Origin of the sequence: Nonomuraea candida, from assembly GCF_000725485.1 — a bacterium.
GTDB lineage: Bacteria > Actinomycetota > Actinomycetes > Streptosporangiales > Streptosporangiaceae > Nonomuraea > Nonomuraea candida.
Map to the genome: position 1 here is coordinate 1 of NZ_JOAG01000047.1, position 57671 is coordinate 57671.

General features: G+C 74.5%; 37 protein-coding genes (1 of these 37 running past the window's edge). 23 read left to right on the forward strand and 14 right to left on the reverse strand.

Annotated elements, in window-relative coordinates; all coding sequences use genetic code 11:
- On the reverse strand, positions 1 to 111 hold a 111-nt coding region (locus IO39_RS53325), incomplete at its 3' end, for a LysR family transcriptional regulator (protein WP_157549312.1).
- Between the two features lie 300 nt (positions 112 to 411).
- Here IO39_RS53325 and IO39_RS35445 point away from each other — a divergent pair.
- The 3 genes from IO39_RS35445 to IO39_RS35455 all read left to right on the forward strand — a co-directional run bounded on the left by IO39_RS35445 (position 412) and on the right by IO39_RS35455 (position 1771).
- Positions 412 to 750: a DUF1330 domain-containing protein gene (locus tag IO39_RS35445; protein WP_043632953.1), complete on the forward strand. Its 339-nt coding sequence runs from the start codon at positions 412 to 414 to the stop codon at positions 748 to 750.
- Between the two features lie 43 nt (positions 751 to 793).
- Positions 794 to 1204: a sensor histidine kinase gene (locus tag IO39_RS35450; RefSeq protein ID WP_043632955.1), complete on the forward strand. Its 411-nt coding sequence runs from the start codon at positions 794 to 796 to the stop codon at positions 1202 to 1204.
- A 99-nt stretch (positions 1205 to 1303) separates the two neighbouring features.
- Positions 1304 to 1771: a MarR family winged helix-turn-helix transcriptional regulator gene (locus IO39_RS35455; RefSeq protein ID WP_043632957.1), complete on the forward strand. Its 468-nt coding sequence runs from the start codon at positions 1304 to 1306 to the stop codon at positions 1769 to 1771.
- A 73-nt stretch (positions 1772 to 1844) separates the two neighbouring features.
- On the opposite strand, the gene IO39_RS35460 is transcribed toward IO39_RS35455, so the two are convergent.
- Positions 1845 to 3215: an MFS transporter gene (locus IO39_RS35460; RefSeq protein WP_245642479.1), complete on the reverse strand. Its 1371-nt coding sequence runs from the start codon at positions 3213 to 3215 to the stop codon at positions 1845 to 1847.
- Between the two features lie 439 nt (positions 3216 to 3654).
- Between IO39_RS35460 and IO39_RS35465 the strand changes: the two genes are divergently transcribed.
- Complete coding sequence (locus IO39_RS35465; RefSeq protein ID WP_342671462.1) at positions 3655 to 4125, forward strand: alpha/beta hydrolase family protein; 471 nt, start codon at positions 3655 to 3657, stop codon at positions 4123 to 4125.
- 27 nt (positions 4126 to 4152) lie between these two features.
- Here the strand turns inward: IO39_RS35465 and IO39_RS35470 are convergent, their stop codons facing one another.
- The 3 genes from IO39_RS35470 to IO39_RS35480 all read right to left on the reverse strand — a co-directional run bounded on the left by IO39_RS35470 (position 4153) and on the right by IO39_RS35480 (position 6804).
- Positions 4153 to 4734, reverse strand: coding sequence for a hypothetical protein (locus IO39_RS35470; RefSeq protein ID WP_157549315.1), 582 nt, complete (start codon positions 4732 to 4734; stop codon positions 4153 to 4155).
- A gap of 206 nt (positions 4735 to 4940) precedes the next feature.
- Positions 4941 to 5477 carry a hypothetical protein gene (locus tag IO39_RS35475; protein ID WP_043632962.1) on the reverse strand — a complete coding sequence of 179 codons (537 nt, stop codon included), beginning with the start codon at positions 5475 to 5477 and terminating at the stop codon, positions 4941 to 4943.
- Between the two features lies 1 nt (position 5478).
- Entirely contained in the window at positions 5479 to 6804 is a 1326-nt protein-coding gene (locus IO39_RS35480) for a hypothetical protein (protein ID WP_043632965.1), read from the reverse strand.
- A 354-nt stretch (positions 6805 to 7158) separates the two neighbouring features.
- Between IO39_RS35480 and IO39_RS35485 the strand changes: the two genes are divergently transcribed.
- Positions 7159 to 8175 (forward strand): helix-turn-helix transcriptional regulator, encoded by a 1017-nt coding sequence (locus IO39_RS35485; RefSeq protein ID WP_043632967.1) that lies wholly within the window; start codon positions 7159 to 7161, stop codon positions 8173 to 8175.
- Between the two features lie 180 nt (positions 8176 to 8355).
- Here the strand turns inward: IO39_RS35485 and IO39_RS35490 are convergent, their stop codons facing one another.
- The gene (locus IO39_RS35490; protein ID WP_157549318.1) at positions 8356 to 8784 is read right to left on the reverse strand and encodes a hypothetical protein; all 429 of its coding nucleotides are present in this window, start codon (positions 8782 to 8784) and stop codon (positions 8356 to 8358) included.
- A 969-nt stretch (positions 8785 to 9753) separates the two neighbouring features.
- Between IO39_RS35490 and IO39_RS59745 the strand changes: the two genes are divergently transcribed.
- The 6 genes from IO39_RS59745 (at position 9754) to IO39_RS35530 (ending at position 29578) form a co-directional block, all read left to right on the forward strand.
- A complete protein-coding gene (locus tag IO39_RS59745; RefSeq protein WP_369332898.1) occupies positions 9754 to 10356 on the forward strand; it encodes an FG-GAP-like repeat-containing protein in 603 nt (200 codons plus the stop codon).
- A 115-nt stretch (positions 10357 to 10471) separates the two neighbouring features.
- On the forward strand, positions 10472 to 13570 hold the full coding sequence (locus IO39_RS35510; RefSeq protein ID WP_052423781.1) for an AfsR/SARP family transcriptional regulator: 3099 nt from the start codon (positions 10472 to 10474) through the stop codon (positions 13568 to 13570).
- 729 nt (positions 13571 to 14299) lie between these two features.
- Positions 14300 to 19099, forward strand: coding sequence for a non-ribosomal peptide synthetase (locus IO39_RS35515; protein ID WP_084774035.1), 4800 nt, complete (start codon positions 14300 to 14302; stop codon positions 19097 to 19099).
- The gene (locus tag IO39_RS35520; RefSeq protein WP_043632989.1) at positions 19096 to 27486 is read left to right on the forward strand and encodes a non-ribosomal peptide synthetase/MFS transporter; all 8391 of its coding nucleotides are present in this window, start codon (positions 19096 to 19098) and stop codon (positions 27484 to 27486) included. The genes IO39_RS35515 and IO39_RS35520 overlap by 4 nt, the downstream gene beginning before the upstream one ends.
- Entirely contained in the window at positions 27483 to 28481 is a 999-nt protein-coding gene (locus tag IO39_RS35525) for a threonine ammonia-lyase (RefSeq protein WP_052423782.1), read from the forward strand. The genes IO39_RS35520 and IO39_RS35525 overlap by 4 nt, the downstream gene beginning before the upstream one ends.
- A gap of 380 nt (positions 28482 to 28861) precedes the next feature.
- Positions 28862 to 29578, forward strand: a complete 717-nt coding sequence (locus IO39_RS35530) for a hypothetical protein (protein WP_043632992.1) — start codon at positions 28862 to 28864, stop codon at positions 29576 to 29578.
- A gap of 333 nt (positions 29579 to 29911) precedes the next feature.
- On the opposite strand, the gene IO39_RS35535 is transcribed toward IO39_RS35530, so the two are convergent.
- Positions 29912 to 30196, reverse strand: a complete 285-nt coding sequence (locus IO39_RS35535) for a hypothetical protein (RefSeq protein ID WP_043632994.1) — start codon at positions 30194 to 30196, stop codon at positions 29912 to 29914.
- Between the two features lie 266 nt (positions 30197 to 30462).
- Here IO39_RS35535 and IO39_RS35540 point away from each other — a divergent pair, with 266 nt between their 5' ends.
- The 3 genes from IO39_RS35540 to IO39_RS35550 all read left to right on the forward strand — a co-directional run bounded on the left by IO39_RS35540 (position 30463) and on the right by IO39_RS35550 (position 33951).
- The gene (locus tag IO39_RS35540) at positions 30463 to 31491 is read left to right on the forward strand and encodes a hypothetical protein (protein WP_043632997.1); all 1029 of its coding nucleotides are present in this window, start codon (positions 30463 to 30465) and stop codon (positions 31489 to 31491) included.
- Positions 31492 to 31637: 146 nt separating this feature from the next.
- Positions 31638 to 32303, forward strand: coding sequence for an NAD(P)-dependent oxidoreductase (locus tag IO39_RS35545; protein WP_211267283.1), 666 nt, complete (start codon positions 31638 to 31640; stop codon positions 32301 to 32303).
- 196 nt (positions 32304 to 32499) lie between these two features.
- Complete coding sequence (locus tag IO39_RS35550; RefSeq protein ID WP_043633001.1) at positions 32500 to 33951, forward strand: alpha/beta fold hydrolase; 1452 nt, start codon at positions 32500 to 32502, stop codon at positions 33949 to 33951.
- 532 nt (positions 33952 to 34483) lie between these two features.
- On the opposite strand, the gene IO39_RS35555 is transcribed toward IO39_RS35550, so the two are convergent.
- Entirely contained in the window at positions 34484 to 36127 is a 1644-nt protein-coding gene (locus IO39_RS35555) for an AMP-binding protein (RefSeq protein ID WP_052423784.1), read from the reverse strand.
- Between the two features lie 387 nt (positions 36128 to 36514).
- Between IO39_RS35555 and IO39_RS35560 the strand changes: the two genes are divergently transcribed.
- Entirely contained in the window at positions 36515 to 38005 is a 1491-nt protein-coding gene (locus tag IO39_RS35560) for an alpha/beta fold hydrolase (RefSeq protein WP_043633004.1), read from the forward strand.
- Positions 38006 to 38117: 112 nt separating this feature from the next.
- Here the strand turns inward: IO39_RS35560 and IO39_RS35565 are convergent, their stop codons facing one another.
- A complete protein-coding gene (locus tag IO39_RS35565) occupies positions 38118 to 38858 on the reverse strand; it encodes an SDR family oxidoreductase (protein WP_043633007.1) in 741 nt (246 codons plus the stop codon).
- A 99-nt stretch (positions 38859 to 38957) separates the two neighbouring features.
- Here IO39_RS35565 and IO39_RS35570 point away from each other — a divergent pair, with 99 nt between their 5' ends.
- Entirely contained in the window at positions 38958 to 39509 is a 552-nt protein-coding gene (locus IO39_RS35570; RefSeq protein WP_043633009.1) for a TetR/AcrR family transcriptional regulator, read from the forward strand.
- Between the two features lie 75 nt (positions 39510 to 39584).
- Here the strand turns inward: IO39_RS35570 and IO39_RS35575 are convergent, their stop codons facing one another.
- Positions 39585 to 41105 carry an aldehyde dehydrogenase family protein gene (locus IO39_RS35575; protein WP_052423785.1) on the reverse strand — a complete coding sequence of 507 codons (1521 nt, stop codon included), beginning with the start codon at positions 41103 to 41105 and terminating at the stop codon, positions 39585 to 39587.
- Between the two features lie 170 nt (positions 41106 to 41275).
- On the opposite strand from IO39_RS35575, the gene IO39_RS35580 reads away from it, so the two are divergent.
- The 4 genes from IO39_RS35580 (at position 41276) to IO39_RS35595 (ending at position 48039) form a co-directional block, all read left to right on the forward strand.
- Positions 41276 to 44011 carry an ATP-binding protein gene (locus IO39_RS35580; protein WP_211267285.1) on the forward strand — a complete coding sequence of 912 codons (2736 nt, stop codon included), beginning with the start codon at positions 41276 to 41278 and terminating at the stop codon, positions 44009 to 44011.
- Positions 44012 to 44379: 368 nt separating this feature from the next.
- Entirely contained in the window at positions 44380 to 44859 is a 480-nt protein-coding gene (locus IO39_RS35585) for a (2Fe-2S)-binding protein (RefSeq protein ID WP_043633117.1), read from the forward strand.
- Complete coding sequence (locus IO39_RS35590; RefSeq protein WP_043633015.1) at positions 44856 to 45827, forward strand: FAD binding domain-containing protein; 972 nt, start codon at positions 44856 to 44858, stop codon at positions 45825 to 45827. The genes IO39_RS35585 and IO39_RS35590 overlap by 4 nt, the downstream gene beginning before the upstream one ends.
- Position 45828: 1 nt before the next feature.
- Positions 45829 to 48039: a xanthine dehydrogenase family protein molybdopterin-binding subunit gene (locus tag IO39_RS35595; protein ID WP_043633017.1), complete on the forward strand. Its 2211-nt coding sequence runs from the start codon at positions 45829 to 45831 to the stop codon at positions 48037 to 48039.
- Positions 48040 to 48143: 104 nt separating this feature from the next.
- Here IO39_RS35595 and IO39_RS35600 read toward each other — a convergent pair whose 3' ends face one another.
- The 3 genes from IO39_RS35600 to IO39_RS35610 form a co-directional block, all read right to left on the reverse strand.
- Positions 48144 to 48680, reverse strand: a complete 537-nt coding sequence (locus IO39_RS35600; protein WP_063765408.1) for a GyrI-like domain-containing protein — start codon at positions 48678 to 48680, stop codon at positions 48144 to 48146.
- A gap of 201 nt (positions 48681 to 48881) precedes the next feature.
- Entirely contained in the window at positions 48882 to 49313 is a 432-nt protein-coding gene (locus tag IO39_RS35605; protein WP_043633021.1) for an SgcJ/EcaC family oxidoreductase, read from the reverse strand.
- 448 nt (positions 49314 to 49761) lie between these two features.
- Positions 49762 to 52650 (reverse strand): AfsR/SARP family transcriptional regulator, encoded by a 2889-nt coding sequence (locus IO39_RS35610; protein WP_043633024.1) that lies wholly within the window; start codon positions 52648 to 52650, stop codon positions 49762 to 49764.
- A gap of 112 nt (positions 52651 to 52762) precedes the next feature.
- Here IO39_RS35610 and IO39_RS35615 point away from each other — a divergent pair, with 112 nt between their 5' ends.
- Together IO39_RS35615 and IO39_RS35620 are read left to right on the forward strand one after the other, a co-directional pair.
- Positions 52763 to 53965: an MFS transporter gene (locus IO39_RS35615; protein ID WP_043633030.1), complete on the forward strand. Its 1203-nt coding sequence runs from the start codon at positions 52763 to 52765 to the stop codon at positions 53963 to 53965.
- Positions 53962 to 54822, forward strand: a complete 861-nt coding sequence (locus IO39_RS35620; protein WP_043633037.1) for an alpha/beta fold hydrolase — start codon at positions 53962 to 53964, stop codon at positions 54820 to 54822. Before IO39_RS35615 ends, IO39_RS35620 begins: the two co-directional genes overlap by 4 nt.
- Positions 54823 to 54984: 162 nt before the next feature.
- Here IO39_RS35620 and IO39_RS35625 read toward each other — a convergent pair whose 3' ends face one another.
- The gene (locus tag IO39_RS35625) at positions 54985 to 56031 is read right to left on the reverse strand and encodes a Glu/Leu/Phe/Val dehydrogenase family protein (protein ID WP_052423787.1); all 1047 of its coding nucleotides are present in this window, start codon (positions 56029 to 56031) and stop codon (positions 54985 to 54987) included.
- Positions 56032 to 56169: 138 nt separating this feature from the next.
- Here IO39_RS35625 and IO39_RS35630 point away from each other — a divergent pair, with 138 nt between their 5' ends.
- Positions 56170 to 57671 carry the 5' portion of a helix-turn-helix transcriptional regulator gene (locus IO39_RS35630; protein ID WP_245642480.1) on the forward strand. The gene runs 1237 nt beyond the window's last position, so 1502 of the gene's 2739 nt are visible here — the first part of the coding sequence; the start codon lies at positions 56170 to 56172; the stop codon falls past the right edge of the window.

A 57671-nucleotide genomic window follows, 5' to 3' on the forward strand; every position in this document is an offset into this window, starting at 1 on the left:
CTTGATCGCCTGGCTGACGCGGGCCTGGGTCACGTGCAGCCGCTGCGCGGTGCGGCCGAAGTGCAGCTCCTCGGCCAGCGCCAGGAAGATCTCGATGTCACGCAGCTCCACCTGCGACGCTCCCCTTCAATTGATTAGCGGGAGGTTATGGCATGTTACCGGACTGGGGATTGTTCGCCGGACGCCGGAACGCCAGGCTTAAGGACATCCGGAACACCGGTATTTGTGCGGATCCATCTGTCGGCGACAGGGGTGGACCGCTGGAACGATCATGAAGGAGACACGGCGATGAGCGACGCCTTCGACGTCGTCGTGATCGACGACGCCGGCCTCATCAACCAGGCGCCCGGCTTTCTCGACCGGGTGCCGGCCGGCGCCTGACCCGGCGCACACGTATCCGACGGAGGAATGATGACCGCTTACATGCTCGCGCACCTGCGCAGGCCCGCCGAGGTCCACCCCGAGGTGCTGGAGTACCTGGAGAGGATCCAGCCGGCGCTGGAGCCCTTCTCGGGCCGCTTCCTCGTGCACGGAGGCGCGCCGGAGGTGCGGGAGGGCCAGTGGCCCGGGGACGTCGTGCTGGTGGAGTTCCCGTCGATGAAGCACGCTCGCGACTTCTACGACTCGGCCGCCTACCAGGAGATCAAGCCGCTCCGCACCGCCCATCTCGAAGGCGACCTGATCATCGTGGACGGCGTCGGCCCCGACCACGACTCGGCCGCGATGGCGGCCGCCATGCGCTCCTCCTGACGGAGGCGCGCCATTCTCGACACTCACCACGGTAAGGAAGATCATGGCACTGGACGGACTCCGCCCGGACGAGCGGCTCGCGTCCGCCCCGGACCTGCGCGACCACCTCGAACGGTGGTCCCAGGCGACCGGAATCACCGTGGAGGTGTGGGCCGTTCCCGCCGCGCCCCTGGCCGCTCCGCTCGCGGAGCTCGTCCGGGCCACGGTCCTCGACGTCCTGGACGGCTTCGAGGCGGACGGCACGGTGCGGCACGTGGGCTTCGCGCTCACCATGAGCGCCCGCGGCCTGCGCCTGACCGTCAGCGGCGACGGCATCGGGCTGCCGCCGGCGCGACTCGCCGAGCGCCTGCACGCCGGCCACGCCCGGTTCGCGGCCCTGGGCGGCAGGCTGTCGGTGAACGCCGTCCTCGGCGGCGGGGTGACCGTCAGCGCGGCGGTGCCCGCGCCCAGGTGATCGCGCGGGCGGCCCGGCCGGGCCGCCTCCCGGCCCTCCGCCGAGCCCACTTCCCGCCACCAGGGCCCCGTACGGGCCTCGCGACAAGGACGGTATCCCGTGACCACCCCCCACGACCGGGCCGCCGAGACGAGCGTCATCGAGCTCACCGCCGTGCTGGAGGAGTTCACCCGGATGTTCATCCGGCTGCCCAGGGTGCAGCGGATGGGCTTCACGACGCTGTCGGTCCTGCACACGCTGGCCGGCCGCGGCCCCCAGCGGCTCTCCACGCTCGCCGCCGGCGAGCAGGTCACGCAGCCGGCCATGACCCAGATCGTGGCCAGGATGCGGCACGAGGGCCTGGTGGAGCGCAGACGGGACCCCTCGGACAAGCGGGCGGTCCTCGTCCACCTCACGGCGGCGGGCGCGGCCGTGGTGAAGGGACGCCGGGCCGACCGCATCGCGCATCTCACGGACCTCACCGGCCGTCTCACACCGGCCGAGTGGGCCCCCGTCCTGGCCGCCCTGCCCTCCCTCAGACGCCTGGTGGAGATCGACCGGCGCCGCGAGCAGGAGAAGCGATCGTGACGCGGCCACCGGGCGCCCGCCCCGATCCACGCCCCCGGCGAGGTGCCGCCTCCCGAGAAGGCCGGCCCTCCGGTCACGCGCCGTCCCGGCGATCGGGCACGGCGGCGCCGGAGGCGGCAGGCGGCTCGGCGACCTGATCGGCGGCCCCTATGCCGGTGGCGGCGGCCTGATCGGCAGCCTCCGTGTCGGTGGCGGCGGCCGGCTCCCCGGCAGGCGGGGTGCGGTAGGCGCGAAGGGGACCGTTGGCCGCGGCGACGGCGGCGACCGCCAGGACCGCGGACAGCCCGCCGAAGACCAGGGCGAAGGAGGCGGAGGTGGCCGACGCCAGCAGGCCGCCGCGGAAGTTGCCGAGCTCGGGACCCGCGACACCGATGACGTGCTCCACCGAGGAGACCCGCCCCCGGAACGCGTCCGGGGTCTCCCGTTGGACCAGGGCGCCGCGCGTGACGACGGACACGGTGTCGGCGGCGCCCGCGACGGCCAGGCAGCCGAGCGCCGGCCACAGCGGCCCCGCCAGGCCGAAGCCGGCCAGCGCCAGACCCCAGACCCCGGCCGCGGCCAGCTGCACCAGGCCGGCCCGGCGCGGGCGCGTCACCGTGCCGGACAGCAGGCCGGCCGTGATGCCCCCGACCGCGACGGCCGACAGGAACAGGCCGAGGGTGCGCGGGTCTCCCCCGAAGCGGATCTCGTTGACCAGCGGGAAGAGCGCGACGGGCATGGCGAGCAGCGTCGCGGCCAGGTCGGTGGCCATGGAGCCCCACAACGTCGGACGGCGCAGCACGATCCGCCAGCCGCCCCGCTCCGGCCGGCGCCCGCGGCCGGTCGCGCCCGTGCCGCTCGTGCCTTCCGGCCGCATGGCGGGCAGGCGGACCACCGTGAGCATCGACACCGCCACGGCCACCGCCTGGGTCGCGTACGCGGCGGGGAGGTCCCAGCGGGCGATGATCAGCCCGGCCAGCGCGGGCCCGGCCAGCATCGCCACCTGGAAGGAGAGGTTGGTCAGCGCGAGACCGGCCGCGACCTGGTCATCCGCCAGCAGCCGGACGGGGAGGGCGCGCCGGGCCGGGACGCCGAGCGCGCCGCAGCTCGTCCCGAGCGCGACCAGGGCGAGCAGCAGCAGCACGTCCCGATTGCCCGCCAGGGCCTGGGCGCACAGTCCCGCGGCGGCCAGCAGCTGGCCCGCAGTGGTGGCCCGCACCACCGTACGGCGGTCGACGGTGTCGGCCAGCGTGCCGCCGAGCAGCCCGAACAGCACCGTCGGCAGGCCGGTGGCGAGCCCGATCGCGCCGGTGCCCACCGGGCTGCCGGTCAGCTCCCAGACCTGGGCCAGCACCGCCACGTTGGCGATCTGCGCCCCGAGCTGGGAGACCGAGGTGCCGATCCACAGGTCGCGGAACGGCCGGCTGTCGCGCAGCGGGCGGGTGTCGAGAAACCGGAGGCGCACCCGCCTCCTCATCGCGGTTGCCCGGCGGGGTGGCGGAGCAGCCGCCGCCGTCCCGGCCGGCGTCGCCCGGAGGGATCCCATAGTGTCACAGCGCTAATATAACAGCGCTACGACAAAGCGCTCCTCGCTCCGGCGAGGCCCGAAGCGCTGTTCCATCCCCGAGAGGAGCCCCCTTGTATCCCCCGATCGAGCCGTACGAGCACGGCATGCTCGACGTCGGCGACGGCGACCTCGTCTACTGGGAGGTCTGCGGCAACCCGGACGGCAAGCCGGCGGTCGTCGTGCACGGCGGCCCGGGATCGGGCTGCTCGACCGGCTCGCGCCGCAGGTTCGACCCGGAGCGGTTCCGCATCGTCCTGTTCGACCAGCGCAACTGCGGCCGCAGCCGCCCGCACGCCAGTGACCCGGCGACCGACCTGACCCGCAACTCCTCCAGGGCGTGCCCGAGGCCCACCGCGACGGGGACGTGTTCGAGGTGCTGGCGGCGTACTCGCGCCTGCTGTCCGACCCCGACCCCGCCGTACGCGCAAAGGCCGCCCGGGACTGGGTCGCCTGGGAGGACGCGGTGATCTCCCAGGAGGCCAACGGCACGCCCGGCGCCTACGGTTCCCAGCCGGACGACGCCCTCATGGCCATGACCCGCATCTGCGCGCACTACTTCGCCAACGCCGCCTGGCTGGAGGAGGGCGCGCTGCTGCGCGACGCGGACCGGCTGGCCGGCATCCCCGGCGCGCTCATCCACGGCCGGCTCGATCTCGGCAGCCCGCTCCGGACCGCGTGGGAGCTGGCCGAGGTCTGGCCGGACGCCACGCTGCGCGTGATCGAGGACTCCGGGCACACCGGCAGCGAGACCCTCAGAAAGGTGCTGCACGAGGCCATCGAGGCCTTCTCGCCCGCCAGGGAGGGCTGACCACGGGGCGCGGGCGGTGCGGGGCGCTCATTTCTCCGGGGTGATGCGCATGCTGTGCGGAGACAGGGCCGCCTGCAGCCGGACGCCGCCGATGACCGTGCCCCGCTCACTGGCGGCGTTCTTCCCGGCCCAGTCCATCGCGCGCTTGCGCAGCTCCGGCTGAGGGACCAGGGCCGCGTCGGCCATGGTGGCGAACAGCGTGGTGCAGGCGTCTTCGCGGGTGCCGAGACGGCAGGTGGCCTTCAGCACCCTGATCTGGTCGGCGGCGTCGTACTCGATCTCCACGTACCTGTTGTCGTCGCCGCCCGGGGGCAGGCACCTCATCCACCGCTTGGCCCTGCTCCACGTGTCCGGCTCGCCGGGTTTGCTGGCACAGGTGTAGGAGTTGGCCTTCTTCATCCACTCGTCGACGATCAAGGAGAGGGTCACTCCGGGCAGGTACTGGTCGCCTGTGTCGGGGAAGCCGTCGCCGAACGCGAGGGGGGCGGTGCCGCCCCGCGGCTCGGCGGTGAGCAGCCCCGCGCCGCCGCCCAGCACGCCGCCCAGCACGAGCGCCGCGACGACCACGCCGGCCAGCGGGAGGAGGATCCCCTTCCGCCTCCCCGGCACACGCGAAGGCGGCGGGGGTGGTGGAGGTGGAGGTGGTGGTGGAGACGGCGGCGTGGGGAAGTGGTGCGGAGCGGGCGGCGGCCCGGGGGAAGGGTGCGGAGCGGGCGCGTGCTGGCGCGGCGGGGATGGCGGCGGCGCGGGCGGGACCGGGCGCCAGCCGGCGCCGTCCCACCAGAACCGGCCATCGGGAGAGCGCTGTCCCACGGTCATGTCGAAATCCTGACGTCGAGCTCGACGGCGTCGTCCTTCGACGTCACCAGCACGTACGTGTAGTCGAGAATCGTGGCTTTGGTGTCCTTGTCCGCCTCGATCATCTGCGTCAGCCAGTCGCGGATCTGGGCGGCGGCGGCCGGGTCGTCCCGGTAGGGCAGCACGGCGAACCAGCTCAGGTACGCCCGGCCGGCCTCGGTGAGCGGGCCGCCGTCGGCGTGGAAGACCTTGCCGGTCAGCCGGTGGACGCCGCCGTCCGAGACGTGCACCCACGACTGGAAGGCGATCGAGCCCACCACCATCTGGCACGACCAGGCGCCCTTCGACGGGTTCTCGCAGGCGTGGCCGCGGCCCTTCAGCGCCTCGACCAGCGCGGCCGCCTCGACCCCGGGGATGCAGTCGCGCGCGCCGCAGGACTGCGTCACCTGGCCGGCGCGCACGTCACGCGCGTACAGGTACGCGCCCGCGCCGGCCGCGAGGAAGGCGGCCAGGCCGGCCGCGAGGATCAGGATCCAGCGGGAGCGTCCGGCCACCTCAGGCACCGTTCCGCACGAACTGGTCCCAACGGCCGCGGAACGCGGCGGCGGACAGCCCGAGCACGTCCCGCGCCATCCGGTCGAAGATCGGCAGCTCGAAGAAGGAGGCGCCGGTGCTGGGCCGCTCGATCACCCGCGCGTACAGCTCGACCGCCGCGTCCCGGCCCTTGAGCCGCTCGGCGAGGCTGAACACCGACGCGCCCAGGTCGTAGTTGAAGCCGGCGTCCCGGCCGTAGAAGTCCTTGTTCGACGGCGGCGTGCCGCGGAACCGGCCGCTCCTGACCCCGGCGGCCACCCGGGAGCGCACCTGGGCGGCCCGGGCCGGGTCGCCGACCGTCTCGGTGTAGCGGGCGAAGCCCTCGACGGCCCACGTCGGCGGCCCCAGTTCGCCGACGGCGGCCATGGTGGCCCGCGCGGACACCGCGTGCGCCAGCTCGTGGCGGATCGTGCTCGACGGGTCGGCGGCCCCGTGGCCGCGCAGGTTCACCACGATCCGGGAGGCGGCGTACTCGCCCTGGTGGACCTGGCCGTTCTCGCCCACGCCGAGCTCACGGTGCTGGAGGCCCAGCGCCTCCGTGCCGGCCGGGCCGGAGGAGCCGTAGCCGTACCACTGCCGGAAGTTCGCCTTGTCGCGGGTGAAGAACAGGACGTGGCCCGGGTAGGTGAGCCGGTCGCCCCACAGCCCCTCGATGACGCCCAGCTCCCGCTCGGTGACGGCGGCGTAGCGGTCCAGGTCGGCGACGCTGCGGTCGCCCGCCAGCCACACCTTCTCGCCCACCTGGACCACCTTGAGCGCGTCGGTGTGCCACGGCGCCTCGGCCGCCGGGGCGCCGCCACTCTGGGCCGGCCGGTTCGCGATCGTCACCCGGGTGATGCCGGTGACCACGTCGCCCTTGACCTGGTAGACGAACGACTCGGCGGGCGCGATGTCCCCGGGACCGGCGTCCGCGGTCAGCTTGAGCACCCGGATGACCGGCCCGAACCGGCTCTCCCCGTCGGCCACGCGCTGCTCGGTGGTGTATTCGGTGATGTGCCGGACCTCGGCGAGCTCGAACTGGCGCAGGTTGGCGAAGACCAGCCTCTCGTACCGCATGAGCTCGTCGTTGGAGCCGTCCAGGTCGGCCAGGTACGCCCGCTCGTCACGATCCCGCAGCGCCGCGGCCCGGCGCTGCAGGAGCTTGCCGAGGCGCTGCTTGCCCGAGCCGCCGGAATCGTAGTCCTCGCTCTGGATGAACGGCCGCTGCGGCCCGCCGCACCCGGCGATCAGCAGCCCCCCGGCCAGCAGCACCGCGCGCCTCGACCAGGTCCCGTTCGTCTCCGGCATCCACTTCCCCCAGGATCTCGGTCGGCCCGCCCGCGGCCCGCCCCTCAGGAGACGTGCGTACCGGTACGTCGTCACCCGTCACCGATGGCTCGGCGACCCGAGTCTTCGACGGTCACGGGTGTCGACGGCGTCGCACACCGTACGACCGGACGATGCGGGCACCTCATCCCGCACCTCCCGCCAGACCTCTGCGGGAAGACAATGTAACGAGGCGCCGCGCGAGCGTCATTGGCGGTCAGCGCACAGTTGTTGCCGCGCAGCGCGCTCCCCGCCCTGGCCCGGCCCGCCGGCGGGCCGGGCAGGCCGGAAATTCGCTGGCCCGCCCGGCCTCCTCCGCCGCACACTGAGGGCGTGATGACGGAGGGTAACCGGCTGTATCGGGATCTGTGCGGGGCGCTGGTGCCCGGCGCGGGGCTGGAGGCGGTGGCGGCGGAGCTGTCACGGGTACTCGCGCCCGTGGTGCCGCATGACGCGCTGCGCTGCGGGACGAGCAATCCGTCGTCCGGCCCGGGCATCACCACGCTGGCGTTCTGGCACGGATACACCGCCGACCTCGGCCGCGAGCTGCTCAGGGCGGACCGGGCGGGAGAGTACATACGCGAGGTGACCCATCTGGCGGGCCGGCAGGTCCCCGTGACGGTGGCCAGGCGGCCCCCGCGCGGCACGCGTGACCGGCTGCTGGACGAGCACGGGGCCGGCGAGGAGCTGTGCCTGGCGCTGCGGGACGCGCGGGGCTGGTGGGGCCTGCTCTGCCTGATGCGGGCGGCGGCCGCCCGGCCGTTCGACGAGGCCGACGCGCGCCGGCTGGCCGCCGTCGGGCCCGCGCTCGCCGCCGCGTTCCGCCGCTACGTGACGGCCCCGGCTGTCAGGTCCCCCGGGCACGGGCCGCCGCCGGGCATGCTCGTCGTCGGGGCCGACAACCGGATCAGGACGATGACGCCGCAGGCGGGGCCGTGGCTGGAGGCGATGCGGGCGCATCTGTCCGTACCGGGGTGGCTGGCCGACTGCTCGTTCGCGTGCCTGGCGGCGGCGGCGCGCGAGCGGCCGGGGCCCCTGCGGTTGTGCGTCCCGGCGGCGGGATGCGGCTGGTGGACCACGATCGAGGCCCAGCGGCTCGGCGACGCCGACGACGTGGCGGTCATGATCCAGCGCGCGAGCGGCAGGTCGCTGATGCCCGCCTTCTGCGACTGGTACGGCGTCACCGCCCGCGAACGGCAGATCATGCAGCACCTCTACAGCGGGTCCGCGCCCAAGCAGATCGCCCGTGCCCTCGACCTGTCCGTCCACACGGTCGGCGACCATCTCAAGGCCCTCTTCCGCAAGACGGGCACGAGCGGGCGCGACGAGCTCATCGCGTCCCTCAACACCTGACCTGCCCGGGGGATCGCCGTCTCCGTCCGCCGGTCCGCCCGCCTGCCGGCCCCGACGCCGGCGCGGGGACGTCGGGGACGGTGTTCCGCGGACGGGCACCGAGGACGGTGTTCCTCCGCGGACATCGGCGGGCCCTTCTGACGGGAGAGGGTCGTCAAGGAGGCCCGCGTGGGGAGGGGGTCAGCAGGCGATGAGGAGCGAGAACGGCCGGTCGTCGTCGACGCTTCTCGGGCTCGGGCCCGAGGGGGTGGCCGTGCGGACGAAGAGCGTCCTCCCGTCCACCGCGCCGACCAGGATCGACGCGCTGCCCGGCCCGGGGTCGCCGCCGCCGTTGGTGTTGACGGTGCCGGTGAGGGCGCAGCGGCTGATGTCGGCGTTCGTCGTCAGGTTGTAACGCCCCTGGCCGAACTTGTTGACGTTGCCGATGCCCGAGGCGGCGAGCAGGTTCCCGTTCGCGGCCACCTTGGCCCAGAACGTGACACCCGCGGCCCGCTGGGCGGGCTGCGCCGCCGAGGCGTCCTGTGCCGTCGCCCCCGAGACGGCGAAGACGCCGCCGGCGACGAGAGCGGCCGCCGCCACCGTCATGGCCGCCTTGATCGAATTCCTCATGTCTACCTCCGTGAGCCGCAAGGACGGAGCCGAACCGCCGGATCGCACGCCGGCTCTTCGGCCCCTCCGTTTTCCTCCGGTGAATGCGCGTCCGCCGGAGCTCTTGTCGTCCAATGTGCGGCGTGGCCGCAGGTGGGCGGTATCCCGAGCTTTGGGGATTGCGGCGCTGAGATATTCGCCAGAGGCTCGCCATATCGCCAAATAAGAGGAAAAAGGCGGCGCGGAATTGCGCCCCCCTCGGCGCGCGCCGGTCCGCCTTGTGGCCCGTCTCCAGGCGCTATCGCCATTCTGGAGACGCCTTGCAGATCCTTTGTAGGAACGGCCGCGAGCGTAGGTGCTGTCGCTGACAAGCGCACTCCCCTCCGAATTCGAAGGACGTCGCCATGCAGACCACCGCCACGCTTCGCCTGCTGCTCACCACCGCCTCCGCCGCCCTGGCCCTCGGCGCCGGCCTCGCCGCCCCCGCCGTGGCCGCCGCCCCCGACCCCGCCAAGCCCCCGGAGCCTGAGGTCTCGCTGCTGTTCGACTGCGGCCGGTACGCCGAGAACCGCACGACCACCCGGAGCGAGACGCTGACCCGGTCGCGGACCTGGATCGACGAGCGGGTCCCGTACAGCCAGGCCGCCTGCCACGACAACAAGTACGGCAGCTACCGCACCGACTGCTCCGGCTACGTGTCCATGGTGTGGGGCCTGAGGTCCTCCTACACCACCGCGACCCTCGACCAGGTCTCGCACCCGATCGACCGCGCCGGCCTGCGCCCCGGCGACGCGTTACTGCGCCCCGGCCACGTCGCCCTGTTCATCGGCTGGGCGGACGCCGCCAGGACCAAGCCGCTGGTACGCGAGCAGATGGGCGGCGACGGCACACCCACCGTCGAGCGGGTCTGGACGCAGTCCTACGCCGCGACCTACACGCCGGTGCGCTACGACAAGATCGCCGAGGACGCGCTGGGCTCCTCCCTGTCGGGTGACGGCAAGGCGGACATCGCGACGGTGCTGCCGTCCGGCGAGGTCAAGGCCTGGCGCAACGGGGCCGGCTTCGCCGCCATGCCCTGGGACGCCGACGCGATCATCGCCACCGGCTTCACCAACGACAACCTGCACTTCGCCGACCTCGACGGCGACCGCAAAGCCGAGAACGGCGCAGGATTCGCCGCCATGCCCTGGGACGCCGACGCGATCATCGCCACCGGCTTCACCAACGACAACCTGCACTTCGCCGACCTCGACGGCGACCACGAAGAACAACCTGCACTTCGCCGACCTCGACGGCGACGGCAAGTCCGACATCATCACCGTCCTGGCCAACGGAGACGTCAAAGCCTGGCACAACGGCGCCGGATTCGCCGCCATGCCCTGGAACGCCGACGCCATCATCGCCACCGGCTTCACCAACGACAACCTGCACTTCGCCGACCTCGACGGCGACCGCAAATCCGACATCGCCACCGTCCTGGCCAACGGAGACGTCAAAGCCTGGCACAACGGCGCCGGATTCGCCGCCATGCCCTGGAACGCCGACGCCATCATCGCCACCGGATTCACCAACAAGAACCTGCACTTCGCCTGACCCGCACCTGCGCTGAAAGGCGGACCGCCACCACGGCGATCCGCCTTTCTTCGTTTACGGTCCCTGCTCAAGCCGGTACGGTGCAAAGCACGGGACTCATGGGGGTGTACATCGCATGCTCGTCTTGATGCTGGGGCCGATCGAAGTTCGGGCAGATGGCGAGACCGTACCCCTGGGAGGCGCAAAGCCGAAGGCGCTGCTGGCCGCGCTGACGCAGCACCCCCGCCAGGTCCTCTCCATCGAGCGCCTCATCGACCTCATCTGGGACGAGTCCCCGCCCAATTCCGCGACCGCGCTGGTGCACACCTACGTCTCCGCGTTACGCAGGGGCCTGGCCGCCATCGGGCGGCAGTCAGCCCTCGTCACCCGCTCCCCCGGCTACCTCTTCGACGTCCAGCGCACCGAGAACGACCTGGAGATCCACGACCGCCACCTCGACCTCGCCAGGCGGCTGGAGCGCGAGGGCGACCACGCCGAGGCCATCAAGCACTACCGGCAGGCGCTCGCCCTCTGGCGCGGCCCCGCGTTCGGCGGCGTCGAGTCGGCGTTCGCCCGCACGCGGGCGGCCGTCCTGGAGGAGGACCGGCTGAGCATCGAGGAAGGGCTCGCCCGGTGCGACCTGGCCGGCGGCAGGCCCGCCGAGTGCGCCTCGCGCATGGCCCGGGTCAGCGCCCTGCATCCGCTGCGCGAGGAGGCCAGGGAGCTGCTGATGCGCGGCCTGTACGCGAGCGGCCGGCAGGCCGACGCCCTCACCGCGTACCGCGACGGCCGCCGCCACCTGCGTGACGAGCTCGGCATCGAGCCCGGCGCCAGGCTCCGCAGCCTGCACGACCAGGTGCTCAGCGGCACCCTCGCGGCGCCCGCCGCCCGCGCGCCCGCCGGCACGGGCCCGAAGCCCGCCGCGGCCGGCCGGGCGCCGGCCGTGGTGAAGGAGCACCCGGTCCCGAACAACCTGCCGCCCGGGATCGGCGACTTCACCGGCCGGGCCGAGCAGCTGGAGGCCCTGCGGCAGTTCGCCGCGACCGCCCGCGCGCATCCGGGGCCGGCGACGCCCACCGTGGTCGTGTCGGGTTTCGGCGGGGCGGGCAAGTCGGCGCTCGCCGTACATGCCGCCTATCTGCTCAAGGACGTCTATCCCGACGGCCAGCTCTTCGCGGACCTGCGCGGCGTGGACGGCGACACCGGGGTCAGGGACGCGCTCGGCCGCTTCCTCGGCGCCCTCGGCGTCAGCGTGGCCGAGCGGCCGGACAACCTGGACGACCGCGTGGAGCTCTACCGGCGCAAGGTCGCGGGCCGCAACCTGGTGATCGTGCTGGACAACGTCAGCGGCGAGCACCAGGTGCGCAAGCTGCTCCCCGGCTCCCCCGGCTGCCTGGTGATCATCACCAGCCGGTTGCGGCTGACCGGGCTGGAGGCGTCCGAGCTGCTCGAACTCGGCTTCTTCCCCGTGGACGTGTCCGTCGAGATGCTCAGCAAGATGATCGGCCCGGACCGGATCGCGACCGACCCCGGCTCCGCCACCACCATCGCCCGCCTGTGCGGCGGCATCCCGCTGGCCATCCGCGCGGCCGGCGGCAAGCTGCTCGCCCGCCCGCACTGGCCGCTGCGCGCCCTGGCCGACCGCCTGTCCGACGAGCGGCGCCGGCTCGACGAGCTGGCGGTGGGCGACCTCGCGATCCGCTCCAGCCTCCAGCTCAACTACGCCGAGCTGACCGGCGGCCACCGGCGCGCCTTCCACCTGCTGACCCTCCTCGACCTGCCCGACTTCGGCTCCTGGCTCGTCGCGCCGCTGCTCGACGTCTCCACCCAGGAGGCGGAGGACATCACGGAGCACCTGGTGGACCTGCGGCTGCTCGACGTGGCGGGCGTCGACCCGCTCGGCCGCGTCCGGTACCGCTTCCACGACCTCGTGCAGCTCTTCGGCGCCGAGCACGCCGCCGGGGAGGAGGTGGACGAGGCGTTCGGCCGGATGCTGGCCACCTGGACGGCGCTGGTCGAGGCCGGGGCGCGCCGGCTGCCCCGGGCCACGCTCGGCCTGTGGCGGCCGTCGTCCGCGGCCGTGGACCTCGACCCGGGGTTGCGCGCCGAGGTCGAGGAGAACCCGACGGGGTGGCTGCGCGCGGAGACCTCGACGGTGGTCAGGATCGTCGAGCGCACCCACGAGCTCGGGGCCGACAAGATGGCGACGACGCTGATCGCCTCGCTGCTGTCGTCGCCGTTCGCGGTGCGCAACGAGTTCGACGGCTGGCAGCGCACGCTCGACGTGGCGCTCGTGGCGGCCAGGGCCGCCGCCGACCGGGGCGCCGAGGCGACCGTGCTCGCCCGCCTCGGGCAGCTCTCCTACGAGAAGGACGACTTCACCGCCGCGCGGGAGCACTTCCGGCAGGCCCTGCGCCACGCGGAGGCCGTCGGCGACGAGCCCGTCCAGGCGGTCGCCCGGGTCGGTCTCGGCGCCGTCCATCGGGACCTGGGACAGTTCGGGCCGGCCGCGGCCGAGTTCGGCGCGGGCGCGCGCATCGCCGAGCGGCTCGGTGACCAGCTCGTGGTCGCCGCCGCGCTGTACGGGCTCGGCACGACCCGCAGGGACGCCGGCGACCTGGACGAGGCGGCCGAACTCCTGCGGGCCTGCGTGGCGCTCAACCGCAAGCTGGACGACAAACGCGGCGAGGCGTTGTCGCTACGCGGCCTCAGCCTGTGCCACCGCGCGGCCGGCGAGCCGGGCCCGGCGGCGGAGTTCAGCGAGCAGGCCGTACGCATCCTCGTCGCGGCGGACGACCCGCTCAGCGCCGAGTACGCGCGCCAGTCGCTGGCCAAGGCCATGATCAGGCAGGGCCGCACCACCGCGGCGGCCGACCTCCTCGACGCCTCCCACCGGCTCTTCGACCGGCACGGCGACCGGTTCGGCGTCGCGCTCGTCACCCGGACCCAGGGCGAGCTGGCCCTGGCGGACGGCGCGGACGCGCGGGCCCGCGACCTGCTCACCACCGCGCTCGGCCAGTGGACGGAGCTCGGGCTCGACCTCTGGCGGGCCCGCACGCTGCGCGACCTGGCCGCGGCCGAGTCGGAGACGGACCCGGCCGCCGCGTCCCGGCACTGGCGGGAGGCGGTCGAGACGTTCACCCTCCTCGGCGCCCGCGAGGCGACCGAACTGTCCGCCACGGACCCGAGAACCTGGCGCGCACACACCCACCGCCCGGTCCCCGCACACGAATGACGTCCGGATCGGGGCCCGTCATCGCCGGAGCCCTCTGCCGGTGAGGGAAGGCGCCCCCGGTCACCCCTCTGAGCAGGGTGATCGTTGTCGCCGATCACCCGGTTGGGACGGTCGGCGCCGCTGCCTGGTGTTCCTCGCGTGCCTGCCGAGGACGGCGTCCCCGGGCCGGGCGCCCGCTGTCGGCCTGGTTGGTCGGGAAAGCGGGGTTCGATCTCCTCTGATCCTGATTGCGATACGGGCCCCGCGAAGAGGATCATGTTGGGCTGGCGCCCCGGAGCAGTGGCGAGGAGACCTCATGTCTCGCCCGGGTCCGGAGCCCAGACTCTGCCCGCCGGTCCAGGAGGTATGCGCGTGTTGGTCGACGCTGCGCGCCGGAGCGTCCGTGGGCGCCGCCCGAGCCGTCCCGAGCCGATCGGCCGATGACACGGCCCCTCCTGCAAGCAAGGTCATGGCAGGTTCCAAGTCAGCGGCAAGCCGCGTCACCGATGCTGCTGTGCGGACCACACGACCGCGCGGCAGCGCACGCCCCCGTACGGCCACGCGGCAGCCAACCGCCCGCACGCCCCCGCGACAGCGAGCCCCCGGCACGACCACGCGACAGTGAACCGCCCGCACGACTTCGCGCGCCCGGCGACGACCTCGCCCGGACCCGTGTGCCGCCCCCGAGGAGCGGGCCCGATCGAGACCGCCCACCCGGACACGTTCCACCTTTGCTGGAGAAGAGGACACATGACTACGGATGTGACGGGCGTGAACCGCCCTCTCACCGACTCGCCCGGCCGCATTCACGAGGCCCTGGAGGCGCAGTGCCGGCGGACGCCCGATCGTGTCGCCGTCGTCGCGGGCACGAGCCGGCTGACCTACGCCGAGCTCGACCGCAGGGCCAACGGGATCGCCCGCGCCCTGGCCGCGCGGGGTGTCGGGCGCGGCGACCTGGCGGCGATCTGCCTGGACCGCGACGAGTGGCTGGTGCCCGCGCTGATCGGGGTGCTGAAGGCGGGGGCGGCCTACGTGCCGCTGGATCCGGCGTACCCGGCGGAACGCTTACGGTTCATGGCCGAGGACGCCGCCGTGAGCGCGGTGGTCACCTCGGCGGCGCGGCGCGACACCGCCTCGCTGACCGGCGCCTCCGCCGTGCTCGTCGACGACGTGACGCCCGCCGCGCACGGTCCCGAGGTGCCGGGCGGGCCGGGTGACGCCGCGTACGTCATCTACACCTCCGGCTCCACCGGCCGCCCCAAGGGCGTGGTCGTGGAGCACCGCAACACCCTGAACCTGATGCGCTGGGAGGCGTCCGCCTACACCGCCGAGGAGCTGAGCGGCATGCTGGCCGGCTCCTCCATCTGCTTCGACGCCTCGATCACGCAGATCTTCACCCCCCTGTACGCCGGCGGCACCGTGATCATGGCGGACAACGTGCTGGCGCTGCTCACGCTGCCGGCCCGCGACGAGGTGCGCACGGTCTTCGGCGTCCCGTCCGCGCTGTCGGTGCTGCTGCGCGAGCCGCTGCCGGACGGCGTGCGCATGGTGCTGTCCGGGGGCGAGCGGCTGACCGGCGCCCTGGTCGCGCGCATGTTCGCCAACCCGGGCGTACGCCGCGTGCTCAACATGTACGGCCCCACCGAGTGCACCACCGGCGCCACGATGTTCGAGGTGACCCGCGACCACCAGGGCGAGCCGCCGCTGGGCGGGCCGATGGCGAACGCCCTGCTCAGCGTGCGTGACGCCGGCGGCCGGCCGGTCCCGGACGGGGAGATCGGCGAGTTGTGGATCGGCGGGCCCGGCGTGACCCGCGGCTACCTGGGCCACGAGTCGCAGGCGTTCCGCACCGAGCCGGACGGCACCCGCGTCTACCGCACCGGGGACCTGGTGCGGTGGGTGGACGGCGAGCTGCGTTACGTGGGCCGCGCCGACGACCAGGTCAAGATCCGCGGCTACCGGGTGGAGCTGGGCGAGGTCGAGGCGGCGCTGGACCGCCATCCCGCGGTGCGCCGCGCCGTCGTGCTGGCGCACACCGACGACGACGACATCGCCTACCTCGCCGCGCACGTGGCGGCCTCCGGCGTGACCGAGCCCGAGCTGCGCGACTGGCTGCGCGACCGCCTGCCCGACCACCTGGTCCCGGCCAGGATCGGCGTGACCGGCGACCTGCCGATCGGCCCCACCGGCAAGGTGGACCGCGCGGCCCTGCCCAAGCTGGGCGCCGCCCGTACGGGGAGCGCGGCGCCGGTCGCGCCCCGCACGGACGACGAGCGCCAGGTGGCCGAGGTGATCGCGGGCGTGCTGGGCCTGCCCGAGGTGGGCGTGCACGACCGGTTCGCCGACCTGGGCGGGCACTCGCTGGCCGCCGCCCGGGTGGTGACCGAGCTGTCACGGCGGCTCGGGCACACCGTGCCGTTGGCGGCGTTCCTGACCGAGCCGACCGCGGCCGGGCTGGCGGCGCGCCTGCGCGAGCCGGGGTCGGCCCCGGTGCGGCGGACCGGCGGGACCCGGCACCCGCTCACCGCCGCGCAACGCGAGTTCTGGACGTTGCGGCAGCTCCACCCGCACAGCCCGGTCACCACCGTGCCGGTCCGGCTGCGCGTGCGCGGCCCGGTCGGCGGCGCGCCGCTGCGCCGGGCGCTGGACGCGGTCCTACGCCGGCACGAGGCCCTGCGCAGCACGGTCTCCGTCGGCGCGGACGGCGTCCCGTACGCGGTCGTGCACCCGCCCGTCGCCGTCCCGCTGGCCGAGCACCCGGCGGGCGCGGACCCGGTGAAGGTGGCCCGGGCCGCGGCGGAGCACGTGTTCGACGTGACGAGCGAGGTGCCGCTGCTCCGCGCGAGCTTGTGCCCCGTCGGGGACGACGTGGCCGAGCTGGTGCTCGTGACCGACCACCTCGCCTTCGACGGCGGCTCGGTCGGCGTGCTGATGGAGGAGCTGGCCGCCGAGCTGGCGGGTGAGCCCGTGCCCGAGCCGGAGGTGCAGCTCGGCGACGTGGCGGTGCGCGAGCAGGAGGACCGGCCCGACCTCGCGCGGCTGCGGGAGTTCTGGCGCGGCGAGCTGGCCGGGGCGCCGGTGGCCGGGCCGCCGCCCGGCGACCTGGCGACGGGCCGGGTGATCAGGCCGCTGCCCGCGGAGTTCACGGACGGCGTGGCCGCGCTGGCCCGCGCGTGCGGCGCGACCCCGTTCGCGGTGTACGTGGCCGCTCTCGCGCTGGCCACCGGCGAGCCGGACACGCTGGTCGGCATGGTCGCGGCGCGCCGCGCCCGGCCGGAGCTGGCCCGGGTCGTCGGGCCGCTGATCGACACCGTGCCGGTACGCCTGCGGCCGGACGCCGCCCCGACCTTCCGCGACCTGGTCGTGCAGGCCGCGCGGGCCACCACGCGGGCCCTGGTCCACCAGGAGGTCCCGCCCGCCGACCTGCCCCGCGCCCCGGTGCTGCTGGCCATGCAGCACGCCGAGGTGCCGGTCCGGGCCGGCTGCCTCGAACTGCTGACCGAGGTCGGCTCGGGCGCGGCGGTGCACGAGTTCAGCGTGCTGGTCAACCGCACGGCCGCCGGGTCCGAGCTGCACCTGGAGTACGCGGTCGCGCTGCTCGGCCGGGAGGCGGCCGAGGCGTACCTGGACCGGCTGCTGTGGCTGCTGCGGCGCGCGGTGGCCGAGCCGGACCTGGCGATCGCGACGTTCGAGCCGGTCACCCCGGACGAGCGCGCCGCGTTGCTGGCCCGCGCGGCCGGGCCGGAGCTGCCGGACGATCTGCCGCCGGTGCCGCTGGCGCTCGCGGCGCACGCGGCGAGCAATACGGGCACGGCGGGCACGGCGGGCACGGCGGGCACGGCGGGCACGGCGGGCACGGCGGTGGTCGGCCCGGACGGCGCCGCGCTGAGCCACGCCGAGCTGAACGACCGTGCCGACCGGATCGCGGCCGGGCTGCTGGCGCACGGGGTGTCGCGGGGCGACGTGGTCGGCGTCCGCGTGCCCCGGGACCTGATGTTGCCGGCGGTGCTGCTGGGCGTGTGGCGGGCGGGTGCGGCGTACCTGCCGCTGGACCCGGAGCATCCGGCCGGGCGGCTGCGCCTGCTGGCCCGGGACGCGGGGGCGCGCGTGGTGCTCACGCGCGGCGAGACACTTCTCGACGGCGAGGCGCCCCGCGGGCCGGTGGCGCTCGACGCGGACCGGCTCGCGGCCGGCCCCCGGGCGGACCTGCCGGAGGTGCGCGCCGAGGACCTCGCGTACGTCACCTACACCTCCGGCTCCACCGGCGCCCCCAAGGGCGTCGAGGTCACCCACGGCGGCCTGGCCGCCCTCGTGGCCGGGATGATCGCCACACTCCGCCTCGGCCCGGACGACGTGCAGCCCGCGGTCGCGCCGCTGAGCTTCGACGCCTCCGCCTCCGAGCTGTGGAGCGTCCTGGCCGCCGGCGGCACGTCGGTGGTGGTCGACCGGGCCACGGCCACCGACGGGCACGCGCTGGCGGAGCTGATCGCCACGAGCGGGGCCACGGTGATCGACCTGGTGCCGACCGCGTACCGGATGCTGATCGCGGCCGGCTGGGCGGGCGGCCCGGCGCTGCGCGCGGTCGCCGGCGGGGAGGCGCTGGACCCGGCGCTGGCCGAGCAGATCCTGCTGCGCGTCGGCGAGTTGTGGAACGCCTACGGGCCCACCGAGACCACCGTCACCTCGACGCTGCACCGGGTGCGCGCGCACGAGGGCGACCGGGTGCCGATCGGGGCGCCGATGCCGGGCGAGCGGGCGTACGTGGTGGACGCGCGGCTGCGGCTGGCCCCGCCGGGCGCGGTCGGCGAGCTGCTGCTGGGCGGCGCCGGGGTGGCCCGGGGATACCGGGGCCGGCCGGACCTGACCGAGGCCGCTTTCGTGCCCGACCCGTTCACCCCGGGCGGCCGCTGCTACCGCACGGGCGACCTGGCGCGGTGGCGGCCGGACGGGACGCTGGAGTTCCACGGCCGCCGCGACCACCAGGTGAAGGTCCGCGGCTACCGGATCGAGCCGGGCGAGATCGAGGCCGTGCTGCGCGAGGTCGCCGACGCCGCGGTGACCGTGGCGGGCGCGGGCGCGGACGCCCACCTGGTCGGCTACGTCACGCCGGAGACGGCGGACCTGGCCGCGCTCGAACGGCACGCCCGCTCCCGGCTGCCCGGCCACATGGTGCCGCGCCGCTGGGTCGCCCTGCCGGCCCTGCCCACGCTGCCCAGCGGCAAGGTCGACCGCGACGCGCTGCCCGCGCCTGACAGCGGCCCGGACACCGGTCAGGCCGGCGCGCGGGTCGCGCCCACCACCGACGCCGAGCTTCTGGTGGCCGCCGTCTGGGCCGAGGTGCTGGAGCGGCCCGAGGTCTGGGCCGGCGACGACTTCTTCGCCCTCGGGGGCGCCTCGTTCGCCGCGACCAGGGTGGCCGCCCGCCTGCGCGAGATGTTGCAGGTCGCCGTGCCCGTGCGGTTGCTGTTCGACCGCCCGGTGCTCGCCGGCTTCGCCGCCGCGCTGGAGGAGCTGCTGGCCGCCGACCTGATGAAGGGGATCGAGGGATGACCGAGGTACGTGAGGACCGGATCGCCGAGCTCGTCCGGTCCCGGCTCGCCGCCGCGCTGAAGCAGAACGAGCAGGCCGCCGCCCCCGGCATCCCGGCGACGTCGGCCACGGACATGCCGCTGTCGCCGGCGCAGCGGCGGCTGTGGTTCCTGGCCCAGCTGGAGCCGGACACACCCGCCTACAACGTGCCGCTGACGCTGCGGCTGCGCGGCCCGGTGGACGTCGCCGCCCTCACCGGCGCGGTGGCGGACCTGGCGGAGCGGCACTGGATCCTGCGCGGCGTCATCGAGGACGGCCGCGTACGGCCCGTCGCGTCCGTGCCGGTGCCCGTGGTGGACGCGGCGGACCTGGACCCGGCGGAGCTGGAGCGGGAGCTGGCCGGGCACGCCTGGCGGCCGTTCCGGCTGGACGCCGAGCCGCCCCTGCGGGCCACGGTGTACCGCCTCGGCGACGACGCGTGCGTGCTCGCGCTCACCCTGCACCACATCGCCACCGACGCCTGGTCCGAGCGCGTGCTGCTGGACGACCTCGCCCGCCTCTACGCCGCCCGCCTCGGCCTGGAGCCGCCGCCCGCTCCCCCGGCCCTGCAGTACGCGGACGTGGCCGCGTGGGAGGCCGGGCGGCCGGACACCGACCTCGACTGGTGGGCGGGACACCTGGCGGGCCTGCCGCCGGTGCTCGACCTGCCGCTCGCCCGCCCGCGCCCGCCCGTGCCCACGTGGGAGGGCGCGGCGGTCGCGGTGGAGGTGCCCGAGGCGCTGTCGGCGAAGGTCCGGGCGGTGGCGGGGACGTCGCCGTTCATGGTCTTCCTGGCCGGGCTGCAGGCGTTGCTGAGCCGCCTGTCCGGCGTGGACGACATCGCCGTCGGGGTGCCGCACGCCGGCCGCCACCACCCCGACGCCGAGCGGGTCGTCGGCTGCTTCATCAACACGCTGGTGGTGCGCGGCGACACCTCGGGCGACCCGACCGGCGCGGAGCTGCTGGCGCGGGCGCGGGCGGCGGCGCTGGAGGCGTACGCGCACGCCGGCACACCGTTCGAGCGGGTCGTGGAGCGCCTGCAGCCGGAGCGGAACCTCGCGGTCACGCCGCTGTTCCAGGTGATGCTCAACGTCTACGACACCGGCGCGCCGGTGTCGCTGCCCGGGCTGGAGGTCGTGACCGGGACCCCGCCCGCGCCGATCGCCAAGTTCGACCTGAACCTGGAGCTCGGCGACGACGGCACCCGCTTCTCCGGCGAGCTGCGCTACCGCACGGACCTGTTCGACGAGGCCACCGTGCGGCGGCTGGCCGGCTGGTACCTGGAGCTGCTGGACGGCATGCTCACCGACCCGGACGCGCCGGTGCGGCTGCCGGCCGGCGACGACCTGCGCGGCCGGGACGCGGGCCTGCCCGTGGACGTGCCGCTGCACACGCTGGTCGAGCGGGTGGCCGACACCCGGCCGGACGCGCTCGCGGCCGGCTCGCTCAGCTACGCGGAGCTGGACCGGCGCGCCAACCAGGTGGCCCACTGGCTGCTGGCGCGCGGGGTGCGGCCGGAGGAGCCGGTCGGCGTGCTGCTGGAGCGGCGGCCCGAGCTGGTGGTCGCCCTGCTCGGCGTGCTCAAGGCGGGCGCGGCGTTCCTGCCGCTCGACCCGGTCTACCCGGAGCGGCGCAACCGGGCCGTGGTGGCCGACGCCGGGGCGCGGGTCGTGCTCACGGACGCCGAGCTCGCCGCCGCGGCGGGGGCGTCCGCCGACCGTCCCGGGGTGGCGGTGCGGCCGGAGCACCTGGCGTACGTGATCTACACGTCGGGCTCGACCGGGCGGCCGAAGGGCGTCGCGGTCGAGCACCGGCACATCACGCACTACCTCGGCGCGGTGGCCGAGGTCCTCCCGGCGGGGCTGACGTCGTTCGCGCTGGTCTCCACCGCCGCGGCCGACCTGGGCATGACGAACGTGTGGTGCGCGCTGACCACCGGCGCCACCCTCCACCTGATCGACCACGAGACGGCCACCGACCCGGCCGCGTTCGCCGCCCGCCTGGCGGCGCAGCCGGTGGACGCCATCAAGATGGTGCCCAGCCAGCTCGAACTCCTCGGCACGGCCGCGCTGCCCGCCAAGCTGCTGATCCTGGCCGGCGAGGCGGTGCCGGCGGACCTGGTGGCGCGGGTCCGCGAGGCGCGGCCGGACCTGGAGGTGCAGATCCACTACGGTCCCAGCGAGACCACGGTGTCGGTGCTGGCCTGCGACGCCGGCGAGGCGCCGGCCGCGCTGGGGCCGGGCCGGGCGCCGCTGGGGCGGCCGCTGGCCGGCGTGGTGTGCCGGGTGGCCGACCCGGCCGGGCGGGCGCTGCCGCCCGGCGTGCCCGGGGAGCTGTGGATCGGCGGGCCCAGCGTGGCCCGCGGCTACCTGGGCCGCCCCGACCTCACCGCGGAACGCTTCACCGGCGGCTGGTACCGCACCGGCGACCGGGTCCGGGTGACCGGGGACGGGCTGATCGAGTTCCTGGGGCGGATCGACGACCAGGTGAAGGTGCGCGGGTTCCGCGTCGAGCCGGGCGAGGTCGCCGCGGCGCTGCGGGCCCTGCCGCAGGTCGGGGAGGCGTACGTGCAGCCGGTCGGCACCGGCCTGGAGCGCCGCCTGGCGGCCTGGGTGACACCGGCGGCCGTGGCCGCGCCCGTGAGCGCGGACGGGGACGCGACCGTGCGCGTGGCCGGGGACGCGACCGTGCGCGTGGCCGGGGATGCGGCCGGGGGCTCGGACGTGCGTGTGACCGTGGACGTCGCGCAGGTGCGGGCGGCGCTGCGGGAGCGGCTGCCCGACTACATGGTGCCGGCCGCGATCGGCGTGCTGGAGGCGTTACCCCTCACCCCGAACGGCAAGGTGGACCGGGCGGCGCTGCCCGTGCCCGAGGCGGGCCCCGCGGTGCGGGTGCCGCTGGGCACCCCCGAGGAGCGCCTGGTGGGCGAGGTCTGGGCCGACGTGCTCGGGCTCGCGGAGGTGTGGGCGGACGACGACTTCTTCGCCCTCGGCGGGCACTCGTTCGCGGCGACCCGGGTGGCCGGGCGGCTGCGGGAGCGGCTGGGCGCGGCGGTGCCGGTGCGGCTGCTGTTCGAGCATCCGGTGCTGGCCGACCTGGCCGCCGCCCTCCCCCGCCCGGCCGCCGCCACGCGCGTGCGGCGCGCGCCGGTGAAGGGGCCGGCGGACGGGCCGGTGGACGGGCCGGTGGACGGGCCGGTGCCGTTGTCCGGGGTGCAGGCCAGGCTGTGGTTCCTGGCGCAGCTCGAACCGGACAGCAGCGCGTACAACGTGCCGGTGGCGCTGCGGCTGCGCGGCGCGCTCCAGGTGGAGGCGCTGCTGGGCGCGGTGCGTGACCTGGCCGGGCGGCACCACGTGCTGCGCGGCGTGGTCGACGACTCCGGCCCCGAGCCGGTGATGGCGGTCAGGGACGCCGGCGAGGTGCCCGTCTCCACCGCGCGCGTGAACCGGTCGCAGGTCGAGGACGTGCTCGCCGCGCACCTGGCGACGCCGTTCGCGCTGGACCGCGAGCCGCCCATGCGAGCGGTCCTGCTCACCGTGGATGACGACACGGGCGTGAGCGACGGCGCGGGTGCGGGCGACGGCGGGGAGGACGGGCGGGAGCACGTGCTGTCGCTGACCTTCCACCACATCGCCACCGACGCGTGGACGCGCGGGCTGCTGCTGTCGGAGCTGTCCGCCCTGTACGCCGCCCGCCTCGGCCTGCGCCCGCCGCTCGGCCCGCCGCCCGCGCAGTACGCCGAGGTGTCGCCGGTCCCCGACCCGGCCGGCCTGGACTGGTGGGCCGGGCACCTGGACGGCCTGCCGCCGGTGCTCGACCTGCCCACCGACCGGCCACGCCCGGCGGTGCCCGACCCGGGCGGGGCCGCGCTCGACCTGGAGCTGCCGGCCGCGCTGAGCGAGCGGATCAGGGCGGTGGCCACCGCGTACCGGTCCACGCCGTTCATCGTGCTGCTGGCCGGGCTGCAGGCGCTGCTGGCGCGGCTGTCGGCGAGCACGGACATCGCGGTCGGCGTGCCGGTCTCCGGCCGCGACCATCCGGACACCGAGGGCGTGGTGGGCTGCTTCCTCAACACCGTGGTCGTGCGGACCGACGTGGGCGGCGACCCGACCGGGCACGACCTGCTGGCCCGCGCGCGGGAGTCCGCGCTGGGCGCGCTCGCGCACGCGGGCACGCCGTTCGACCGGGTGGTGGACCGGCTGCGGCCGGAGCGGAACCTGGCGGCGACGCCGCTGTTCCAGGTGATGCTCAACTACCTCCCCGGCGTGGCCCGGCCGGAGCTGCCCGGCCTGGAGGCGTCCGAGATCCACCTGCCGGAGCTGACCACCAAGTTCGACCTGAGCTGGCACGTCGTGGACGACGGGCCGGGCGCGCCGCTGCGCGGCGGGCTCGCGTACCGGACCGACCTGTTCGAGCCGGGCACCGCGGCCAAGCTGACCCGCTGGTACGTCGCCCTGCTCGACGGCCTGCTCGCCGACCTGGACGCGCCGGTGGGCGCGGTGCCGCTGGAGCCGGTGACCGGCCCGGCCGTGGCCGGAGGGCCGCCGCCGGAGCCGCCCGCCGGGGCGGTGCACCACCTGATCGAGCGCTGGGTGGACGAGACCCCCGGCGCGCCGGCCGTGGTGGGGGCCGACCGCGCCCTGACCTACGCGGAGCTGGAGTCGGCCGCGAACCGGATCGCGCACTGGCTGCTCGCGGCCGGGGTGGGCGCCGACGAGCCGGTCGGCGTGCTGCTGGAGCCGGGCGCGGACCTGGCGTGCGCGTTGTTCGGCATCCAGAAGTCGGGCGGCGGCTACCTGCCGATGGACCCGGCGTACCCGGCGGCGCGGATCGCCGCGATGCTGGAGGCGGCCGGGGTGCGGGCCGTGGTGACGGTGGGCGAGTTCGCGCCCCTGGTCGGGGAGGGCCGGCGGGTGCTGGCGCTCGACCGGCCGCCGGCCCTGCCGGACACCCGTCCCGAGGTGGACGTACGGCCGGAGCACCTGCACCACGTGATCTTCACGTCCGGGTCCACCGGCACGCCCAAGGCGGTGGCCGCCGAGCACGGCGGCGTCCTGAACTATCTGGGCGGGATGCTGCCGCGCATCGGCGTGCCCGGCGGCTCGTTCGCGGTGGTCTCCACGCCCGCCGCCGACTTCGGCCTGACCTGCGTGTTCGGCGCGCTGACCACGGGCGGGACGGTGCACCTGGTGCCGCGTGAGACCGCGATGGACCCGGCCGCGTTCGCCGGCTACCTGGCCGAGCACCAGGTGGACGTCGTCAAGTGCGTGCCGAGCCACCTGGAGCTGCTGGCCTCGGGCGGCGACCTGGCCGCCGTGCTGCCGCGCGAGCTGCTGATCCTGGCGGGCGAGGCGTGCCCGTGGGACCTGGTGGAGCGGGCCAGGGCCGCCCGGCCCGGGCTCAGGATCCAGAGCCACTACGGCCACACCGAGTCCACGATGATCTGCCTGGTGTGCGACACCGAGGAGATCCCCGCCGACCGGCGGACCGGCATCGTGCCGCTGGGCCGCCCGCTGCCCGGCGTGTACGGGCACCTGGTGGACGCCGCGATGCGGCCGGTGCCGCCCGGCGTGCCCGGCGAGCTGGTGGTCGGCGGCCCCGGCGTCACCCGTGGCTACATCGGCCGGCCCGAGCTGACCGCCGAGCGGTTCGTCCCCGACCCGCTGACCGGGCAGGGACGCTGCTACCGCAGCGGCGACCTGCTGCGCGTCACCTCCGACGGGCGGATCGAGTTCCGCGGCCGGGTGGACGACCAGGTCAAGGTGCGCGGCTACCGCGTGGAGCTGGGCGAGGTCACCACCGCGCTGCGGGCGCTGCCCCAGGTCGCCGAGGCCGTGGTGCTGCCCGTCGGCGAGGGGAAGGCCAGGCAGCTCGCCGCGTGGGTGACGCCGGCGACCGTGGAGGCCGCGGCCGTGCGCTCGGCGCTGCGCGAGCGGCTGCCCGACTACATGGTGCCGGCGCACGTCGTGCCTCTCGACCGGCTTCCCCTCAACCCGAACGGGAAGATCGACCGGGCCGCGCTGCCCGAGCCGGTGGCGGAGCAGGCCGCGTACGCGGCGCCCGCGACGCCGGAGGAGGAGCTGGTCGCCGCGGCCTTCGCCCGGGTGCTCGGCGTGGCACGGGTGGGGGCCGGCGACGACTTCTTCGCCCTCGGCGGCGACTCGTTCGCCGCGGTGCGCGCGGTCAAGGAGATCGGCCGGGGGCTGCGGGTGATCGACCTGTTCACCCGGCCCGCCGTGGCCGAGCTGGCCGCGTTCCTGGGCCGCGAGGAGGGCGGCGGGCCGCCGGGCGGGCTGCTGCACCGCCTGGGCGGCGGCCGGGCCAGCGAGTTCACGCTGGTGTGCGTGCCGTACGGCGGCGGGTCGGCGGCGGTGTACCAGCCGCTGGCCCGGGCGCTGGGCGACCGGGTGGAGGTGCTCTCCGCCGAGCTGCCCGGCCACGACCCCGCCCGCCCGGACGAGCCGCCGCTGCCGCTGGAGGAGCTGGTGGAGCTGCTGGCCGCCGAGGTGGCCGCCTCCGCGTCGGCCCCGGTCGCGATCTACGGCCACTGCGTGGGCTCCGCGCCCGCCGTCGCGCTGGCGCGCCGGCTGGAGGCGGACGGCGTGCCCGTGCTGGGCGTCATCGCCGCCGCCGGCTTCCCCGCTGCCCGGCTGCCGGGGCTGGTCAGGCGGCTGTTCGGCGGTGACCGCTGGGTGTCGGACCGGATGTTCCGCGACGCGCTGCGCGCCTCCGGCGGGCTGCTCGACGACATGGACGAGGCCGCCAAGCGCACCGCCGTACGGGCGATGCGGCACGACGCCGACCAGGCGCAGGAGTGGTTCGGCCGCGAGCTGGCCGGCGAGGGGGCGCCGCTGCGCGCCCCGATCCTCAGCCTGGTCGGGGAGCGCGACCGCGCCACCGAGCTGCACGAGGAGCGCTACGCCGAGTGGGCGGCGTTCGCGCCCCGGGTGGAGCGGGCCGTGCTGCCCAGGGCCGGCCACTACTTCCTGCGCCACCAGGCCGAGCCGCTGGCCGCCCTGGTGCTGGAGCGTCTGACCCGCTGGGCGGCCGGAACGTTGCCCGATCCGGTACGCCCGCCGGAACGCACCGGCCTGCGCCCCTTCTACACGGTCGCGGCCGGGCAGATCGTCTCGGCGCTGGGCACGGCGCTGAGCTCGTTCGCCCTCGGCGTGTGGGCCTACCAGCGCAGCGGCGAGATCCTGGACCTGGCGCTGATCACGATGCTGGCGCAGATCCCGGCCGTGCTGCTCACCCCGCTGGGCGGCGCGCTGGCCGACCGGGTGGACCGGCGCAAGATCATGCTGGCCTGCGACGCGCTGTCCGGGCTGGCCATGGTGGCGCTGGTGCTGCTGCTGACCACCGGGCGGCTGGAGTTCTGGAACGTCTGCCTCATCGTGGGCGTGACCTCGGTCGTGACGGCGTTCCAGCAGCCCGCGTGGCTGGCGGCGATCGCGCAGCTGGTGCCGAAGCCGTACCTGCCGCAGGCCAACGCGCTGGCGAACGTGGGCTTCGGCGCGGGCAACGTGGTCGCGCCGCTCGCGGGCGGCGCGCTGATCGGCCTGGTCGGGCTGGAGGCGGTGGTGGCCGTGGACGTGGCCACGTTCGCGATCGGCGTGCTGACGCTGCTGCTGGTGCGCTTCCCCGACCGGCTGTTCCACCGGCGCGAGGAGACGTTCACGGCGGCCCTGACCGGCGGGTGGCGGTTCCTGCGCAGGCGGCGGCCGCTGCTGGTGATGGCGCTCTACTTCGCGGTGGTGAACTTCTGCACCGCGCTCATGTGGGTGCTCGTCACCCCGGTCGTGCTCTCCATCGGCACCTCGGCGGACCTCGGCCTGGTGACCGCCGTCGGCGGTGTCGGCGCGGCCGTGGGCACCGGCGTGGTGCTGGTGTGGGGCGGCACCAGGCGGCGGGCCACCGGCATGATCGGCTTCGTGGTCGGGTCCGGGCTCGGCGTGGTGCTGATGGGCGTGTGGCCGGTCGTGTGGCTGGTCGCGGCCGGGCTGTTCGTCCGGCTGGCGTGCATGAGCATCGGCAACGCGCACTGGCTGTCGATCATCCAGGTCAAGGTGGGGCCCGAGCTGCAGGGACGGGTGCTCGCGGTGAACATGATGATCGCCACGGCCATGCAGCCGATCGGCTTCCTCGCCGCCGGGCCGCTGGCCGACTGGGCCGGGCGGTTCGCCGGCGGGCCCGGCGGCGGCGCGGGGGCGGTGCTGCTCGCCAGCGGCGTGTTCCTGGTCGTGTGGGGGCTGCTGGGGCTGCGGCACCGGCCGCTGATGCGCCTGGAGGACCTCGTCCCCGACGCCGCGCCCCCGTCGGAGGCCGCCGCCGACCTGGACGCCATCCAGGAGAGGGTGCTGAGCGCATGAACACCGGAGGCACGGCACGGACGAGCGGGGCAGGCGCGGCGCGGGCGGGGCTGGTGACGGCGGCCGACATCCGGGCCGCCGGCGACCGCATCGCGCCGTACGTGCGGCGCACGCCGCTGCTGCGGCTGCCCGGCGAACGGCTCTGGGTCAAACCGGAGAACCGCCAGCCCACCCGCTCGTTCAAGGTGCGCGGCGCGGTCAACGCCGTCGGCCGGCTGGCCCGGCGCGGCGTCCGGCACGTGATCGCGCAGTCGTCGGGCAACCACGCCCAGGCCATCGCCTACGCCGCCGCCGAACAGGGGGTGCGGGCGACCGTCGTCCTGCCGGACACGGCCCCGGAGCTGAAGGTTCGCGCCGCGCGCCGGCTCGGCGCCGAGGTGGTGATCGTGCCGCCCGCCCTGCGCGAGGAGGCCTGCCTGGCGCTGGCCGACCGGTTCGGCGCGACCGTGGTCGGCTCCGACGCGTTCGACGTCATCGCCGGGCACGGCAGCGCCGGGACCGAGATCTGCCTGGACCTGCCGGACGCGGGGGCCGTCCTGGTGCCCGTCTGCAACGGCGGCCTGCTGGCCGGGATCGCGGTCGCGGTCAAGGCCGCCGACCCGGCGATCCGGGTGATCGGCGTGGAGCCCGAACTGGCCGCCGACGGGGCGGCCAGCTTCCGGTCCGGCACGCGTACGGCGTGGCCGGTGGAGCTGACCTACCGCACCCGGGCCGACGGCCTGCGCGGGCCGGTGCTGGGCGCGCTGGCGTGGGAGCACATCCACCGGTACGTGGACGACATGGTCACCGTGACGGAGGACGCCATCGACGCCGCCGCCGGCCTGCTCTGGCGGAACCTGGGGGAACGCGCCGAACCCAGCGGCGCGGTGACCACGGCCGCCTACCTCACCCACCGGCCACACCTGCCGCCGGGCCCCGTGGTCGCGATCCTGTCCGGCGGCAACGTCGCGACCGCCACCCCGGCCAGGGAGGAACCGCTCGTACGCACGACGTGACCTCTCCCGACCGCCCTCTCAAGGTGTCCGCCTTGAGAGGGCGTGCCTCCCGTTCGCGCGGTCCGGCCCCTTCCCTGCCGCACGGGGCCTCGGGCAGGCGCCGCGCCGTGATGGGATGGAGATCAACATCTGGGATCGGCGGATGAAACGCATGAGCGTCGCGCTGGTCGTGGCCGGCCTGGCCGACTCCAACGGCGTGGCCGGCGCCGACGGCGGAACCTTCGAGGGGTGAAGACGACCCTCCACAGCGGCACCGTGACAGTTCCCGATCTGATGGAGAGGCAGGCCGGGATCTCCTTGGGCGCACTCGGAGCCGTGCCGGACGGCACTCCCCTCGTCCGCGCGCCACTTGTCGGCCGCGTCCCGTAGGGTGACTCGGCATGGCGGACGGACGGGTTCACCGGGTGCGGGACGACAGCGGCGCGTTCCGGCTGGCGCGCCGGGCGGGCATGGGTGGCGCGCCCAACCCCATGGCGGCCATCGTCATGACGGCCGGCGCCGTCGGGATGGAAGTCTATTTCGTGGTCTCCGCGCTGTCGGGGGAGGTCGAGGAGCCCTTCTCCTTAGGGTCGGTGCTCTTCTTCCTCTTCCCGCTGGCCTTCGGCGCCCTGCTGGGCACCTCGGCCGTACGCGAGACCTCCGTGCTCCTCAGGATGCGGCGGGCGTGGCGGCGCGCGCGGCACGGGGAGGCGGTGCGGGTGCTGGCCGGGGTGGCGCTGCGCCGCGAACGATCGGTGGCCGGTTACCCGGTGCGTACGGTCGTCGCCCAGGTGAACGGGCGGGCGCAGTTCGTCCGCCTGGCGTTCGCGCGGCCCGAGCACGCGGCGATGCTGCCCCCGGGCCCCGTCCAGCTGGACCTGTTCGACGGCCCGGCGATCCGCGGCCCGGCGCGACTGCGGCCGCTCTCCGGTGGCGTGGCCTGGGCGTTCGCCTCGCGGAGCGGCGATCTGGCCGTCTCGGAGGAGACGCTGTTCAAGTACGACGGCAGGCCGGGCGAGGAGCCGGACGGCTGGCCGGACAGCGACGGCGGCGCCGAGCGCGGTTCGGGCTGGCCGGGCGACTCCGGCGGCGACGGCGACGGTGACGGCGGGGAATAGCCGTCCCGCCTGAACCACGGACGTGGCGGCTCGCTCACCCGCCATGGCCGCGACGCACGGCGCCCATGGCCGACCCGCCGCCGCTGCTGGGATGCCCGCCGAGCGAAGCCGAAGTCCCCGTCAGTACGCCAAGCGGCTGCGCCCGCACGACCGGCATGTTCACCGGCGAGCACGGCCTCCTCGCCTGGTGACCCAGCGGGGTTCATGCCGCGCAATTACGACAAATGTCGACACAGGAGGTTATCGGCTCGGATTTAGTGCTCGTCAAGAACCGCCAGAACGCCGCCACCTGGCCGGCAGCCAGGTCGGCACGCTCACCCAGAGCTCCGCCGGCTACTTCGCGAGGGAGTCGAGACGCTTGCGGCCCTTGTCCGTCAGCGACGCCAGGTGCACTCCCACGCCGAAGCTCGTGAAGCCCGACCTGGCCGCTTTCGTGAACTCCGCGACCACCTGGTCGGACGGGAACTCCTTGACCAGGACGTCGTAGGCTGCGAATCCGTGGTCCCGGATGGCGGCGAGGATCAGGTCGGTGTTCAGCTCGGCGTGTTCCACGATCTCCTCCAGCAGGTCGCCTTGCCCTCCACAGTCCCACCATCCGCCGGAACCCGCCATCGTCATCGGCTTTCCGGTTTCAGGCGCCTGATCCACGTCCTGGAACCGCACCCAATCTGATCACGGTTCGGTCTCGGTCGAGGACGGCCGAGCTGCGGATATCGCGGAGGGTGACTTTCCGCAGGGAGGCGCGAGAGATGCCGTCGCACCAGGCCAACAAGCATGCGAATGCCAGTTCGAAAAAGAGGAAGGTCACGCACCGTCGATCTTGACCCAGGTCGAACGGTCTGGCTTGATCAGGGCGTTCCCCCACTCCCGAAAAGGAGCTGCGTGTGATCATCCGCCGTTTGACCGGCCTGGCCGTGGCGGCCGGCCTCCTGGCCACCACCCTGGCGACTCCGGCCTCGGCCGCCGGCACCACGACCGACCTCGGCGTATCCCTCAGCTACGGTTCGAGCAGCGGTGACATCGCCGTCAGCGGCGGCAGGGTCTTCGTCTCCGCCGAAGACCGGATCGTCGTCACGAACGCCCAAGGCGACACGACCGGCTCCATCACGGGCCTGTCCGGCGTGTACGGCCTGGCCGCCGAGGCCGACGGCCCCTCCCTCTACGCGGCGGTGGCCGGGTCGAACCAGGTGGCCGAGATCGACACGGGCACCCTGGAGGTCAAGCGCCGGATCGACCTGCCCGAGCACCCGTGCCCGACCTCGCTGGCACTGACCGGCGCGCGGCTGTGGGTGGGCTACGGCTGTTTCGACACATTCCAGGGCGGCTTCCTCTCCCTCGACCTGGCGGCGGCCTCGCCTACGCCGGCCGCCGTCGGGCTCGGCCTGCACAGCGCGCCGAAGGTCGTGGCCGCGGGCGACACCCTCGTGCTCGGTGAGGTGACCGGCGTCCCGGCCGACCTGATCGTCTACGACATCAGCGGCCCCGCTCCGGCCTTACGCGGCACGATCGACGGCGTGACGCATGACCAGTCGGAGGTGAGGGACCTCGCGTTGACCTCCGACGGAGCGCGGGTGATCTCGGCGTTCGACACGCCGTACCGGTTCGACACCTGGAGCACCACCACGCTGACCCGGGTGCGCCACTACGGTCAGTCGTACGAGGCGTACCCCACGGGTCTGGCGATCAGCCCGGGCGATGCCTATGTCGCCGGCGGACGTGACTGGAACACCGATGTCACGGTCTACGACGCGGCGACGGGCACGACGGTCTTCTCGGAGGACAACCCGGCGGGGAGGTTCGTCACGGGCGGGCTCGCGTTCTCGGGCACAACCCTCTACGCCCTGCTGAGAGGGTCCGGGGACCGGTTGCACCTGTGGCGGATCGAGGACATCCCCCAGGCCCCTCGCCGCTGACCCTGACCGCGCCCTCCGGCACCCCGCCGGGGACGGCATCGCCCCGGCGGAGGCGCCGGGCACGGCCGGAACGGGTTCAGCCCGCACGGGTCGGTGTTGAGCCGGAAGGACGGGCCGGGGTGCCCGCCGCGCTGGGGTGCGGGGCCGTGCCCGGGAAGCCTGCGGGCGGCGCCGGCTCGTCGTGCGCGAGCCCGTTGTGGTGCGTCGCCCTCCTGCGGCGAACCAGCTCGCCCCGGAGCACCGCCGCGGCGACCGCGCTGAGCCGTTCCCTGCCCGGCGCGCCGGTCCCGGACGTGACCTATGTCCAGGGCGACGCCACCGACGAGGCGACGCTCTCGGCGGTCATCGAGGGCGCGGACGTCCTGGTGGGCGCGCTCTCCCCGCGCGGCCCGCTGGCGGGCGGCTTCCGCGACGCCTACCGCACGATCGCGCGGCTGGCCGACGCTGCCGGCGTTCCCCTGTACGTCGTCGGCGGCGCCTCGTCGCTGCGCCCCGCGCCCGGGGCCGATCGCTTCGTCACCGACCTCAGCCACATCCCCGCCGAGCTGCACGACGAGATCCGCGCCGGGGCGGCGCTCATCATCGAGGATCTTCTGGCCACGCCCCCGACATTCGATTGGGTCGTTGTCAGCCCGGCGCTCAGGTTCGGCGCACGCATGCCCGGCGAGCGGCTGGGCCGCTACCGGCTCGGCGACGACGTCGCGGTCCGGCCCGACGGCGGCGCGATCTCCGCCGCGGACTACGCGCTCGGGTTCGTCGACCTGATCGAGAAGGGCGACCACCACAGGACACAGGTCAACCTCAGCCATTGAGGTGATCCCCTGTCGGACGTCGGCCGCCGCTCCCCCGGCCCCGGATCGCGGCGCCCTCCCGGGGGCGGGCGCGGGGGCCTGAATCCCGGATCTCGGGCTCGGTCGCGTAGCGTGTGGGCAGCCCCGCAAGTGCCGACAAACGACAGGGAGCATTGTGCGAAGAAGAGCTTCTCCGCGCGCCGTCGTCCTCGCGGCGATGGCGATGTTGTTGGCCGCCACGACGTCGTGCGCGGCCGACAGGCCGTCGACCGGAGAGGACGCCCGTGATGCCGCCGGCAAGAGCGGCATCGCCTGGAAGCCGTGTGAGGAGGAGCCCTCCGTCGAGTGCGGCACGCTGGCGGTGCCGATCGACTGGTCCAAGCCGGACGGGCCCAAGATCGACCTGGCCATCGCCCGGCGCAAGGCCACCGACCCGTCCGCGCGGATCGGGTCCCTGCTGGTCAACCCGGGCGGGCCCGGCAACTCCGGCGTCAACGGCATGTTCCGACCGTCCGGCTTCAGCCAGGAGATCCAGCGGCGGTTCGACATCGTCGGCTACGACCCCCGGGGCGTCGCCCGCAGCGGCGCGGTGACCTGCCCGGCGGCGACGTACAACGAGATGCCGAACCCCATCATGAGCAGCCAGGACGACTACAACAAATGGGTCGGCTACAACAAGAAACTGCACGCGGACTGCCGCAAGCAGACCGGCCCCCTGTACGACCACCTCGACTCGGTCAACGTGGCCCGCGACATGGACGCCATCCGCCAGGCCCTCGGCGACGACAAGCTGACCTCCTACGGCGTCTCCTACGGCACGCTGGCCCAGCAGATGTACGCCGAGCTGTTCCCCGACCGGGTCAGGGCCATCGTGATGGACGGCACCATGGACCACAGCCTGGACGTCAAGACGTTCCAGGTGAGCGAGGCGGCCGCCGTGCAGGACAGCTTCGACGAGTTCGTCGCCTGGTGCGAGCGCGACACCGAGTGCGTCCTGCACGGGCGCGATGTTCGCGCGCTGTGGAAGGAGCTGCTCGACAAGGCGGACCGCGGCGAGCTGCAGTGGCCGGGCGCTTCCGGGCGCCCCGTGGACGCGCACAGCCTCAAATGGCTGGGCGTGATGCTCAACGAGACGCCCGACTGGCGGCTGGAGGCCCAGGTGCTCAACGCCCTGGCCGGCGGGCCGGTGCCGGACGGCATGCCGGGCCCTCCGGGCTTCAAGCCCGCGAACGGGCCCACCGCCGAGCTGCCCACCGCGATCCTCTGCTCGGACTTCGACCTGTCGCTGCGGGGCGGTTACGACGAGTACGCCGACGTGATGCGCGACTCCAACGAGGCGGCCCCGGACATGCGGTACAACCCGATGCCGATGGGCGACATGCCGATCTGCCAGGGCTTCCCGGTCACCAACCCGCAGCACCGGCTGAAGTACGACGGCAGCGCTCCGCTGCTGGTGAGCAGCTCCCTGCACGACCCTTCCACGCCGTACGAGTGGTCGGCCAACGTGGCCGAGCAGCTCGGCCCCAAGGCCACGCTGCTCACGTACGAGGGCTGGGGTCACAGCATCTACGGCAGGACCCCGTGCACCACGTCCGCCATAGACGGCTACCTGATCTCGCAGACCGTGCCCGCGCCGGGGACCCGCTGCCCGGCCCAGGAGAGCAAGTGAGGGCTGTCTCCCGGACCGCCACGGCGCCGGCTCGACCGGCCGGCAGGGTCGCGTACGCCGCTGGAAAATCTCTGTAACCGGCGTCCAACGCGGCGTCGAGGGGGGAAAGCGGGCCGGCGCCGGGCGGGTGATCCCCGCCCGGCGGCCGATGGCCGCGGTCCGGGCCAGGGCGGCGGTCGCAACGGCCGGAGGACGCGGGCGAAGACGTTCAAGCGGGTTTGAACCGAGTTTGGAGCAGCTCGGCGCAGGCTTCGCACCATGCAGAAGCACACCACGTTCTTATCCCGCATCCTCCGCTCGATGCCGGTGCTGCCCGTCGTCGCCCTGAGTGTGGTCGCGGTCGCCGCCACGCCGGCTTCGTCAACTACCCGACGGAGTGGTGGCACTGGTCCTTCGGGGAGCGCTACTGGGCGTTCATCACCCGGGCCCGCTACGCCCGCTACGGCATCGTGGAACACCTGCCCGTCGCATCCCGCTGATTCGGCCCCGGGCGGTCGAGCTCCGCTCCCCCGGCCCGGGCGCCGGCGCGTGGTCAGGAGGTGGCGGCGCGCTGCCGGAGCTGGTCCTTGCGCACCTTGCCGAGGTCGTTGCGGGGCAGGGCCGGGGTGAGGAGCAGGCGGGTGGGCAGCTGCCAGCGGGACATGCCGCGCCCGGACAGGTGGTCGCGCAGCTCCTCCAGGGACGGGGGCGGGTCGGCGGCGGGGACGACGACGGCGCAGGGCAGCTCGCCGTGCTCGGCGCTGGGGTAGCCCACCAGGGCCACGTCGGCGACGCCCGCGTGCCCGCGCAGGCCCTCCTCGACGTCGTGGACGGGGATCATGCTCGCGCCGGGGCCGGAGATGCGGTCGGCGGCGCGGCCGAGGTACTGCAGGCCGCCGCGGCCGTCGTCGCGGACGAGGTCGCCGGTGTCGTACCAGCCGTCGTGCTCGCGCGGGAGCCAGACGGGGCGGCCGGTGTCGCGCCGGAAGGTGCCCAGGCAGACGGAGGGGCTGCGCACGGTGAGCCGCCGGACGCCGGGCCCGGTGCCGGGCTCGTCCCGCAACCGCACCTCGACGCCGCGCCGGGGGGTGCCGATGCTGCGGCCGGGCCAGTCGGGCGGGTCCGCCGCGCCGGTGGCGAGGCCGCCGCCGGTCTCGGTCATCCCCCAGCAGTTGATCAGCACGGCGCCCAGGCGCTCGCGGATGAGCAGCGCGTCCGCGACCGTCAGCGGCGCGGCGAGGCTGTTCAGCTTCCGCAGCCCGGGCAGCGGCCGGGGGCGCAGCCGCTGCTCGGCGGCCAGCTCGCGCAGCAGGCGGGGAATGGCGATCATGGACGCGGCCCGGTGCTCGGCCAGCAGGTCGAGCCAGCGTCCGGGGTCGGGGCTGTCGCCGATCAGCACGCGGCGACGGCGCAGGACGGTCTCCAGCACGATCTTCCTGAAGCCCGCGGGGACGCCGATCACGCTCGAGACGGCGACCGGGTCGGGGATGGGTCCCTCGGTCCGGGAGATGGCCGCGTGCATGGTGTTGTAGCTGTGCAGGACGCCGAGGGCGTCGCCGGTCGTGCCCGAGGTGAAGGCCACCAGCGCCACCTCGTCGGCGCCCAGGGGCGTCGGCGGCGGGAGCGGGCCGGGGGCGGCGCGCAGCCGGGAGTCGAAGTCGACGGCGGAGGTGGCCGCCGCGTCACCGAGGACCACGCGGTGGCGCAGCTCGGGCAGCCCGGCGGCCGCCTCGGCCAGCACGGCGGCGTGGTCGACGCCGTCCCAGCGGTCCACGGTCACGCACACGGCCGCGCCGCAGACCCGCAGCCTGCGGCGCAGCTCGTGCGCGCCCATGCCCAGCTTGAGCGGCAGCACGACCGCGCCGAGGTGGGCGCAGGCCAGCGCGAGGGCGACGGTCTCCCACCAGTTGGGCAGCTGGAAGGCGACGACCTGGCCGCGCCGCACGCCCAGCCCGTGCAGGCCGGCGGCGAACCGGTCGGCCCGCTCGCCCAGTTCGCCGAACGTGAGCGTGCGCACCCCCTCCCTCCGGCGTGCCGACGCGCAGATGAGCGCGACCTGCCCGGGGGCGGCGGCGCGGGCGCGGGCCAGATCGTCGACGACGGTCTCCTCGCGCCAGTGGCCGGCGGCGCGGTGGCGCGCCGAGGTGACCGGGTCGGGGTGGACGATGGTGGCCAGCTCGCGCAGTTCGGCGTTCATGGCCGGGCACTTCCTCTCCTTTGCCTAGTTCCGACATGGAGATACTACCCATTGTAATCATTAGGTAACTTTTAGTTCGCACCATGAGCTTCCCCGGGCCTGCTCGGGTTCGCGGCGCGAGCCAGCGATTTGTACGAATTCTGGCGATATGCCAACGAAGCGGCCGTCGCCTGTTAGATTCGGGAGACATGATCAAGGAGAGGCGCGCCACCGGCCCCGCCACGGGCCGCTGAGGCGTGACGGGGTGCTCCACGGTTCGGGGACCTTCGACGGGGGTCTGATCCTGTCCCCGCGCGGCCGTCCGGTGCGGCGAGGTGTCAGGAGCCGATCGTGTGCCGTGCGAGCAGCCCCGCGTGCCGATCGACGCCGATCGACGATAGGAGCAATGTGCCGAGAAGAACTCCCCTGCTCGCCACCGCCCTCATGGCCTTGACGACGCTGTTAACCGTCCCGCTGGCGGGGACGGCCGGCGCGGCGGTGACCGGGCAGGACGTCACGGATGCCGTGGGCAAGCGCGGCATCACCTGGGGGCCGTGCGAGGAGGAACCCACCGTCGAGTGCGGCACGCTGAAGGTGCCCGTCGACTGGTCCAGGCCCTACGGGCCCACCATCGACCTGGCCGTGGCCCGCCGCAAGGCCACCGACCCGTCCGCGCGGATCGGCTCCCTGCTGAGCAACCCGGGCGGTCCCGGCAACTCCGGCGTGAACGGCATCCTGCGGCCGTCCGGCTTCAGCGAGGACATCCAGCGGCGCTTCGACATCGTCAGCTTCGACCCGCGCGGCGTCGCCCGCAGCGGCTCGGTGACCTGCTCGGCCGCGGTGTACAACCAGATGCCGCACCCGGTCATGACCAGCCAGGCCGACTACCTCAAGTGGGTCGCGTTCGACGCGAAGCTGCGCACCGACTGCCGCAAGCACACCGGCCCCGTCTACGACCACCTCGACTCGGTCGACGTGGCCCGTGACATGGACGCCATCCGCGCCGCGCTCGGCGACGACAAGCTGACCTCCTACGGCGTCTCCTACGGCACGCTGGCCCAGCAGATGTACGCCGAGCTGTTCCCCCACCGGATCCGCGCCATGGTGCTGGACAGCAACATGGACCACAGCCTGGACGTCAAGACGTTCCAGGTGAGCGAGGCGGCCGCCGTCGAGGACAGCTTCGACGAGTTCGTCGCCTGGTGCGAGCGCGACAGCGAGTGCGTGCTGCACGGGCGCGACGTCCGGGCGCTGTGGAAGGGGCTGCTGGAGAAGGCGGACCGGGGCGAGCTGTTCTGGCCGGGCGACGGCCGTCCGGTGAGCGCCCACAACCTGCGGTGGCTCGGCGTGATGCTCAACGAGGGGCCCGCCTGGCGGCTGGAGGCCCAGGTGCTCAACGCCCTGGACGGCGGGCCGGTGCCGGACGACATGCCCGGCCCTCCCGGCAACTGGCCCGTCAACGGCCAGTTCGCCGAGCTGCCCACCGCGATCCTGTGCCAGGACTGGAACCTGTCGCTGCGGAGCTACGGCGAGTACGCCGACGTGATGCGCGCCGCCAACGCGGTGGCCCCGGACATGCACTACAACCCGATGCCGATGGGCGACATGCCGATCTGCCAGGGCCACCCGGTCGGCAACCCCCAGCACCCGCTGCGGTACACGGGCGGCACCCCGCTGCTGGTGACCACCACCATGCACGACCCCTCCACCCCGTACGAGTGGTCGGCCAACGTGGCCCGGCAGCTCGGCCCCAAGGCCACGCTGTTCACGTACGAGGGCTGGGGCCACGGGGTCTACGGCAGGACCGAGTGCACGACGGCCGCCATGGACGGCTATCTGATCTCGCTGACCGTCCCCGCCAAGGGCACCCGCTGCCCGGCGGAGGAGCCGCAGGGCTAGGCGGAACAACGAGGTGAAGGTGCCGGGCCGGCGCGAACCGGCCCGGCACCCGGCAGGAAGCCCGCCTCACGCCGGTCCGTGCGCGCGGCTCGCCACGGGAGGGACGGCCGGCTCAGTTCTGGGTCGCCGGGCGGATGACGATCTCGCCGATCTCCACGTCACGCGGCTGTTCGACGGCGAAGGCGACGGCGCGGGCGACGGCTTCCGGCGCGATGGCGTACTGCTCCATGTTGCGGCGGATCTCCTCGCGGACCTCGGGGTTGTCGATGGAGTCCGCGAGTTCCGTGCGCACGTAGCCCGGCGAGATCGCCGTCGTCCGCAGCACGCCGTCGGTCGACTCCTGCCGCAGCCCTTCCAGGAGGGTGCGCACGGCGTTCTTGGTCGCGGCGTAGACCGCCATCGTGGGCGTGATCTTCAGGCCGGCGGTCGACAGCGTGGTCACGAGGTGGCCCTGCCCCTGCTCGCGGAAGACCGGCAGCGCGGCGGCGATGCCGTGCAGCACGCCGCGCAGGTTGACGTCGATCATCGCCGACCAGCCGGCCACGTCGAGGTCGGCCACGGGACCGATCTTGCTGATGCCGGCGTTGCCCACCAGCACGTCGAGCCGCCCGAACTCGGTCACGGCCAGGCCGACGAGTCGCTGGAGGTCCTCGCGGGCGGTGACGTCCACGGCGCGCGTGACGACGCGCCCACCGCGGTCGCGGATCTCCCGGGCGATCTCGTCGAGCCGCGCCGTTCGCCGCGCGCCGAGCACGACGGCGGCGCCCCGCTCGGCGAGCAGGCGCGCGGTGGCCTCCCCGATCCCGCTGCTCGCCCCGGTGATGGCCACGACCTTGCCGCTGATGGCTGACATGAGGACTTCCTTCACGGTTAAATGGACACGTGTCCGTTTAGCTGCTCCCCATCGTACCGGACACGTGTCCGCTTAGTTGACCCGTCATGCGGAGGACCGATGAACGCACCCCGCCGCCGAGCCGACGCCGCCGAGAACCGCGCACGGATCCTCCAGGCGGCACGAGAGGTCGTCGCGACCGCGGACGAGGTGAGGCTCAACGAGATCGCGAAACGGGCCGGCGTCGGCCAGGGCACCCTCTATCGCCACTTCCCGACCCGGGAGGCCCTGCTCGCCGAGGTCTACCGCAAGGACGTGGACGACCTCGTGGCCGCCGCGCCGGGACTGCTGGCCGAGCACGCGCCGCTGCCCGCCCTGGCCCGCTGGCTGGACCGGGTGGCCGAGTACGCGAAGGTCAAGCGCGGGGTGTTCGCGGCCGTCGAGGCGGGACTGTCGCGGGACCTGTCCGCGCGCAGCCTCGGCCCGATCGGCGAGACGCTGTCCACGTTCCTCGACGCGGGCAAGGCCGAGGGCGCCATCCGCCCCGACATCGACGCCCGCGACGTCATCCTGCTCATCGGCTACCTGACCCGCCTGGAGCCCGCCGAGTGGGACGCCCGCGCCCACCGCCTCCTGCGCATCGTCCTTGACGGCCTGCGCCCGCACGCCTGAGCGGGCTCACCGGCCGCCGGGCCGGGGAGGACGCCGGGCCGGGGAGGACGCCGGTCAGGTGAGCGGAGCACGCGATCAGAGGGCGACCAGGATCGCCTTGTGCTTGGTGTAGGCGTCCATCACCTCGGGCCCGCCCTCGCCGCCGATCCCGGACTGCTTGAAGCCGGCGAACGGCATGGGCCCCGTGGTCATCTCGTGGTGGGTGTTGACCCAGACCGTTCCCGCGTCGATGCGGTCGGCGACCCGGTGCGCGGTGTTGAGGTCCTTCGTCCACACCGAGGCCGCCAGGCCGTACTCGGTCTGGTTGGCCTTGACGATCGCGTCGTCGGCGTCGGTGAAGCCCATCAGCGCGCCGACCGGCCCGAAGATCTCCTCCCGCACCACCCGCATGTCCGGGGTGACCTCGTCCAGGAGGGTCGGGGCCACGAAGTAGCCCCGGTCGCCGCACCGCGTGCCGCCGGTGCGGGTGCGCGCCCCGTCCTGGGCGGCGACGTCGAAATAGTCCATCACGCGCTCGAAGTGCGTGCGGGTGGCGAGCGGCCCCATCATGGTCGCCGGGTCGAAGGGGTCCCCGACCGTGAACGCGGCCATGGCCGCCGTCAGCCGCTCGGTGAACTCCTCGCGGACGCTCTCCTGGACGAGGATGCGGGTGCCGGCGGTGCACGCCTGCCCGCTGCCGCCCAGGAGGGCGACGGCGACGCCGTGCGCCGTGGCCTCCAGGTCGGCGTCGGCGAAGACGACGACGGGCGACTTGCCGCCCAGCTCCAGGGTGAGCCGTTTGAGGTCGGCGCTGGCCACCTCGTGGACGTGCCTGCCGACCCGGGTGGAGCCGGTGAATGCGATCTTGGCGACTCCGGGGTGGCGGACCAGCGCCTCGCCGGCCACGCTTCCGGTGCCGGTGACCACGTTCACCACGCCGGCGGGCAGGTCGGTCTGCTCGTCCAGCAGCTCCGCGAAGCGGAGCGTGGTCAGCGAGGCCCACTCCGGCGGCTTGAGCACCGCGGTGTTGCCGGCCGCGAGCGCGGGGGCGAGCTTGAGAGCGAGCTGCGGCATGGGGCCGTTCCAGCCCCAGATGCAGCCGACGACGCCGAGCGGCGCCTTGCGGGTGTAGCCGAGCCGGTCGGACGTCAGCGGGACGGTGTGCCCGTTGAGCTTGGTGGGCCAGCCGGCGAAGTGCCGGTAGATCTGAGCGACGGCGCCCATCATGTGCCGCGTCATCCGGTTGGGCATGCCCATGGTGCGGGACTCGATGTCGGCCAGCTCTTCGCCGTGCTCCTCGAAGACGCCGGCGATCTGGGTGAGGATCCGGCCGCGGCGGTCGGGGGCGATGCCCGACCAGGACGGGTCGGCGAACGCCCGCCGCGCCGCCCGGACGGCCGCGTCGACGTCCTCGGCGGTGCCGCGCTGGATGCTCGCGAGCTCCTCCTCGGTGGTCGGATCGACGTTCGGCAACGTCTCCCCGGAAGAGCCGGGCACCCGGCGGCCGCCGATCCACATGAGGCGCTCACCCGGGCGGACGAACTCGGGGACGGCGCGCCGGGCTTCGTGGGCGATCCGCGGGGCGGCGCTGGCGGATGTCTGGGCGTTCGTGGCCATGGCACCGATTCCTTCGTCTGGGGGCGCCGGGCAAAGGTTCGCCCGGTGGTCTTCACTTTCCTCCGGCCCTGGCCACACCCGCGTCGGCGGTGATCGCCTAAGTGCGGGTACGGTGCCGCACGGACGTCCCTACGTATGACGGCGTGCCATGACGCATTACGCTGCCTGGGGTGAGGGGTCGGCGGACTGAGCGCGAGGCGGTTGAGCGGCTGGTCGCGGGGGCGCGAAACGCCCGCAGCGGCGTCCTGGTCGTGCGCGGCGAGGCCGGCATCGGCAAGACGGCGTTGCTGGCCCACGCCCGCGAGGCCGCGTCCGAGTTCAGGACGCTGCACGCGACGGGAGTCGAGGCGGAGATCGAGTTCGCGTACGCGGGGCTGCACCAGCTGTGCGCCCCGCTCCTCGACCGTCTCGACACGCTGCCCGAGCCGCAGCAGATCGCCCTCGGAGTGGCGCTGGGGCACCGCACCGGCGACCGGCCCGACCCGTTCCTCGTGGGCCTGGCCACGCTCAGCCTGCTGGCCGAGGCTTCGGCGGAGCGACCGCTGCTGTGCCTGGTGGACGACGCGCAGTGGCTCGACATGGTCTCCCTGCAGACGCTGGCCTTCGTGGCGCGGCGGTTGCACGCAGAGCCGCTGGCGCTGCTGTTCGGCCTGCGCGACCCCGCGCCCGGCACTGACGCCGGGCGGCTGCTCGCCGGCCTGCCCGAGCTACGCCTGCCGGGCCTGGCCGACGACGACGCCCGGGCCCTGCTGACCTCGGCGGTCCACGAGCCACTCGACGACGGTGTGCGCGACGGCATCCTCGCCGAGGCCCGGGGGAACCCGCTGGCGCTGCTGGAGCTGGGCCGGTACACCGGGGCCACGGAGCTCGCCGGCGGGTTCGGCCTGCCGGGCGCCCTGAACGTCCCGGACGGGATCCAGGAGAGCTTCCGGCGCCGTACCGCCGCCCTGCCGGCGGCGACCCGGCTGTTACTCGTGGTGGCGGCGGCGGAACCGGTCGGCGACACCGCGCTGCTGCTGCGTGCCGCCGACCACCTCGGCCTCGGGCCGCAGGACGCCGAGCCGGCGCAGGCCGCGGGGCTGCTGGCGATCGACTCCCGGGTGCGGTTCACGCACCCGCTGGCGCGCTCGGCGGTCTACCGGGCGGCCACGCCGGCCGACCGCCGCCGCGCGCACGGCGCGATCGCGGCCGTGACCGACGCGCGGGCCGACCCCGACCGCCGCACCTGGCATCGGTCGCGGTCGGTGCTCGGCACCGACGACGCGATCGCGGCGGAGCTGCAGCTCTCCGCCGACCGGGCACGGGCACGGGGCGGGCATGCCGCGGCGGCCGCGTTCCTGGAGCGCTCGGCGGAGCTGACCTCCGAGCCCGGCCTCCGGGCCCGCCGCATGCTGGACGCCGCCCGCGCCAAGCACCAGGCGGGCGCGTCCGACGCCGCCCTGCACCTGCTCGCCGCCGCCACGGCCGGACCGCTGGACGCGCTCCACCACGCCCGGGCGGAGCTCCTGCGCACACAGCTGGTGTTCGACACGACCCGCGGCAGCGACGTGCCCGGGATGCTGCTCGACGCGGCCAAGCTGCTCGGCCCGCTGGACGCCGCGCTGTCCCGGGAGACCTACCTGCACGCGCTCAAAGCGGCGATGCTCGCCGGCCCCCTCGCCCGCGGCCACGGGGTCGCCGAAGTGGCCGAGGCCGCCGGGGCCGCGCCCGCGCCACCCACGCCGCCGAGACCTCCGGATCTGCTGCTCGACGGCCTGGTGACCCATTTCCTGCGGGGTTACGCCGAGAGCGTGCCCACGCTGCGCCGGGCGGTGGAGTCCTTCGCGGCCCGGGCGCCGGCCGCCGAAGACGCCGAGCTACGGTGGGAGTGGCTGGCCGGCCACACGGCGATGGGGCTGTGGGACGACCGCGCGGCCCACGCCCTCGCCGACCGCTACGTGCGGCTCGCCCGGGAGACCGGCGCCCTGATGACGCTTCCGTTCGCGCTCAACCTCTCCGCGGCGGTGCTGACCCACACCGGCGAGCTCGCCCGCGTGGCCGACCTCGTCGACGAGAGCGACGCGATCGCCCGGGCGACCGGAGCCGCGCCCATACCCCACGGCAGGCTGCTGCTCGCGGCCTGGCGCGGGCACCGGGACGAGGCCGCCACGCTGCACCGCATGAGCGTGGACGACGCCACCCGGCGCGGCGAGGGCACCGCGCTCACGATCGCCGACTACGCGCTGGCCGTGCTGAGCAACGGGCTGGGCCGTTACGACGCCGCCCTCGCCGCCGCGGAACGCGTCCGGGAGTCCGCCGAGATGGTGCACGCCGGCATGGCCTTGCCGGAGGTGGTGGAAGCCGCGGTCCGCGCCGGCCGGCCCGCGCCCGCGGCTGCGGCGCTGGAGCGGCTCGACGCGCAGGCACGCGCCACCGGCGCCCCGTGGGCGCTCGGGCTGGCGGCGCGATCACGAGCGCTGATCAGCGCCGGCCAGGAGGCGGAGGAGCTGTACCGCGAGGCGATCGAGCGGCTCGCCGGCGGCCGGACGGTGTCCCACCTCGCCCGCGCCCACCTCGTCTACGGCGAGTGGCTGCGCCGCGAGGGCCGCCGCCAGGACGCGCGCGAACAGCTCGGCACCGCCCACACGCTGCTCTCCGACATCGGCGCGGACGGCTTCGCCTCCCGTGCCGCCGGTGAGCTGCGCGCCATGGGCGAGCACCCCCGCAAGCGGTCCGCCCAGCCCTTCGACGCGCTCACCCCCCAGGAGCTGCGCATCGCCAGGCTGGTGGCCTCGGGCGCGACCTCCAAGGAGGTCGCCGCGCAGCTCTTCCTCAGCTCGCGCACCATCGACGCTCACCTGCGCAACATCTTCCGCAAGCTGAACATCACCTCGCGCCGCCAGCTCGGGGACATGCGCCTGGTGTAGGCGCCGGTCACGACGGTGTGCCCGTAGTACCGGGAAACCTAGGCGACGCCCCTAGGCGGTGTTCGCCGATGTGCCTGCGGTGCCGGGGCGGCGAGCATGAACGCGTGTCCCGGGAGTGGCCGTGCCCGGCGCGAAGGCCGCCCGTCACGTCCTGGGCGGAGTCCAGGCCGAACCAGAGAGAGGCACACGTTTCCATGCCAGATGACGTTGGAAGCAGGGAGTCCGCCGGCCGCGCGGCCGGCGGACCGAGCAGGCGGCAGGTGCTCGGGCGCGGCGCGCTGCTCGGCGCGGCGACGGTCGGCGCGGGGGTGGCCGCCCAGGCCGAGGCCGCGCGTGCCGCGACCGCGCCGCCCGTCAGGGAAGAGACGCTGGCCGCCGAACCGGTGGAGATCAGCCTGCGGGTGAACGGGCGGGAGCGCACGCTGTCGGTGGAGCCCAGGACGACGCTGCTGGACGCGCTGCGCGAGCGGCTGGGACTGACGGGCACGAAGAAGGGCTGCGACCAGGGGGCGTGCGGAGCGTGCACGGTGCTGGTCGACGGGCGGCGCGTCAATTCCTGCCTCACGCTGGCGGTCATGCGGCGCGACGCCGAGATCACCACGATCGAGGGGCTGGCCAAGGGCGACGAGCTGCATCCGGTGCAGCGGGCGTTCCTCGAATGCGACGCGTTCCAGTGCGGATACTGCACGTCCGGGCAGATCATGAGCGCCGCCGCGCTGATCGAGGAGGGCCACGCCGGCTCCCCCGGAGAGGTGCGGGAGTGGATGAGCGGCAACATCTGCCGCTGCGGCGCGTACCCGAACATCGTCGCGGCGGTGCGGCAGGCGGCCGGCGGAGGCGCGCGATGAGGCCCTTCTCCTACACCACGGTGAGCAGCGTGCGGTCGGCCGTGCTGCAGGTGTCGCCGGACCCGAAGGCGCAGTACGTCGCGGGCGCCACCGAGGTGCTGAACCTGGTCCGCGAGGGCCAGATCGCGGCCGACCGGCTGGTGGACATCCGCGCGTTACCGCTGACCTCCATCCGCGCGGGCGCGGACGGGCTGCACATCGGCGCCCTGGCCCGTCACGTGGAGAACCATCCGGTCGTGCGCCGCGACTACCCGGTGCTGGCGCAGGCCCTGCTGGCCGGCGCGTCCCCGCAGGTGCGCAACATGTTCACACCCGGAGGAAACCTGCTGCAGCGGACGCGATGCTCGTACTACCGCGACGTCAGTTTCGCCTGCAACCGCCGGGAACCGGGCTCCGGATGCGGCGCCCTGGAGGGCAACAACCGCTACAACGCGATCTTCGGCGGCAGCGACCACTGCATCGCCGTGCACCCTTCCGACCTGGCCGTGGCGCTGACCGCGCTGGACGCGGTGGCGCGGACGCAGGGGCCGGCCGGCGCCCGGGCGATCCCGATCGAGGAGCTGCACCGGCTGCCGGGCGAGGAGCCGCATCGCGAGACCGTCCTCGAGCACGGCGAGCTGATCACCGGGATCGACGTGCCGGCGAGCAGGTTCGCGGCCCGCTCGCACTATCTGAAGATCCGCGACCGTGCCTCGTTCGCGTTCGCGCTGGTCTCGGTCGCCGTCGCGGTGGACGTCCGGCGCGGTGTGGTGCGCGACTGCCGGATCGCGCTCGGCGGTGTGGCGCCGCGGCCGTGGCGGGCCCGCGCCGCCGAGGCGGCCCTCACCGGGAAGCCGCTGAACGAGGCGAGCCGCCGGGCCGCGGGCAAGGCCGCCGCGAGCGGCGCCGTGCCACGGCGGCACAACCGGTTCAAGGTCGCGATGGTCGAGCGGGCGGTGGCCCGCGCACTGTCGGAAGTGGAGGATTGAGATGAGCGCTGTGGGACAGCCCCTCGCGCGGGTGGAGGGCCGGCTCAAGGTCACCGGCGCGGCCCGGTACACCGCCGACCTGCCGCAGGACGACGGGAAGGACCTCGTCCACGCGGTGGCGGTCTGCGCCACCGTGGCGAAGGGACGGATCACCTCGATCGACGCCCGGCAGGCCCGCGCGGCCGGCGGCGTCCTGGAGCTGATCACCCATCGGAACGCGCCGCGGCTGCGGCCGGTCCCCGCCCAGGAGGTCTTCGGTCCGGCCCACGAGACGCTCCTGGTGCTGCAGGACGATCGCGTGCACTACTCCGGCCAGCCGGTGGCGGTGGTGGTGGCCGACACCCTGGAGAACGCGACGCACGCGGCCTCCCTGGTGCGGGTGGAGTACGCGGCGGAGCGGCCGGTCGCCACCCTGTTCGAGGGGATCGACGACGCGTTCGACTCCCCGCGGCACGCGCCGCCGGCGACGGTCGGCGACGCCGACCGGGGGCTGGCCGAGGCGGCGGTCGTCATCGACCGCACGTACACCACCCCGGCGCAGCACCACCACCCCATGGAGACCATGGCGACCACGGTGCGGTGGACGGCCGAGGAGGTGACGGTGCACGTGTCCACCCAGACGATCAGCATGATCCGCGACGGGCTGGCCACGACGTTCGGGCTCCGGCCGGAACAGGTCCGGGTCGTCTCCGAGTTCCTCGGCGGCGGCTTCGGCGGCAAGGGCGCCTGGTGCTGGCCGAGCGTGGTGACGGCGATGGCGGCCCGGCTCACCGGGCGGCAGGTGCGGCTGGTGACCACCCGCCGGCAGATGTTCGCCGCCACCGGCCAGCGGCCGCACTCCGTCCAGCGGGTGCGGCTGGGGGCGCGGCGCGACGGCGTGCTCACCGCCATCGCGCAGGACTGCGTCGGTGACACGTCCGCGTTCTACGACACGCCGCCGTTCTTCATCGGCGCCGCCACCCCCGTGCCGTACGCCGCCCCGAACATCCGGACCACCCAGCGGTTCGTGAGGGTCAACTGCCAGACGCCGGTGCCGATGCGCTCCCCTGTCGAGGGGGTCGGGCTGGTGTCCATCGAGTCGGCGATGGACGAGCTCGCCGCCGAGCTCGGCGTCGACCCGCTGGAGCTGCGCAGGCGCAACTACGCCGAGCGGGACCCGAACTCCGGCCTCCCCTGGTCCAGCAACGGCCTGCTGGAGTGCTACGAACGGGGCGCACGGCGGTTCGGCTGGCCGGAGCGGAACCCGAAGCCGCGTTCGATGCGGGACGGCCGCTACCTGGTCGGGTGGGGCATGGCCACGGCGGTCCGGCACGCCGGCAGCGATCCGACGAGCGCGCTCGTCAGGCTCGGCGCCGACGGGCGTGCCGTGGTGCAGATCGGCAGCCAGGACCTGGGCACCGGCACGTTCACGATCATGACTCAGGTGGCGGCGGACGCGCTCGGCGTCCCGGTGGCGATGATGCGCGCGGAACTGGGCGACACCGATCTGCCGAACGGCGGGGGCTCGTTCGGTTCGCACACCGCGGCCAGCGTGGCGGCGGCCGCCCGCCTCGCCGGCGAGGCGCTGCGGGCGAAGGTGATCCGCATCGCCGTGGCCGACGACGGCTCGCCGCTGTCCGGCGCGTCCCCCGACGACGTCCTGGTGGACGACGGATACCTGTTCGTGCGCGGTGACCGGTCGAGGGGCGAGAGGTACGCGCAGATCCTGCGCCGCAACCGGCTGCAGGCCGTGGACGCCACCGGGGAGCACACCCCACCGCCGCGCGAGGGGGCGACGGTCGCGAGGTGGGCCTTCGGCGCCGACTTCACCGAGGTGAAGGTGGACCCGGAGCTCGGGACGGTCCGCGTGACCAGACACGTCAAGGCGATCGAGGCCGGCCGCATCATCAACCCCCGCACCGCGCGCAGCCAGGTCATCGGCGGCGTGGTGATGGGCATCGGCCAGGCGCTGACCGAGGCCACCGAGGTGGACCGCCGCGACGCGCGCATCACCAACGCCAGCTTCTGGGGATACCACGTCCCCGTCAACGCCGACGTACCCGACATCGACGCGATCTTCGTCGAGAGGGACGACCCGCACATTCCCGGAAGCGTGAAGGGTCTCGGAGAGATCGCCACCATCGGAACCGCTCCCGCCATCGCCAACGCCGTCTTCCACGCGACGGGAAAACGCGTCCGCGACCTGCCGATCACCCCGGACAAGCTGCTGTAGGGCGGTCTCGTACGATCCGGCCTCCGCCCACGGAGGCGGCCGGCGTGCTCCGCCACCCCCGCGACGGCGGTCCGGGGCATCAGCTCCCGCCGGTAGTCCACGGCTCACCCATGAGCCCCGCGGCCCGGTTCGGCGGGGCGCACCGGCTGCCTGAGCATCGTCCTGGGGCTGGGATCGGTGAAATCCGTCAGATAGATCTCGTGGTGCAGCCCGTTGGGCACCAGGTCGTGCTCGGCCATGAACGCCTCCATCACGTCGAGCGACGCCTTCTCCTCGCTGTAGGGCCCCTCGTGGAGCAACTCCACGCAGGTGCCCTCGGTGAAGGTGACGACCTGGACGCGGTCGACGGCCGCGCCGGAGGCGCGCGCCTGCTCACGCGCCGCCTCGGCCACCCCCGGCGCGGGCGCCTCGGCCAGCGGCAGCAGCAGATGCCAGCGCCACTGGTCGCGCGGCACCTCCAGCGGAGGCCGGGAGTCCTCCACCCACCAGCGGCCCTCCAGCCGGCCGGCGGGGCCGCCCATCGCGGAGGCCACGGCGTACAGGGCGCCTATGGCCGAGACGTGCTCGGCGCCGCCGGGCTCCCCCATGCCGGTGACGTTGAGGCAGGTGACGGGATCACAGTGGACCAATCGCGGGGTCATGGCTCCTCCAAGGGAAACGGACGTCGGTGCGCCGGCGGCTGTCGGACGCCCAGCCGTCCGAGCGCCGGCGAGACGCCCAGCCGGCCGAGCGCCGGCGAGACGCCCAGCCGTCCGAGCGCCGGCGAGTCGCCTCATCAAGCGGCGACTTCTCGCCACGCCCCAGCATGGGGTCTCCCCAGGGGGGAGGGTCCAGCCGGAGGTTCAGTGCTTCTCGTAGACCTGGGTGTTCTGAGCGGCCGCGATCTTCCAGACGCCCTCTTCCTTGGCGAGGATGTAGAAGGGCCGTCCTTCGGGCCCGTCGCCGGGGGTGCCGTCAGGGTTGAGGGGCACCTGATGGACGTTGACGGCGGCCACGTCCGGGCGGATGAACAGGATCCGGACCGGGGTGTAGGCAGCGGTTCCGTGCCGGGTGGAGCCCGGAAGGACCTGGGCGGTGAAATCGTGGATGGTCTGCCAGCCGGAAAGGCGCTTGCCGTGCCCGGTCGTCCAGACCGGGTCCGCCCTGCGGAACAGGCTGAGAAAAGCCTCGACCTGCTCGTTCTGCTGCGCTTCCTGAACCGCGGCCACCAGGCCGACGATGGCGTCCACGTCGCTCTGGGGGTTGTCCGCGACGCCGAAGACCTCAAGACTCATGATCACTCCTTCGAACACCGGCCGGGCACGACCGTTACGGCGACTGTAGAACCTCTACTTAACTTGAGGGCAAGCCCCGGAGGGATCGCGCGCGCTCGTACGCGGTGGCGTCCTTCGCCGGCGGTCAGCCGGTCTTCGCGCCTTGCCGATCGGCGGGGCCGGAGGCGGACGGCACTGCGGACGGCGCCGCGGACGACCACTCCGAATGCCCGCACCGGCCGGCCCCCGGCAGGGAACCGGAGCCGCCGGCCCGGCCCGGCGCACGCCAGCTGATCATGGAACGCTCCTCTCGCTCGCTATACCTATAGGGGGGAAGGGTATAACGTCCATGCATCCTACCGTCCCGCGGCACTCACCTACCGTCCCGCGGCACTCACCTACCGTCCCGCGGCACTCACCTACCGTCCCGCGGCAGTCACCTGCCGCCGGGGACGTGCCCGTCCCCGGCTCATCCGGTGGCCGTCAGGCCGGCCAGGAAGTGCCTGATCTCGTCGGCCTCGGGCACGTCGAGCCGGAGATACATCCGCAGGGCCTCCTTGGCGTGGTGGCGGGCGTCATCCAGCCGGCCGAGGTCGGCGTGGCTGCGGGCGAGCCCGTCGTGGGCCCGCGCGTGCTCGGGATCGCTGCCGATCTCCAGGGAGAGCGCGAGGGCGAAGTCGTGGTCGTGCCTGGCCCTGGCCGGGTCTCCCATCGCTCTGGCCGTCTCGCCGAGGCCGTTCAGCGCGCTGGCCTCGCCGTAGCGGTAACCGAGCTCGCGGCACAGGTTCAGGGCCCGCTGGTGGTGGTCGCGGGCCAGGGCCAGGTTCCCCTGGCGCCGGTACACCAGGCCCAGGTTGTCCAGCGCGACCGACTTCAACCGGCGCTCGCCGATCTCGCCGTACAGCTCGATGGCCCGGCACAGGTGCGTGTGCGCCTCTTCGTAGCGGCCCTGCCGTTCGTGGACGATGCCGAGATTGGCCAGCCCGGCGGCCTCGCCGATCCGGATGCCCAGCTCACGGCACAGCTCCAGTGAGCGCCGGTAGCAGTCGTGGGCCCGGTCGTACTGTCGCTGCCGCCACCAGATGCCGCCGAGGTCGTTCAGCGCCCGCGCCTGGCCGCGCCGGTCGCCGATCGCGCGGTACAGGTCCAGGGCCCGCCGGTAATGGTCGTGCGCCGCCTCGTAGCCGCCCCGGTGGAAGTGCGCCTCGCCGAGGTCGACGAGGGCGCGGCCGTGCGCCGCCCGGTCGCCGCGGCGCAGGCTCGCCTGCAGCGCCTTGCCGTGCAGCGCGAGCGCGTCGCTGTAGTGCGGGCGATCGGAGAGGTACCGGTGAAGGATGACGGCGAGGTCGCTGGTATGTCCTGGCCAGGAGTGGTCGGCGGCATAGGCGGCCATCGTGATCAGGTTGGCCCGTTCGGCCTCCAGCCACTCGCGCGCCTGGGCGGCGGTGGCGAGGGGCACGGCGGTCGTGCCCGGCCGCGGCGGGTCGGGCTTGCCGTGGATGCCCGCCGGATACAGCAGATCGACCGCGGCGGACGCGGTGTAGCGGTAGTGGTCGAGCAGCCGGGTCAGGGCGCGCTCCCGTGACTCCGCCGGCTCCTCGGTCTGGGCGAGGTCATGGGCGTGCCTGCGCAACAGGTCGTGGAAGGTGTAGTGGCCCGCCTGGCGCTGTTGCAGGACGTGCGCGTCGAGCAGGTCCTCCAGGAGGATCTCGGCCTCCTCGATCGGCAGCCCGGCCAGCGCGGCGGCCGCGTACGGGTCGATGTCGGTCCCCGGGTGCAGGCCGAGCAGCCGGAACACGCGGCGGTGCCCGGGTTCGAGCTGCTGGTACGACAGCGCGAACGCCGCCGCCACGCTCCGCTCCCCGGCGGACAGCTCGGCCAGCCGCCTGCGCTGGTCGAGCAGCCGTTCTGCCAGGTAGGCCACGCTCCAGCGGGCCCGGTGGCGCAGCCGGGCGGCGGCGATGCGGATGGCCAGCGGCAGGAACCCGCACAGCCGCAGCACGTCCATGACGGCGACGGGCTCGGCCCCGGCGCGCTCGCCGACGAGGCCGGTGAACAGCTCGACCGCGTCCCGGGCGGGGAGCAGGTCCATCGACAGGTGGTGGGCGCCGTCCAGCTCGACGAGCCGGCGCCGGCTGGTGATCAGGACGTGGCTGTGGGTGGCGCCGGGCAGCAGCGGCCGTACGTGGTCGGAGTCGGCGGCGTTGTCCAGCACGATGAGGGCCCGGCGGTCGGCCAGCTCGGCCCGCCAGAGCGCGGAGCGGGCGGCCAGGGTCGCGGGGATGCGTTCGGCCGGCACGCCGAGCTGGCCCAGCAGCGACTCCAGCGCGGCGGCGGGCTCGACCGGGGCCTGGCCGGCGGTGTGGGCGTGCAGGTCGACGAAGAGCTGGCCGTCGGGGAACCGGTCGGCCAGCCGGTAGGCCGCCTGCACGGCCAGCGCCGTCTTGCCGATCCCGGCCATGCCGTCGATGGCGGAGACGGTCACCATGCTCCCGTCGGCCCATGGGAAGCGGGCCAGCCGGTCCAGCTCGGCGTCGCGGCCGACGAAGTCGGGGATCGTGTAGGGCAGGAAGCAGAGCGGGCTCCGCTGCGGCTCGCGTGCGGCTTCCGGCACGACCGGCGGGCGCAGGCCGGGCTCGTCGCGCAGGATGGCCTGCTCCAGGGCCACGAAGGCGGGGCTGGGGTCGAGTCCCTGCCGCTCGACGAGGAGCTCGCGGTAGGCGCGGGCGGCGGCCAGGGCGTCGGCCTGGCGGCCGGCGCGGTGCAAGGCCAGCATGAGGTGGCTGTTCAGGCGCTCGCGCGCCGGGTGGGCGGCGAGCTGCTCGGTCAGCTCGCCGACGAGCTGGTCGGCCTCGCCCAGCTCCAGCCGCAGCTCGGCGCAGCGCTCGACGACGCTCAGCCGCCGCTCCTCCAGCCTGGCCCGGGCCTCGGGGACGAACGCGGCGTGCGCATCGGCCAGCGCCTGGCCCTGCCACCGGGCCAGGGCGCGGCGCAGCAGCTCCACGGCCTCGGCGCCGCTCGCCTCCCGGGTGGCCGCGACCAGCGTGGTGAACTCCTCCAGGTCCAGCTCGCCGTCCGGGACGCGCAGCACGTATCCGGCCGGGCGGGTGGCCAGCAGGTCGGGGGCGCCGGCCGCGCGCAGCACCCGGCGGATCACCGCGATCGACGCCTGGATCTGCGCGCGGGCGGTGTCCGGCGGGAAGCCGCCCCACATCGCGCCGATCAGCCGCTCGGCGCTGATCGGGGTTCCGGCGTGCAGCAGCAGGTACGCCAGGACCGCCCGGTGACGAGGGGCCAGCGCCGGCAGCGACCGGCCGGGAACGGTCACTCCGACCGGGCCAAGGACCGTGAAACGCACCCCTATGTCCCCCTATACAACTATCTATGGCGACTACATGGGGAATGTAGCAACACGGTCATAGATGATCCGTCTCGCACAGGTTCCGTAAGAATCTTGGAAGCGAGACCCCATGTCCAAGCTCCCCCTCATCCAGCCGGAGAACGCCACCGGCCGGACCGCCGGGACGCGTCCGGCCGGTGATCGGGTGGCGTGGTCCGGGCTGGCGGCGATGACGGTCTCGTTCGGGCTGAACTTCTCCGCGGGCGTCTTCTTCGCCCCGGCCGCCGCCGCGTACGGGGTGGACGCCACCGCCCTGGCCGTGGCCGCGGCGCTGAGCACCGCGCTGACCGGGCTGCTGCAGCCGGTCATCGGCCGGCTGCTGGACCGCGTCGGCGCCCGGGCGGTGCTGCTGGCCGGGCTGCTGTTCATGGCGGCCAGTTACCTGGCCCTGGCGGTGGTCCAGCAGACCTGGCAGTTCGTCGCCGCCTACCTGGTGCTGGGCGGGATCGGCTTCGCCGCCTCCTCCAGCCTGGCGCTCACCACCCTCGTCGGGCGCATCCGCGGCGAGCGGGCCGGGCCCTCGCTGGCTCGCGCCTCGACCGGCATCAACCTGGGGCAGCTGCTGGTGCCGTGGGCCGCGACCAGCCTCTTCGAGCCGGTCGGCGTCCGTGCCACGTATGCGCTGCTCGGCGCGGCGGCGCTCGCGGTCACCGCGGTGCTGGCGGCGGTGCTGCCCAGGGACCGCTTCCAGGCCTCGGCGGCCGGCCGGGAAAGCCTGCGGGGGCGGGCGCGGATCCTGGTCTCCTTCGGGCTGCACTCGGCCACCTTGTACGTGATGGTCCTGCTGCTGCCCAAGCACGCCGTGGAACTGGGCTGGACGGCCGTCGACGCGGGCCGGCTGGTCGCGGTCGCCGCGGTGGCCGCCGGGATCACCTCGGCGGTCACGGCCCGGCTGCTGCGCCGGCGCCGGCCCGAGACGCTGCTGCGGATCCTGCACCTGGTGCGGGCTCTCTCGCTGGCGACAGTGGCCGTCGTGACCGACCCCGCCGCGCTGGTCGCGGGCGCGGCGCTGTTCGGCGTCGCGTCGTTCCCGGTGATCCCGCTGACCATGGCCGTGGTCTCCCGGGGTCTCGACGCCTCCCGGATGGGCCGCACGCTGGCCCCCGGCTGGCTCGTCCACCAGCTCTCGGCCGCCGCGGGGCTGGTCGTCGCCACCGGGCTGCACGCCCTGTCCGGCGGCTATCGCGCCTACTTCACCCTCGGCCTGCTGCTCAGCGTCGCCGCCGCGGCGCTGGTCTCACCCACCAACGAAAGACAGGAGCAACACCCATGATTCGCCACGCCACCGTCGAGGTCCAGGGCCTGCCGATCTTCTACCGGGAGGCCGGAGACCCGGCCAACCCCACGCTGGTGCTGCTGCACGGCTTCCCCAGCAGCTCGGCCATGTTCCGTGACCTGATGGCCGACCTGGCCGGCTCCTACCACCTGATCGCCCCCGACCACGTCGGCTTCGGCCAGTCGGCGGCGCCGTCCGTCGAGGAGTTCGGCTACAGCTTCGACAAGCTCACCGAGATCACCCTCGACCTGCTCGACCGGCTCGGCGTCGACAGGTTCGCCCTCTACATCCACGACTACGGCGCGCCCATCGGCCTGCGCATCGCCAGCCGCCACCCCGAACGGGTGAGCGCCATCATCAGCCAGAGCGGCAACGCCTACATGGAGGGCTTCACCCCGTTCTGGGAGGTGCTGTTCGCCCACGCCAAGGACCGCGCCACCCACGAGCCGGCGGTGCGCGAGCTGCTGACCCTGGAGGCCACCCGCTGGCAGCACACCCACGGCGTGCCCGCCGGCCTGCTGGAGCGGGTCAGCCCCGACACCTGGGTGCTCGACCAGGCGTACCTGGACCGGCCGGGCAACAAGGAGATCCAGCTCCAGCTGTTCTGGGACTACCAGTTCAACCTCGACGGCTACCCGGCCTTCCAGGAGTACTTCCGCACCCACCGGCCGCCCGTCCTGGTCGCCTGGGGGCAGAACGACGAGATCTTCGGCGCGGACGGCGCCCGGGCGTACGCCAGGGACCTGCCCGACGCCGAGATCCACCTGCTGGACGCCGGTCACTTCGCCCTGGAGACGCACGGCGTCGAGATCGCCGCGCTGATCCGCGACTTCCTCGGCCGCAAGCTCTCCTGACCCCGCCGGAAGGAGCGCCCCGGCAGGTCCGCCCGCACCCCGGACGAGATCAGCGAAATGATCGGCTCCCCCGCCGCGCCGCGATCCCCGCCGGGAGCTCGCCGTCACGGGCGGGCCCGCCGGAAGCTCACCGTCACGGGCGGGCACGCCGGAAGCTCACCGTCACGGGCGGGCACGCCGGGACTCCTCCAGGAACAGCCGCGCCCGCTCGCGTGCCGCCTCCCACGGGGTCACGCCGTCCGTCTCGGCCTGCCGGTACACCTGATCCAGGGTGTGGCCGAGCGCGCGGACCCGGCGCAACGCCTCCTGCCTGCTCCAGCCGAGCTCGGTCATGCCCAGATCGGCCATGGCGCCGCCCGCGTTGACCAGGAAGTCGGGCGCGAACAGCACGCCCGCCCCGGCCAGCCGCCGGGCGTCGTCGTGGGTGGCGAGCTGGTTGTTGGCCCCGCCCACCACGGCCCGGCAGCGCAGGCGCGCGATGGCGGCGGCGTTCAGCACCCCGCCCGTCGCGCAGGGCGCGAGGATGTCGCACTCGGCGCCCAGGATCTCGGCCGGCGGCACGGCGCCGGCCCCTTCGAGCGCCGCGGCCGCCTCGGGCCGCTCGTCGGCCACCGTGACGTGCGCCCCGGCGTTCAGCAGGAGGCCGGCCAGGTGGCCGCCGACCTTGCCCGCGCCCTGCACCGCCACCCGCAGCCCCGCCAGGTCCGGCCGCCCGGTCAGCCTGGCGGCGGTGGCGCGCATGGCGGAGGCGAGGCCCTCGGCGGTGATGACGCCGCTGTCGCCGGCGCCGATGACCCGGCGGTTGCCGCCGTACACCCAGGGGCCGCCCGCCGCCTCGGCCACCACGTCGAGGTCGTCCGGGCCGACGCCGATGTCGCCGCCGGTGGTGAACGCGCCGCGCCAGTCGGCGATCAGCTCGCCGTAGGCGCGCAGCAGCGATTGCCTCGCCGCGGCGGGCAGCGGCTCCCGCGGCACCATCAGCACGGCCTTGGCGCCGCCGCAGGGGATCCGGTGCACCGCCCACTTGTCGGTCATCGCCTCGGCCAGGCGCTTGGCGTCAGTGACCGCCTCGGCGAGCGTGGCGTAGTGCCGCATCCGGGTGCCGCCGTCGAAGCGTCCGCGCACGGCAGCGTGGATCGCCAGGACGATCCACGCGCCCGACTCCGCGTGCCGCTCGATCACCAGACGTCCGGGCCACCCGGGGTCCACAGGTACATGATCGATGCTCATGGTCGCCAGTTACGCATCCCGCCACGCCCGTGGCAAGGGCCCCGAGTAACCTGGGCCGATGCCGCAGCTCCGCCCTGTTCGGGCAGAATCCGATCCGCGAAGCGGGGTGTCTTGCTGATGGTCCGGCCGTCGCCCATGGGCGGGTTGTGGGGGCGCGAAGCCGAGCGTGCCGAGCTGGCGCGGCTGACGACGCTGGCGAGGTCGGGCCGCAGCGGCGTCCTGGTGGTGCGCGGCATGGCCGGCGTGGGGAAGACCGCCCTGCTCGACCAGGTCGCGCACGACGCCGGCGACGTGCGGGTGCTGCGGGTCACGGGCGTGGAGGTCGAGACGGCGCTGCCGTTCGCCGCCCTGCAGCGGCTGCTGCGCCCGGTCGTGGACCGGCTGGACGGACTGCCCGCCGCTCAGGCGGCGTCGCTGCGCGGCGCGCTCGGCCTGGCGGAGGCCGCGGGCAGGGAGCGGTTCCTGGTCGGCCTCGCCGTGCTCACCCTGCTGTCCGACCTGGCCGAGGAGCGGCCGGTGCTGTGCCTGATCGACGACGCCCACTGGCTCGACGCGGCCTCGGCCGAGACGCTGCTGTTCGTCGCGCGACGTGTCGAGGCCGAGGGCGTCTCGATGGCGTTCGCGGCCAGGGACGGGCTCGAAACCTCCGGCCTGCCCGAGCTGACGCTGGGCGCGCTGGAACGCCAGGCCGCCCACCGGCTGCTCACCGAGCGCGTCCCCGAGCTGTCGCCGGCGCTGCGCGAGCGCGTCGTCGAGGAGTCGGCGGGCAACCCGCTGGCGCTGATCGAGCTGGCCTCCGGGCTCAGCGCCGACCAGCGCGCGGGACGGGCGGAGCCACCGGCCGCGCTGCCGGTGCTGCCCGTCACCGAACGCGTGCTGGCGACGTTCGGCGGCCGGATCGGCGGCCTGCCCCGCACCGCCGGACTCGTCCTGACGATCGCGGCCGCCGAAGGGACGGGCGACCTCGGCACCGTGTTGCGGGCGGCGCGCCTCCTGGGCGGATCGGCCGAAGACCTCGACGCCGCCGTCCAGGCCGGCTTGCTGCTCATCGCGGGCGACACGGTCGCCTTCCGCCATCCCCTGATCCGCTCGACGGCTTACCAGAGCGCCGCGCTCACCACCCGGTTGAGCGTCCACGAGGCGCTCGCGGCCGTCGTGGACGGGGACCGCAGGATCTGGCATCTCGCCGCGGCCGCCACCACGCCCGACGAGAGCGTCGCTCTCGAACTGGAGCGGGCCGCCGAGCGCGCACGGCAGCGCGGCGCACCCGCGGCGGCGGTGTCCGCCTACGAGCAGGCCGCCCGGCTCAGCCCCGGCCCGGCGGACCGGGCCAGGCGCACCACGCTCGCCGCACAGTCGGCGATCACGTCGGGCCAGGTCGAGCAGGCCGCCGCGCTGGCCGAGCGCGCGGCCGAGCTGACCGGGGACCGGCGGCTGCGCGCCGGGCTGGCCCTGGTCAAGGCGAGCGTGGCGACGCAGCGGGGCACGCCGCGCGGCGCCGCCCGGCTACTGATCGACAACGCCGCGCCCATCGCCGGTGACGCCCCGGAGCTCGCGCTGTCCCTGCTGGTCGTCGCGGCCGGCAGCGCCTGGCCCTCGGGCGAGTACGCCGAGGTGCG

Bases quoted from the DNA above. Each gene is read 5' to 3' on its own strand.
- IO39_RS35480 (WP_043632965.1), bottom strand. From the start codon at position 6,804: ATGCCGGAGACGAACGGGACCTGGTCGAGGCGCGCGGTGCTGCTGGCC.
- IO39_RS35570 (WP_043633009.1), top strand. From the start codon at position 38,958: ATGAACGCACCCCGCCGCCGAGCCGACGCCGCCGAGAACCGCGCACGG.
- IO39_RS35445 (WP_043632953.1), top strand. From the start codon at position 412: ATGACCGCTTACATGCTCGCGCACCTGCGCAGGCCCGCCGAGGTCCAC.
- IO39_RS35520 (WP_043632989.1), top strand. From the start codon at position 19,096: ATGACCGAGGTACGTGAGGACCGGATCGCCGAGCTCGTCCGGTCCCGG.
- IO39_RS35490 (WP_157549318.1), bottom strand. From the start codon at position 8,784: ATGAGGAATTCGATCAAGGCGGCCATGACGGTGGCGGCGGCCGCTCTC.
- IO39_RS35530 (WP_043632992.1), top strand. From the start codon at position 28,862: ATGGCGGACGGACGGGTTCACCGGGTGCGGGACGACAGCGGCGCGTTC.
- IO39_RS35575 (WP_052423785.1), bottom strand. From the start codon at position 41,105: ATGGCCACGAACGCCCAGACATCCGCCAGCGCCGCCCCGCGGATCGCC.
- IO39_RS35620 (WP_043633037.1), top strand. From the start codon at position 53,962: ATGATTCGCCACGCCACCGTCGAGGTCCAGGGCCTGCCGATCTTCTAC.
- IO39_RS35550 (WP_043633001.1), top strand. From the start codon at position 32,500: ATGGCGATGTTGTTGGCCGCCACGACGTCGTGCGCGGCCGACAGGCCG.
- IO39_RS35485 (WP_043632967.1), top strand. From the start codon at position 7,159: ATGACGGAGGGTAACCGGCTGTATCGGGATCTGTGCGGGGCGCTGGTG.
- IO39_RS35535 (WP_043632994.1), bottom strand. From the start codon at position 30,196: ATGACGATGGCGGGTTCCGGCGGATGGTGGGACTGTGGAGGGCAAGGC.
- IO39_RS35615 (WP_043633030.1), top strand. From the start codon at position 52,763: ATGTCCAAGCTCCCCCTCATCCAGCCGGAGAACGCCACCGGCCGGACC.
- IO39_RS35525 (WP_052423782.1), top strand. From the start codon at position 27,483: ATGAACACCGGAGGCACGGCACGGACGAGCGGGGCAGGCGCGGCGCGG.
- IO39_RS35515 (WP_084774035.1), top strand. From the start codon at position 14,300: ATGACTACGGATGTGACGGGCGTGAACCGCCCTCTCACCGACTCGCCC.
- IO39_RS35555 (WP_052423784.1), bottom strand. From the start codon at position 36,127: ATGAACGCCGAACTGCGCGAGCTGGCCACCATCGTCCACCCCGACCCG.
- IO39_RS35450 (WP_043632955.1), top strand. From the start codon at position 794: ATGGCACTGGACGGACTCCGCCCGGACGAGCGGCTCGCGTCCGCCCCG.
- IO39_RS35605 (WP_043633021.1), bottom strand. From the start codon at position 49,313: ATGAGTCTTGAGGTCTTCGGCGTCGCGGACAACCCCCAGAGCGACGTG.
- IO39_RS35595 (WP_043633017.1), top strand. From the start codon at position 45,829: ATGAGCGCTGTGGGACAGCCCCTCGCGCGGGTGGAGGGCCGGCTCAAG.
- IO39_RS35510 (WP_052423781.1), top strand. From the start codon at position 10,472: ATGCTCGTCTTGATGCTGGGGCCGATCGAAGTTCGGGCAGATGGCGAG.
- IO39_RS35590 (WP_043633015.1), top strand. From the start codon at position 44,856: ATGAGGCCCTTCTCCTACACCACGGTGAGCAGCGTGCGGTCGGCCGTG.
- IO39_RS35600 (WP_063765408.1), bottom strand. From the start codon at position 48,680: ATGACCCCGCGATTGGTCCACTGTGATCCCGTCACCTGCCTCAACGTC.
- IO39_RS35565 (WP_043633007.1), bottom strand. From the start codon at position 38,858: ATGTCAGCCATCAGCGGCAAGGTCGTGGCCATCACCGGGGCGAGCAGC.